Here is a 57,671-nt window from a genome sequence, read left to right on the forward strand (position 1 = left end):
CCTATAAAATAGTATATCAATTAACCTGTCGCATTCCAACAACGGGTAGCTTGACAAGTATTAGCTGGTTTTATGGCCTTATTCCACTGAAGAGTCCTCATTCTGAATGAATAGCGCCGTTTTATGGCCTTATTTCTTCAGAAGAGTTCCCTTTCACCTTGATTTTGGACCATTTACCGAAAATAGGACCATTTTGTACCGCTATTTTCAGGAAAATGCGGTTTCGGAGTGATTTAAGACCATTTTATGCCGCTATTCGAGAAATCACAGTTGATTGTTGATTCCAAGCCAAAACAGCCCCGTTCAGCAAAAGCAAAGAATGCCGGGTCCAAATCAGTTACGCACGAGCAGTTCATCCTCGATGTCGAGCTCATTCCGGACGACCGAACCGCCGATAAGGCGTCCAGCCCGCACGCGGACCTGCACGCCGTGAATCAAGGGCAACCAAAGCTCACGGCGTTTTCGACTTCAAAACTTGCCGAAGTCCAGCTCAGAGATCGGATGGCTTTCACTTGCCCGGCACTTACCGTCGATTTGCTTAAAAGCCGCAATAGTCCCAATAAAAAAAAGATGGTGCCGGATAGCACCCTGGCCCCATCTTTTCTTTCACTTTTGTTTCCTTTTTCAGTTAAGCGAGCGTTTCGTCAAATGAGCCAAGTTGCTTTTGGGACAGCCTCTTTTTGGATTAAATTACACTTCCAAAATCGAAGGCATGATGTGCGGCGCTCTGCCCACTTCCTTCATGAAAAACTTCCGCATCACCTTATGCGTTGTCCGCAGCCAGGCGCCGTGATTGTATTCCTGCTGTTCGCCCATCCGGTTCAAATTCCGGCGCAGCGCCGATTCCGCCCGCCGCAGCAGCGGCCTTGCATCCTGCATGTAAACGAACCCTCGAGTAACGATATCCGGGCCGGCCAGGATTTGCCGGGTCTTGCGGTCGACCGTCATGACAACAATTACGATTCCCTCCTGGGCCAACTCATACCGTTCCTCTACGAGTTTATCCTCAAAGGAACGCATTTCTCCGTTGCTTACATATATTTCCCCTGCGGGGATGACTCTTCCCCGCTTGGCGCGGTTGCGGTAAATCGATACCGTATCGCCGATATCCATGACGAAGATGCGGTCTTCCGGGATTCCAGACTGCATGGCCAAGTTCCGATGGCTCAGCAGCATGCGGTATTCCCCGTGAATCGGGATGAAATATTTAGGACGAATGAAGCTGAGCATCAGCTTCAGGTCTTCCCGATTGCCATGACCGGATGTATGAATGTCGAAAATCGAACCGTAAATCACATTGGCTCCGGCGCGAAGCAGCAGGTCGATGCTGCGATTGATATTTTGCGCGTTGCCCGGAATCGGGGAAGAAGAAAAAATCACCGAGTCTTCCGGATAGATTTCCACATTGCGGTGCGCCCCCGTCGCGATGCGGCTGAGCGCGGCATTAGGCTCGCCCTGGCTGCCGGTGCACACGATCAGCACCTGATGATCTTCAAAGCGGTTGATATGCTTCACATCGATGATCATACCCTCGGGAACGCGGATATATCCGAGCTCCTGGCCGATGGTAAATACGCGCTCCATGCTGCGGCCGATAACGGCGATTTTCCGGTTGCACTTCGCTGCGGCTTCGACGACCTGCTGCAGCCGGTGAACGTTGGACGCAAAGGTAGCGAACAAAATGCGGCCGCGGCAATGCCGGAACGTCTCCAGAATCGCGTCGCCTACCCGGCGCTCGGAAGGCGTGAAGCCTTCCTTCTCGCTGTTGGTGCTGTCCGCAAGCAGAGCGAGCACACCTTCACCGCCGATGCTGGCCATTTTGAACAAATCGGCCGGCCGGTCCTCCGGAGTGAAGTCGAATTTGAAATCGCCGGTATGCACAACAGAACCGTACGGCGTATCGACAACAATGCCGAAAGCATCCGGAATGCTGTGCGTGGTCCGGATAAAATGCACGGACAAGTTCTTATACGTAAATCGGTCGTCTTCCTGGAAAACATGCAGGTCGGCCTGTCCGAGCAGCCGGTATTCCTCCAGCTTGGCGCGAACCAGCCCAATCGTCAGCGGACCGCCGTAAATCGGCAGTTGCAACTGGCGCAGCACGAACGGAATCGCTCCGATATGATCCTCATGCCCGTGGGTCAAAAAAAGCCCTTTCAATTTATGTTTGTTTTGGATCAGATAACTGATATCCGGAATGATATAGTCGACACCCGACAAACGGGAATCCGGAAACTTCATCCCGGCGTCGATAAGGATAATTTCATCCTTGTATTCAATGCCGTACATATTTTTCCCGATTTCGCCAATCCCGCCAAGCGAAAAAATCCGTACCGGCGGCGGCGCAGGTCTCGAACGTCGAGTCGTTTTGGGTGATGGGTTGGTTGTTACATTCATTATGTCGTAATCCTCTCTGAGAGTTCGAATGGTTCATTTGAATTATACTGAAATCCGGGCGCAATACGGAAGTTTATTTCACCGCGACGTAGAACAGCCTAGCCGCATCTTCTTCCGCCTCGATCCATTCGAAATCGGCGTAACAGATTACCTCGCGAAATCCGCACAGGGCCAATTGGCGCTTCATCCATTGAGGGTCATAAGCCCGCTGAATATGCGTCTCTTCAAATCGCCGGTACAATCCCGGCCCGCTTTCCTCTTCACGGGCAAAAATCGTCAAATGATGCTCGATTTCGTTTCGATACGCGTCGCGTTCGCAAGTCCATATGTACGATACGGACGGCTCATCCCAGATGAAAGGCTGTTCTTCCTCGTAGCGCTTCAAAGTATTCGGATGGTGAACGTCAAACAGAAAGGTTCCGCCCGGTTTCAGCCCCGCGTAAGTCCGCTGGAACGTACGAACGATATCCTCTTCCTCCAGCAAATAGTTCAAGCAATCGCAAAATGAAATAACGGAATCAACCGGCTCAGGCATTTCCCACTCGGTCATGTCCTGCTGAACCCAGCGGACACTGCCGTCCCGGAACAGCCGGGAGCCCTGCGGCGTGCCTTCCATTTTGCGGCGGGCCACCGCGAGCATATCCGCGGACAAGTCGATGCCCGTCACCTCAAATCCGGAATTCACGAGCGGAATCGTAATGCTGCCGGTTCCGCAGCCGAGATCCACCACGGTTTTTGGCATGCCGTGCCGTTCCCAGGCCGTTCTGGCAAAACGTATCCAATCCGGGTAAGGCATGTCCTCCATCAATTCGTCATAGACGTAGGCAAATTTGCGGTATGAAGCCATGAAAATCACCGTGCTTTCTATGAATGCAAAAAGAGTTCTTTTTTACTCCTTCGTTCCCGCCGGATCCGGACTTTCCCCCTGTTCGGGCACGAGATAAGTCCAATTTTCTTTCTGCGTGATTTTGCCTTCCTTCATCAGCTTGCCGAGCGCACGCTTAAAAGCCGCTTTACTAATGCCGAAGCGCTGCTTGATCAAGTCGGGCGGCGTCGTGTCGGAATAAGGCATGCCGCCTCCGGAACGGCTCCTCAAGTACGCCAAAATCCGTTCGGCGTCCTCTCCCATGCCGATTTCCTTACGCGGCGCCATTGCCAGATTCACCCGTCCGTCTTCGCGCACATGGGCGACCCGAACCTTGACCCGTTCGCCAAGCCGCAGCAGCCGGCTGCGTTCCGAGGAGTGGATCATGCCGATCGCTCCGAAACCAAGCACGCCGCCGTTGACAACGACGAACGTCCCCATTTGCAGCGGCTTGTACACGATCGCTTCCACCCACTCATTATTCCATGAAGAAGGAGCGTGAAAGGCGAGGTGGGCAAGCTCCTGCTCCCCGGCCAGCTTCGCTTTCAGTCGGCCTTGTTTGTCGTGTTCCATGATGACATAAACATGGTCGCCGACTTGCGGATGGAGCTCGCGGAGCTCCGGAAGCTCACGAATCGGGAGCAGCAGCTGTCGTCCGAGGCCCATTTCCAGAAAGCAGCCAAGGCGCGGGTGCACGTCGGCAACCTCCAGCAGGGCAAGCTCGCCCAGCGTCAAATAAGGCTTCTTCATCGTTGCGGCCAAACGATCCTCGGTATCGTAAAATAGGAACACCTCAACCGTTTCGCCCGGCTTCACCGGATGCGCAAGCTCGGAGTAATGGAGCAGAACGTCTTGGTCCCCTCCGCTCAAAAAATAGCCGTAAGGAGACACTTCACGGTCAATCGGCAAAGATACCACGGTACCCGCGATCAGACTCATACGGTCTCCACTACTTTGGCGTCGGACCACAGCCGCTCGATGTTGTAATATTCGCGTTCATCGCGATGGAACACATGTACGACCACATCGCCAAGATCCATAAGCACCCAACGGGCAGAATCCATTCCTTCGATGCCGCGGATTTGCGCCCCCGCATCATGAGCCCGTTTGCGAATCTCGGTTGCGATGGCTTGAACCTGGGTGTCGGAATTCCCGTGGCAAATGACGAAATAATCGGCAATGAGCGAGATTCCTTTCAGATCCAGAGCGACGATGTCCATCGCCTTTTTATCGTCGGCGGCCTGTACCGCCATGTTCAGCAATTCGTTTGATGTTACTGCCATTCATTCAACCTCCTGAAATTTTGGGTTTCTTTCAAAATAAACTCGGCCGTCAGGGCAAGTGTTTTAACAGATCATTACGCGCCAGCACGGTCAATGGAAAAATGGCCTTGCGCTTTTCCAGCAAGAAGGCAATCGTAGAGTCGAAACCGGCAACCAGCGCTTCGTCCAGACTTGTATTCGCCAATTCGCGAATTTTCTCGACGCCTGGGAAGCTGCGGCCGGGCTCGATGTAATCGGCCAGGCAGACGATTTTGTCCAGCAAGGTCATGCCGGTCCGGCCGGAAGTATGGTATCTTACAGCGTCCAATACCTCCACGTCCTCAATGCCGTAATCCCGGCGGGCAATATATGCGCCGACTTCCGCATGCAGCAGCTGCTTGTCGTGCTCCAGCAAATCGGGATTCAGCCCGTTATCCCGAACGATGGCCTCCTGCTCCTCGATCGGCCAAAACTTGGCCAAATCATGCAGCAGCGCGGCCAGATCGGCCTTGGCACGGTCAGCCCCGTAACGCTTAGCCAGCTCAACGGCGCTAGCCATCACACCTTCGACATGCTGCCAGCGTTTGGCGGGCATTCCGGCGGACACGGCCGCAATCAGCTCATCACGCGTGTAAGCCATACAATCCGCTCCTTGTCATATATTCGAACACCGGTTCCGGCACCATATACCGCACGGACTTTCCGGCGGCAAGCCGGCTGCGGACCAGGCTGGAAGATATATCGACGAGCGGCATTTCGGCCAGGTATACCGCTTCCTGAATAAACGGCGGCAGCGCGTCCAGTTCCAAGAAGCTGCCGGGACGCTGCAGTCCGATGAACCGCAACATCTGCGTCAATTCTTCAATTCCTTCCCATTTGGGAAGATAGTTCACCATATCCGCGCCGATAATGAAGTACAATTCCAGGTCGGGATGGAGCATTCGAATTTCCCGGACGGTATCCACCGTATAGGAAACTCCGCCGCGGCGCAGCTCGATGTCCAGCGGCTTAAAGGCTGGATGGCTGCTTATGGCCGCGTTCACCATTTCCAGCCGCTGCTGGCCGCTAACTCCGGCAGGATGTTTGTGCGGAGGGACATGGGAAGGCATGAACCACACTTCCTCCAGGCCGTAATGTTCTCTCGCCGCTTCCGCCGCCAGCAAATGTCCCAAATGGATCGGGTCAAAAGCGCCGCCCATGATTCCGACTTTCTTCATTTCCGGTTCCTCCCGCGCAAGCTTCTACGGAAGCTCGATTTGCTTATATTCGCGCGATTCCTTATACAGAATAATCGTGCGGCCGATCAACTGAACAAGCTCGGCCTCCGCGCCCGTCGCCAGTTCTTCGGCGATTTCCTGCGGATCGTCAAGGTTGTTGTTCAGAACGGAAACCTTGATCAATTCGCGGCGTTCCAGCGCTTCTGAAATATGGCGGATAATATGCTCGTTCGTGCCACCTTTGCCTACTTGAAAAATAGGCTGCAGGCTGTGAGCCAGGCCCCGCAAATAACGCTTTTGTTTTCCAGTCAACATGTAATTTTCGATCCCCTTAACTCTCGTTTATATACTCAATATATTTTTATAAAACTACCGGCCGGTCATGCTGTCAAGCGCGGCGCGGCGCATCGCCTCAATCGGAGCGGACTGCCCGGTCCAGCGCTCGAAAGCGTATGCGCCTTGATAGACGAACATGCCAAGGCCGCTATGAATCCGGCACCCTCTCAGCTCGGCGAGCCTTAGCAGCTCCGTTCTCAGCGGATTATATATCAAATCGCTCACGACAATGCCCTCCGGAATAAGATCCGGATGGATCGGCGTATGGTCCGTATGCGGATACATCCCTACCGAAGTGGTGTTGATCAGGATGTCAGCATCTATTAGCTCATGAGCCGCTTCCTCTAATGCGCAGCCTTTGATATTCCCCAAATGGCCCCACTCCGCCGCAAGCTCTCGGGCTTTGTCCGGCGTCCGGTTGGCCACGATGACGGCTCCCGGATTCTCCAGCAGCAGGGCGTAAACGATGCCTCTGGCGGCTCCGCCGGAACCGAGCACCAGCACCTTTTTGCCGGTCAGGTCCGAAACGGCCTCTTCTTTGAGAGAACGGATGTAGCCGATGCCGTCGGTGTTATATCCGGTAAGGATTCCGCCGTCATTGACGATCGTGTTCACCGCGCCGATGAGCATGGCTCCTTCGTCAATATGGTCCATATACTTCATTACTTCAACTTTATGCGGCACCGTAACGTTGATGCCGCGGAATCCGAGAGCCGTCATGCCTTTGATGGCGTCTGCCAATCGTTCTCCCTTGACGTGCATCGGCACGTAAGATCCGGAGATTCCCGCCGCTTTAAGCGCGGCCGTTTGCATGGCCGGAGATTTGGAATGGAGAATGGGATCCCCAATAACTCCAAGCAGCATGGACTGCCCTTTATATTCCTTTGCTTGTTCCCTCATAGTTTCTCCCCCCTCGTCTCCTCGTAAACCGCAGGGTGGCCCCGCAAAGGCAGACAATGCTTCTAGATTAAAGAAGGGCGAACCATAACTTTGACGCCCTTAGGCGCATGCACGGCAACCACGGCCCCCGGATCGTTGTTGATTTTAATCCATCCGAGGCCCGAGATGAACACGTCGCTGCGGCTGCCTTTGGCAATCCGGAACTCGTGGCGCGTCCACTGCGGGAGCTTCTCCAAGTTTTCTTTGCTTGGCGGAGCAAGCAGTTCCCCCGCATGCTGTTCGAACAACTCGTCCGCTTTTTCCAGCTTGGTGCGGTGAATCGGCACCCGGCCGCTCACAAAAGCGGTGAACGATTGGCGGTCGCCTTGAATGAAGTCGAAGCGGGCAAATCCGCCGAAAAATAAAGTTTGTCCTTCGTTTAACTGATAAACCGACGGCTTTAGCGCCTTCTCCGGAAGAATAATTCCTAAATCCGCAGGCGCGACCAATTCGCTGTATCGGGACGGGTACATAATCCCCGGCGTATCGATGATCGATTTGCCGTCGTCCAGCGGGATTTGAACCATATCCAGCGTCGTGCCGGGATAACGGGAAACGGTGAGCTCCTGCTCAAGGTCGCTGTAGTCTCGGATCAGCCGGTTGATGAGCGTGGATTTCCCTACATTCGTCGCGCCGACAACATAAACGTCGCGGTCTCCGCGGTAAGCCGACACCGCGTCCAGCAGACGGTCAAACCCGCTGCTTTGCTTCGCGCTGCAGAGAATCACGTCTTCGACTTTGATGCCCATATCCTTGGCTTCCTTTTGAACCCAGTTGCGAACCTTGTTCCAATTGGTCACTTTCGGCAGCAAATCGGTTTTGTTCACGGCCAGCAGCACCGGATTGTTTCCGACAAAACGCTGCAGGCCCGAAATGACGCTGCCCTGGAAATCGAACAAATCCACGATGTGAATGACCAGCGCTTCTTTCCCGCCGATCTGCGCAAGCAGACGCAAAAATTCGTCTTGCTCCACCGTTACCGAAGAGGATTCATTATAATTTTTGATGCGAAAACAGCGCTGGCAGATGACAGGTTCTTTTTCCAACGCCTGCAGCGGGGTATACCCCGGTTTATTCTGATCTTCGCTTTGCAGACGGATTCCGCAGCCGCTGCAGCGAAGGGCGCCTTCCGCGCTCCGTACATCGGTCATTTCTTGTTGTCCTCCTCAAGCCATAATCCCGCTTTGCCCAGACGCCGCTTCACGATTCGTTCCAGCCGCCGGTTGATACGAGTGCCCAAGCCTTCGTCGGCCGCGGCGATCGGAAGCACCAGAATCGTAAACAATCCCAAACGGTTGCCGCCAAACACGTCAGTCATCAATTGATCGCCCACGACCAAAATTTCCTGAGGTTTCAGCCCCATGATTTCCATAGCCCGGCGGAAAGCGGAACCCGACGGCTTTCTCGCCGCATGCACAAATTCAATATTCAAAGGGTTCGCAAATACAGACACCCTGTCCAAATTATTGTTTGACACAATCACGAGTTTAAATCCGTGCTTTTTTACTTTTTCGAACCACTCGATCAGCTCCGGCGTCGCCAAAGGAGCCTTGGCGCCAACCAAAGTGTTGTCCAGATCGGTAATTATTCCGCGATAGCCCTTGGCGTACAAGTCATCCAGGTCGATGTCAAATACGCTGTCGACGCGCAGTTTCGGCAAAAATCTCTCAAACAAAATACGTTCACCTTCCGTTTCATACGACAAACTATACCATATTCTTTACCGGACTTCCTTATATTTTAAAAAAGAAAACGTCCCCGGCGCAAGCGCGCGGGAGACGTTTGACCGCCGGTTCGATCCATTCGTCCGCTTCACTTCGTGCTGCCTTTGAAAGCGAGCTTCTGCAGCTCGCGCGAAACATGCTGCGACGATCTCCACTCTTCCATTGAGATTACGTTCGGGCTGTAGCTGGCTTTTTCGAAGCCGGCAAGCAATTGATCCAGCACCGGAGAAAGGTCGGGTCGCTCTTGCTTCCAGCGGATGAAGGTTTCCCGCAGAGTCTCCTGGTCGGATCGCACAAGTCCTTTTCTGCGCAATCTTCTAACGACGCGCAGCGTTTCGAACACCGTCTTCTCACCCGGAGTTAACGGCCGCCCGGTCCGCAGTCTGAGCCACAGATAATACAGCGGCACGCGAAGCTGGTAAACGGCCCAAATCGCGATAACGGCCGCAGCCGCGGCGGAGATCTTTCCCATTACCTTAGGGTCGAGACTTGACAGGAAGCCCTCGTCATCCCCTTGCGCGGCACTCGTCTCGTCGTCCGTCGTTTGTACCAGCGCGCTTTGGCTGTCGTCCTCTTGAAGCAGCATCGGCGCATCAAAGCCTGGAGTCGGTTCAAACGGAATCCATCCGTATTCGCCGAAGTACAGCTCCACCCAGGAATGGGCGTCGGAGTTGTTAACCCGATACTCGCCGCTCAACCCGCCGGTCATGATGCCCTGCCGCATCAGGATATCTTCGTTCGGCTGGGACCCCGGCGCGTAGCCCTTGACCCATCTTGCCGGAATACCCAGAGAGCGGGCCATGACGGCCATCGCGGTGGAATAATAATCGCAGTATCCTTGCTTGATTTCAAACAGAAAGCTGTCGACGAAATCCCCGCTTTTTTTGCGGGACAAATCCGGCTTGTTCGTATACTCGAAATTTTGCCGCAAATAAGTCTGCAGCAGCTCCATTTTCTCGTAAGGCGTGTCCGCGTCCGCGGTTACCTCCTGCGCCAAATCGCGAACGCGCTGCGGCAGCGAGGACGGAAGCTGGAGATATTCGGGATCCGGCGGATCGGGAAACAACGTATCATAGCTTGCCGCTTGAAGCTCATCCAGCGGAATGATCGGGATTTCCGCCGTAACCTTGTATTTTTGCGGATAATCGGGTTTCATATTGGCGGCCCTGTAGCCGCCCCAGAACATTTCCGCGTCTTGTCCCGCCCAGCGCATGACAGGGGCCGGATTGCCACCCCGTTCATCGAGCAGCTCAATGCTTTCGATCGAGTAGCCGCCAAACAAAACCGGATAAGTGCGGTCGGTGTTCATCGTAATCGTTTGTTCCACTTTTCTGGTTTTGACCTTGCCCGCCTGCTTGTTCTCCAGCAACTCGCCGGATGGCGCGCCGTCATAAAGCTGCAGGTCTCTCGTCTCCTGCTTCAGATCGGCCCAGCCTTTGCCGGAGTATATACGGCGAGTCTCGCCCCGCCAGTAGGATCTTAACGGCGTGTCCACCGTCATGACCGGCGTATAACTAAACTCGAAGCTGCCGCCGAGCTGCGAGTCGTCCCGGCTGTAACCGGATAAGACATTCGCCGCTGCGGACCCCGTCTGGGAACTGGTGGTGCCTTGGACGAGCGTAGCTTTCCCGCCCGATCCGCCTCCGTGATTCTTCCAGGCGGTATACGGGTCGGTCAGGGTTGGAGACACCGCAGGCATATTGATCCCGATAAGCAGCACGCAAGCAAAGATGACAATGATATTTGCGGCGATTTTGACCGGCTGCCTTCTCAGCCGTCCCCAGCCTTGCGGGTATTTCAACTGATACTCGTTAAAATGACTGCATACCAGCAGGCCCAAACCGGCAAAGACGATCCATGCGACATTTTCCCAAAGATGATAAGAAGTAAATGAGTCCAATGTGGCAAAGGCAATCAGATGAATCGCCAGAAAGAACAAAATCCGTTTTCTCCCGTAAACGAAGCGATAGGACAACTCCAGCAGTCCCCAAGCGGCCAGTGAGAACCAGATGTACGGCGAGAACGTTAACGTCATTCCCCGAAGCTGATCCGGGAAAAAGGGACCGTAAGGTACATACACCTCGAATGAGGTCAGAACCTCGCGCCAAATGACAAGAATGCCTGCAGCTTTAATTAGCCATTTCCAAGCATCGGGGATATTTAAAACAATTTCAATCAGACCTACGGCGAGCAGAGTGAAGAGAACCAGAACCGTCGTCACTTTGTACCAGATGGGGTTCGTAAAATCGACCCACTGCATGGCGATCATGAGCAGGCACAGCATGGAAAAAATGCGGTACCAGGCAGCTCCGCCCCGATTTACGGCAAGCTTGCGATTCACAGCTTGGCACCCCCCAGCACAACCGGAAGGTCGTGTAAGGTCGGAACGTAAATGCCCCTCATTCCCCGCTCCAGCAGCGCTGCCTGCCACAATGAGCCTTTACCGCCGCCGCTCCCAGTCTCGTCCCCGATCTGAATATGGTACGGCGTCATCTGGCGCATTTTGGCCCAGCGCATCATCGCAAGCGCCTTATCGTCCATAAGCGGGCTAATTAAAATAAAAAACGCGCCGGACGGAAACAGATCTTTTTGGCCCTCCAGCTTATCCTTATGCGCTCCGTACCCGTCGGCGTTGATGTCTACGAGATGATGAAGCATCTGCTGGCGCTCCATATACCCTTCCGCCGGCATAAATGAACGAACGGTTCGCCCAAGCGTGCACATTCCCATGCTGATCCGTTCCTTGGCTCCATACTCCAGCAGAGAAGAGGCGGTGGAAACGGCCAGCTCGAATTGGGACGGCCTTAGATAGCTTGTGCTGTGGGCATCCAGCACGAGCATGGTCTTCGGCAGGGATTCGTGTTCGAACTCCTTGGATTTCCATGTTCCCGTTTTCGCTGTCGCATTCCAGTGAATACGGGAAATACGGTCCCCGTATACGTAGTCGCGAACCCCGTTAATCTGCGTGGTTTCGCGGCGCGAAAGGGAAACGGCCGTTTCCGGGCCCGCGAGCCGCGAATTCCGGCTGTACAGCTGCCAATGCGGGATAAAGACGGTCCGCGGAAGAATCCGGAATTCTCCGCTGATATTCAGCACGCCGGTATGTTCCATCAAGCCGAAAACATCCTCGGAGCTGCAAGTCGTCCCGGCGAACACGTAACTTCCCCGTTCGAGCGACGGCGTCTGATAGGCCAGTTCGGCCCGGCCGCCGAATAGCGGAACCACACTGTCCTCGAAAACCCAGGTTTCTCCGTTATGACGCTGCAGCATTTCACGAACCACCACATACGGAAGCGGCATAAACCGCGGCATCTGAAGCTGCAGCCTGACCGCCACTTGATCTCCGGCCTGCAGCGCACCTCCGCGCTCGGCGCCAAGCGATAAAGCACGAGTCGCCTTGATTTGCTTAATTCCCCCAAATCCGCCGATCGCCCAATAGAATGCCAAAATAGATACCATGGTAAACAACATGAATGAGGTTTTGCCGCCTTGAAACAATACATAGAGCAAGCAAATAAACCAAACGGACGCCACTCTCCAAAATTTCAGGGAGGTCAGCCCCGACCTCAAGCTTTCCAGAATGGTCCGCATAGATTAACGTCCTGCGGTAACCGGCACGTTGGCTTGCCGAAATATTTGTTCCAAGATTTGTGATGCGTTCAAGTGACCCAGACGCGATTCGGGCCGAAGCAATATCCGATGGCTCAGCACATAAGGCGCGAGCGTCTTGATATCGTCGGGCAGCACGTAATCGCGTCCTTCCAGAAAAGCAAAGGCTTTGACGGCCGTCATGAAAGCAAGGGAAGCGCGAGGCGAGGCCCCGAGCAGCACGGCTTCATGTTCCCGGGTCCGCCGGACGATTTCCAGAAGATAATCGGTCAGCGCGTCGTTGATGTGCACTTCACGGATTTCACGCTGAATGGAAGCGATTTCCTCCATCGTTGTGACGGGCTTAAGCTGATCGACAGGCTGACCCAGGCTGTGAAAATGCAGCATCTTCTTTTCGGTTGGAGCATCGGGATAACCCATGCTGATCTTCATCATAAACCGGTCAAGCTGCGCTTCGGGCAGCATATAAGTTCCTTCGAAATCGATGGGATTCTGAGTGGCGCACAGCATGAAAGGTTGAGGTAAGTCGTAAGTATGGCCATCGGCGGTCACACTGCGTTCCTCCATAACTTCAAGGAGAGCGGATTGGGTTTTGGTCGTCGCCCGGTTAATCTCGTCGGCGAGCAGAATGTTCGTCATGACCGGCCCGGGGCGGAAAACGAACCGCTCTTCATGCGGATGGAAAACCGAAACGCCCGTTATATCGCTAGGCAGGATATCCGGATTGCATTGTATGCGCCGGTATTCGCCGCTCATGGATTTGGCCAGCGCCTTGATCAGTTGCGTTTTCCCGGTACCCGGCACGTCCTCAATCAGCACATGACCACCGGCCAGAAGGGATGTGAGCAGGAGACGGATTTCAAAAGATTTTCCTAAAATGCATGCTTCCAAATTGTCCTTTACCGCGGTTAAAGTACGTATCGATTGCTCTTGTACAGGCACGTGTTTTTCCCTCCCACAAAAAATCATCTTCAAGTGAGAGTTCAAAAAGTCGGCTGACGGTTCAAGATGCGTTCTCGTCTTCCCCATCGCGAAATGGTAATCGCGCAGCTAGGGCGGCTTTTTGAACAACCCGACACACTCATCATGCTATGTGTATCTTCTTATTTTACATGAAGAAAGATAGGGAAGTATACTCGTCGCCCGCCAAAGCCTAATATTTTTTGACAAAAATGGCTCATCCTTTGGGACGAACAATGAGAGATGCAAGGAACGAAAAGATGATCGCGGCCGAAATCCCCGCGCTGGTCACGTCGAAAATGCCCGTGATAACCCCGATCCATCCATCCCTCGCCAGTTCGGTCAAAGCGCCGTGAACAAGCGAGTTGCCAAAGCTGGTAATCGGGACGGACGCCCCTGCTCCGGCGAACTTGATGAGCGGATCGTACCAGCCCACCGCATCCATAATGGCCCCGATTACGACAAGGGTACTCATCGTATGGGCCGGCGTCAGCTTGAACACGTCAAACATGATTTGTCCAGCCACGCAAATCAGTCCACCCACAATAAACGCCCACACAAAAATCATAATTTTCGTCTTCCTCCCTTTCCAGAGCTAACTGTCCAAACGTATTATTTGTCAATTCACGTTTCGTTATGTTTGGTAAATCATCCATTTTAGAAGTGAAAAAACGCGAGCCGACCGTGAAAAATTTAGCGGCGCTCGCGTTTCCTTCATTAAATTAACGGCTTCTCACCACAGCCGTCCTTTAGAGAAATTGAAGAATAATGACCAGCAGAATGAATAGAAGGCAGATGATCAGCCAGTCCCTGTAATAACGTTTCATCGGGCAAGGCCTCCTTCGTGATAACCCGATCTGAATCCCTTGCTGCAATATATGCGTTAGCGGAGTTTCCGGTGCTTAGGCGGTTCCAAAATCACAAAAGGCTCGTGGACATTCCCTATGATGTAGTCCATACTAATACAAGATGGTTGACTGTGAATCACTGAAACAAAGGAGAGAGAAATGAAATGAACGAAAAAACTTTGGCGCTTTTTAAAGAGTTGACCGAATTTCCGTCGGCCCCGGGATTTGAGCGGGAACTTCGGGCTTTGGTGAAAGACAAATTGTACGCCTATACGGACGAATTCGTTCAGGACCGTTTGGGCGGGATCTTCGGCGTGCTGCGCGGAGACGAACAGGGGCCAAGAATCATGGTGGCCGGACACATGGACGAGGTCGGGTTTATGACCACGGGCATCACCGACAACGGGATGGTAACCTTTCAACCGCTCGGCGGCTGGTGGAGTCAGGCCGTTCTGGCGCAGCGCCTGCAAATCATTACTCCGAAGGAAAAAATCATCGGCGTGGTCGGTTCGATTCCGACTCATTTGCTTGACGAAGCTCAGCGGAGCAAACCGGTAGACATCAAGTCGATGTATCTGGATATCGGCGCGGACAGCCGCGAAGAAGCCGAGGCCGCAGGGGTGCGCCCGGGACTTCAGATCGTTCCGATCTGCGAATTCACGCCGCTCGTGAATCCGAAGAAGATCATGGCTAAAGCCTGGGACAACCGCTATGGTGTTGGACTTGCGATTGAGTTGATGGAAGCCCTGCACAAGGAAAAGCTGCCTAACGTCCTTTACTGCGGCGCCAACGTTCAGGAGGAACTGGGTCTGCGCGGCGCGCGGACGGCGGCTAACCTGATCCAGCCGGATATTTTCTTCGCGCTGGACGCCAGTGCGGCGAACGACATGACCGGCGACAAACGCGTTTTCGGCAAGCTGGGCGAAGGCGCGCTCCTGCGCATTTTGGACCCGTCGATGCTCACTCATCGGGGCATGGTGGAATATGTTCAGGACATGGCGGACACGCATAAAATCAAGTACCAATATTTCGTTTCGCCGGGCGGAACGGACGCCGGCCAGGTCCATCTGAGCGGCATCGGCGTACCGTCGACCGTTATCGGCATTTGCTCCCGCTATATTCACACCTCGTCTTCGATCATTCATACGGACGATTATGCGGCAGCCAAAGAACTGCTGACCCGTCTTGTGCGCGGATTGGACCGCACCACGCTGAATACGATCCTGGAGCGGAGCTAAGCCATTACGAAACTTGGTGTCGTTCCTTGTCGAACGATTCAGTGAAAAAAGAACCTTCAACACCGTCGCGTTATGGGGTTGCCCCTTGGCGGTGTGAAGGTTCTTTTTTGTGCCCATTTTGCCTATCGGTTCTTGAGGTAGCCTCCGTCCCTCTCTGGATTTCCGCCATTCCGGCTAGGCTAGGAACAGAGGGACATAGGACATAATGACATAAGGACATAAGGACGGAAATCTAACGAATCGTATAAGCGTTATTTGCCTGTTTTGCCGCCCTTTGCTGCTGTAACGGACTCAGTTAACCTTATTTCGGCTATATCAACGCGTTCAGGCTCATTTTGGAACGAATAACGACGCTGGAGTCCGTTAGAATGGCAAAAGCCTCGGTTTTCGGCAAATAACGTTTCCTGGATCCGTTAGCGGATGTGGGCGTCGGAGCCTTCCAGGATCAGCACTCCCCGTCCGGAAAGCGAAACGGCACCTTTAACGGTCTCTCCGGTCAGAAGATCCTTTCTCGGCGTTTCCCCGGTTTCCACCACAACCGAGTCGGCGTTATGGTTGAGCAGGAACAAATATGACTTCCCGTCCTTAACGCGGCGGGCGGCTTCAACGCCTTCCGGCGTCCGAAGGAGCGGCTGCACGCCTTTTTCACGGCAAAGGTTCGCCAGGAATCCTTCCGTAAACAAAGCCGCCGGGCTAGTGGCCACATAATAGGCCTGGCCCGACCCGAACCGGTTCACCGTCAGCGCCGGCATGCCCCGGTAAAAATCGTCCCCGTATTCCGCCAGCACCTCGGCGCCTTCCGCATGAATGAGATCGCAAAGCAGCCCGCATTCGTATTCGCCTTCGAGCGTCCCCCATCCCTGCTTCATGATGATTCTGTTGTGCTGACCCGGAAACAACGCGTCGATTTCCTCGGCCCAGATTCCAAGCACGGAGCGCAGTTCTCCCGGATAGCCGCCCACGGTCACAAGATCATGCTCGTTTACGATCCCGCTGAAAAACGTGGTTACAAACGTGCCGCCGCCGGCCACATAGGCCTCGATTTTCTTGGCAAATCCCGGCTTCACCATGTACATGACCGGAGCAATCACGATTTCATAGCCGGTCAAATCCTCGTGGACGCCAACCATGTCCGCTTCGATATTTTGCCGGAATAACGCGTCGTAATATTTGTGGACCTCAGCCACATAATCGAGCGCCACCGTCGGGCCGCTAGACATTTCGACCGCCCAGCGGTTTTCCCAGTCATACAAAATCGCGACTTTGGCTTTCGTTCGCGCCCCTAACAGGCTGTCCGCCAAAACGCCCAGTTCCCGCCCCAATTCCGCGCATTCCCTGAATACCCGGGTATGCTCGTGGCCGGCGTGCTCGATGACGGCACCGTGGTATTTCTCGCAGGCCCCGATCGAGCGGCGAAGCTGGAAGAACATCACCGTGTCGGCCCCGCGGGCGACCGCCTGATAGCTCCAAAGCCGCATGACGCCCGGCCGCTTCAGCGAATTGTAAGGCTGCCAGTTTTGCTGGCTTGGCGTCTGCTCCATCAGCATAAACGGCTGCCCGCTTTTTAAGCCCCGCATCAAATCATGCGTCATCGCCGTCAGGCTAACGGGCGTATCCAGCGCAGGATAGTTGTCCCAGGATACGATGTCCATCTCTTTTGCCCATTCGAAATAGTCCAATTCTTTATAGGTCCCCATAAGATTGGTCGTAACCGGGATATCCGGCGTATGCTTCTTGATCTCGTCGTATTCCAGCTTGTAGCAATCGAGCAGCGACCGGGACATAAACCGCCGGTAATCCAGCGAAATTCCCTGGAAGTTCGTGCGGCCTCCGCCCCATTCCTCGGAAAGCTCGTTCGGAGGGACGATTTCCCCCCAATCATAAAAAGTGTGCCCCCAAAAACGGGTATTCCATGCCCGATTGAGCGAGTCAAGGCTGCCGTAACGTTCCTGCAGCCACTTGCGGAAAGCGGCCGCGCAGTTGTCGCAGTAGCAATAGCCTCCGTATTCATTGGACACGTGCCAAATCAGCAAGCCGGGATGATCCTTGTATCTTTCCGCCAGTTTGCCGGCCAGGCGGGCGGAAAATTCGCGGTAGCTCGGCGAGTTCGGGCAAGAATTGTGCCGTCCCCCAAACTTGCGTTTTCGGCCTTGGGCATCCACCCGCAGCACGTCGGGATAATCTTTGGCCATCCATGCCGGATGCGCCCCCGTCCCGGTCGCAAGGCACACATACACCCCGCTTTGGTAGAGCCGGTCCAACGTCTCGTCCAATTGGGCAAAATCATAAGCGTTCTCAGCCGGCTGAATCATGGCCCAGGAGAAGACATTCACCGTTGCGACGTCGATCCCCGCGAGCTTGAACATCCGCTCGTCCTCTTTCCAGACTTCCTTGTCCCATTGCTCGGGATTGTAGTCTCCGCCATACCAAATTTTCGGCAGCTTCGCATTGATCAAGATAAACGCACTCCCTTTGCAAAATATAATTATATTCTCATTTTATGTGCATTTTCGTCCGCTTTATATATAATATTAATGAAACCACATATAACAATATGGAACACAAATTAGGAAGTGAAAACATGAGCAAACGGGCTTCTACCCGGTTCGTCTTTTCTCCGGCCGCACACCCGGATCTGCCTCTTTTGGTGGAGAGTATCGGTTATAATCCCAATCAGGAGAAAATCATCCGCCCTGACGGATATCCCTGGTTTCATTGGCTTCAAACCGAGGTCGGCGAAGGCAGGCTAATCTACGGCGGCGAAACGCTGACCCTATCGCCTGGCTCCGGCGTGCTCCTTCCTCCCGGCAAGCCCCACGTATATGAGGCGGCCAGAGGCGCCGTCTGGGAAACCGGTTATTTGACGTTTGGCGGAGCCGCCGCCCCTGCTATCCTTTCCGCCTTCGGCATCGGCGATTCGGCTTATTTCCGCTGGGAGCCGGACGCCCCCTTCAGTTCGCTGCTCGGAGACATGCTGACAAGGCTTGACGGCGGCCCCGATCTGTTCGGTCTCGAAACCTCCGCCGACGCTTATCGGTTCCTGGGCCTGCTCGGCAAATTCGGGCAAGCCAGCAGCATGTACATATCGCGCAATATGGAAAAGCTTGCCCCCCTCATCGGATGGATGGAGGCGGAATACCGCAATCCCGACCTCGGCCTGGATAACCTGGCCGAAGTGGTCGGCATGTCCGGGCGTCATTTGACCAAGCTGTTTCAACAGACCTTTGGACTGGCTCCTTATGCCTACCTTGTGCAAATGCGCATTCATAAAGCGAAGGAGCTTCTGGCCGGCGAGCCGGGAATCACGGTCGCGGCCATCGCCGGCGAAACGGGCTTTCGCGACGCCAGCCATTTCGTGGCTACGTTCCGCAAACATGCCGGCATGACGCCGCAGCAGTTTCGGCGGCTGCATTAAAATGAGCCCTAGCATCATATGCGCACGGGCAAATATGGTTTTCAAGCCAAAGAGGCTGGACTTGGGTTACGCTAAGTCCAGCCTCTTTGGCCATTAGGATCGCTTCTGCCTTTTTCGTCCCGCAATGCTTCAATATGCCGGCAGGCGTACCCTTTCTCCATCACTTTATCTTCATTTTCCGGTCAATTGTTCACCCTCATGAAAGGAACGAATGTACTGCACGGGCGAGAGCCCAAACAGTCTCTTATACTCGCGGCTAAACTGCGTTGAGCTCTGGTAGCCCGTGCGAAGCGCCGTTTCCGTTACATTGGCACCGTCAAGCAGAAGCCTGCGCGCCTCCTGAAGGCGAAGAAACTTCTGATACTGCAATGGGGCCATGCCAGTCGCTTCTTTAAATTTGTAATGCAAGCTGGAAATGCTCATATTCCCCAGTTCCGCCAGTTCTTCCATCGTAACGGTGCCGTCAAAGTGACGGGTAATCCAATCGATGATCTTGCTGATTCCCGAAGCCTCCTGGTGCCATAACATGTTGTGGTAAAAGCGTGAGCCATCCGCAGCATCCAGCAACCAGTAAATGATTTCCCGCTTAATTGCCGGCGAGAGATACCTGGCGGCCTTTGGATTATGCGAGAGCCGGAGCAGTTTCTCAAAGCCCTCCAATACCTCACGCCTTGGTTTGCCCACAAAGATGCCCGGGTGAGGCCTGGCCTCCCGCTGGAGCTTCAGATCGGCCTCGATGGCGACAGCAGCCACCTCACCGGGGGACAGCCCGATTTGCAGCGCCAGATATGGCGTGTTTGCGGAAGCCTCCAACACCTGGCCGGCAAGAGGCATGTTTACGCTTGTAGCGAGAAAATTCCCTCGCTTGTACTCGATGATATCTTCTTCAAGCTGCAAGCGTGTTTTTCCCTGCAAAATAATGCAGAGAGAAGGCTTCAAGGGCCCTTTTTGCAAAACCGCAGGACTGTTTACCTTCAAAATATGGAGAAAGGGAACGGCCGTCTGAAGCCATTTTGCATGCGGGAGCATTTGCAGAGTCAGGGTCAACAGCCGATCCAAAACCTCCCCGGTATCCTCCTGAATAATCATGGCATGCATTCCTTTTTTATAAAATGTAAGCTTGGCCAATATTTAAACACGAAACGAATGAGAAAACAATTCGCATTGGATGATCGGGCAGATATTCCGTACGATTGAACTATCTATCAAGAAACGAAAGGCAGATAATTACGGATGTACCGGACAGATGCGCATGGCGTAAGCGAAGCGAGTCGTTGTCATAAGGGTATGGCATGTCTCATATTTAAGGAGGTTTCTCGTATGAAGTATAAACAGCTGGGAAATACGGGACTGTTAGTTTCACAGCTTGCGCTCGGGACGATGACGTTCTCCAGCGGAAAGGGCACATATAATATCCTTGGTTCAATAGGTCAGAAAGAGGCCGATCCGATGATCCGGAAGAGCTTGGATATTGGGATTAATTTCTTCGATACCGCAGACATTTATGGAGATGGCGAAAGCGAAATTACACTTGGACAATCCTTCCGCAACCTTGGCATTCCGCGCAAGGATGTCGTAATCGCTACGAAAGCGGCCGGCCGGGCCGGAAAGGGACGCAATGATATCGGCGCTTCAAGAGGACACATTATGGATGCCGTGGAAGGAAGCCTCAAGCGGCTGCAAACCGATTATATCGATTTGTACCAGATCCATGCCGATGATTTCCTGACGCCGGTGGAAGAAACCTTAGGCGCGCTGAATGATTTGGTATCCCAAGGCAAAGTGCGGTATATCGGGGTATCGAATTGGCATGCCTGGAAAATTGCCGACGCGCTTGGCATATCGGAACGCAAAAATCTGGCCCGGTTTGAAACGCTTCAAGCATATTATTCGCTGACCGGCCGGGATTTGGAGCGGGAACTGGCCCCTATGATGGAGGCGAAGAAGATGGGACTTCTGGTATGGAGTCCGCTTGCCGGCGGTTTGCTGTCGGGACGGTACGACCGGCACAATCAAAAGGCAGAGGATTCGCGCCGTTCGGCGGCCGATTTCCCACTTGTGGATAAAGAACGAGCCTGGAACATCATTGATATTCTAAAACCGATTGCGGAAGCTCACGGGACGAATCCCGCCAGTGTGGCCCTCGCCTGGCTGCTGACGAGACCGGTCGTAACCTCCGTCCTGATTGGAGCAAAGCGGCTCGAACAATTGGAGGCCAATCTCATGGCGGCGGAACTGGAGCTTACGGATGAAGAAGTTCGCCGTCTTGACGAAGCGAGCGCGCTGCCTCCGGAATATCCGGGCTGGATGGTGGAATATCAGAAAGCTGGCCGCTTGGAGCCTTAAGAGAAGGGGCCGAGTCCCAATAATTATTTTTGTCAAAGCCAAAGAGGCCGGACTGTGAATGATCCAAGTCCAGCCTCTTTGGTGGTTTGATCGATTTGCGTTTTATTGCACTTTCTTGCCTGTGAACAATTCGACTCTTGCTTTAACCAGTTGCGTGTATTCCGCTTCCATCTTCTCGGCACCGGCTTTATTCAGCGCGGCGATGAAGGCGTCATAGACCTTGTCGAAATCGGCCGGTTTGGCGAGCACGGCTTCCGGAATGCTCTTGCGGATAATGTCCTGCGTTTTTTGGTAGATCACTTGATAGTCGCCGTCGGTCGGCACCTGCATGTTGTACAGGGCGCCCCATTCTTTGACGGGAAGGTCCGTTTCGCTCGGGAACAGATCTTTCCAGGTCGTTGCGCTATAACCCTTAAGCGCTTCCTTCTCGGCGTCGGAATAGCTGGCGATAATTTGCTCAGGGAAGTTTGTCGTATAATAATTGTCTGTCGAATCTTTCACGCCATCACCGTAACGGGCGCCGAAAATCGAGTACAGGCCGATGCCGGATTCTTTGGTGAAGTTGTTGGCATCGTTGACTTTACGGTCTTGCACATCCTGAGGAATGACGCGCACGCCGTTTTCTACATTATATTGCTTGCCTTCGATCCCCCAGTTTCTGAGCACCTGGCCCTCATCGGAGGATAGCCAATCGAGGAACTTGATGGCGCGAACCGGATCTTTGCAGGCTGTCGTAATGCTGATGCCATAGCCGTCGACTCCGACTGACTGCAGCTCATGGTCCTGGAACTGGTCGTTCAAAGTAACCGGGAAGTGGCCGTAGGTATAGTCGTTTTTGCCGGCCGTTTTCAAGGCGTTTTCGGCGTTCGAATATTCCCATTCCTGCGAAATCAGGCCAAGCACGCGGCCGCTGGAAATTTTCGCTTGATATTGGTCGTCTTTTTGTACGAAAGTATCCTTGTCGAGCAGGCCTTCATTGTACATATGGTTCAGCCAGCGGAAGTAGTCTTTCTCTTCCGGGCGTTTGTAGTGAAGCTGCGCGTTGTACGTGCTTGGATCCACATAATATTCGCCGTCGTCCGGAGCGCCTGTCGTCAGGAAAGCCGGATTGGTGACGGTGATCATGATTTTCCAGTCGTCGGCGTTGAGCGTCAGCGGAATCGTCGGCTGCCCGTCGGTCGTCGGATGCTTGGCGACATATTCTTTCAACACATTTTCATAGTCTTGAAGGGTTTTGATCTGCGGATAGCCGAGTTCCTTGAGCACCCGCAGCTGCACTTCAAAACCGCCGGAAGCGTCAAACACTTGATTATCCACGCCAACGTTGGTCGGGATGGAGTAAATCGCCTGATCGTCGTTGCTGTATTTCATCCGGTTTTCGTTGCCTTGCATGATCTTTTTGATATTCGGAGCGTATTTGTCGATCAGGTCCGTAAGGTCAAGCACGGCCCCCGCGTCAATCAGCTTGCCGAGTTCGCCTTTGGCAAAAATCATGTCCGGATATTCTCCACTAGCGGCCATCAAAGCGATTTTGCTTTGTCCGCCGCCGCTGCCCACGTCGTACTCGGCATCCAGCGAAACTCCCGTTTTGGCCGTAATCTCTTTACCCACGTCATCCTGCATGTTGTTCCAGTTCGGGCTTGTGTCCGCGCCAAAGAAGCTGAAGGTAATCGGACTTGTGTCTTCGGCCGAATTCGCAGCGCCGGCATTGCTGGAATTGTTCGAGGAATTGGCATTGTTCGCGGCATCGTTCGATGCGCTATTGTTGTTGTTGTTTCCGCCGCCGCATCCGCTCAGCAGCAATGACCCCGCCAGCATAAACACCGTAAGCGCTTTCGGATAGCTCCACTTCATTTTTCTTTCCCCCTCGTATGAATGAATAAAGCCTATATTGTACATCAGGCCAAAAGCCTGGACATACCGCAAATGGTTTCCGCGCGGCTTAAGCTTTCACGGCTCCGAGCGTCATGCCGCCCACGAAGTATTTTTGCAGGAACGGATATACGAAAAGAATGGGAACGGTAACGACGATCGTAATCGCCATTTTGATCGACTCCGGCGATACCTGCGCCATCTGATTCGCCAAATCGTTGGCGTTCGTCATGGCGCTTCCCTGCTGCGTGCTGTCCAGAATTTTCATCAGCTCGTACTGCAGTGTCGTAAGCATCGGCTTATTGCCGTTGTACAAGTAGGTGTCGAACCAGGAGTTCCATTGTCCGACCGCCAGAAACAGCGCGATCGTCGCCAGCACCGGCTTGCACAGCGGAAGAATGACCTTGTAATAAATTTTGAAATCGTTCGCTCCGTCCAGCTTCGCCGACTCTTGCAAAGCATAAGGCAGCCCGTCGATGAATGAGCGGATTACGAAGACATTAAAGGCGCTGACCAGGCCCGGCAAGATGTAAATCGCAAACGTGCCGATCAAGTTGAGGTCGCGCATCAGGATATATACCGGAACCATCCCGCCGGAAAAATACATCGTCAACGCCAGAAAGGTAGAGACGAACCGGCGGCTTTTGAAATCCGGACGGCTTAACGTATAAGCCAGCATCGAGGAACTGAGCAGCCCCAGCAGCGTGCCGGCGAGGGTGCGGAGCACGGAAATCTGGAAGCCCTGCACCAGGCTTTTATAGCCGAAAATCGTTTTGTAGTTTTCCAGCGTGAATTCCCTCGGCCAAACGTAAATGCCCCCGCGCACCGTATCGGTGGAATCGTTCAGGGAAATCGCCAGCACATTGAGGAACGGATATAAGGTAATAATCAAGACGAGCCCCAGAACCAGATAATTGACGATGTCGAATATCCGCTCGCCCCTGGTGATGTTAAACGCTTTGCTGCTTGCCATAAGGTCTCCTCCCTACATGATGCTTTCATTCGCGAATTTTTTGAACAAACCGTTGACCGTGAACAAAAGAATCACGCTGATCACGGAGTTGAACATGCTGATCGCCGTGCCGTAAGAGAAGTGCGCGATTTTGATGCCGTAATTGAGGGCGTATAAATCAAGCACCTGCGAATAATCGGTGACCAAACTGTTGCCGAGGAGCATTTGCTTCTCAAAACCGATGCTGAGCAGATGGCCGATCGACATGATGAACAGCACCATAATCGTGGAGCGGATGCCCGGAATCGTAATGTTCAAAACCTGCTTGAAGCGGCTGGCTCCGTCGACCCGGGACGCCTCGTACAGCTCCTTGTCGATGCCGGTGATGGCCGCCAAATAAATGATCGCGTTCCAACCGGTCTCCTTCCACACATCGGAAGCGGTTACAATTCCCCAAAACCAATGGCCTTTGGCCATAAACTGAACGGGCTCGTCAATAATATGAAGCCAAACCAGCAATTGATTGACAATGCCGTCCATGGACAGCATATTCGTGATAATGCCGGCTACGACGACCCAGGACACGAAGTGAGGCAGATAAGAAACCGTCTGGGTGATGCGTTTGAAGCCAACGCCGCGCAGCTCGTTCAATAAAATCGCAAACGTAATCGGGAAAATAAAACCGACAACCAGTCCCATCACGCTCATTGCCAAAGTATTCCTCAGCACCAGGTAAAATTGATCGTCTTGAAACAGTCTGACGAAGTTATCAAAGCCCACCCATTTCTGCTCGCCGAATGACTTGGCCGGCTTGTAATTCTGGAACGCCATCGTCCAGCCCCACAGCGGCAAATAGTTAAACACGAACAGCCAGATAACAAACGGCATGGACATCAAATACAAATACTTCTGCCGAAGCAAACTGCGTCCAAATGTATGATTCCTTTTTCTCGGCAATCGTCCTTTCGGCACAGAGGCTATGCTTTCTTGTCCTGCTGCCGTATCACTGGTCAGCGTCTCCATTCTTGGTTCCCCCTCTCTGCTATAGCTTCATCTTAAATGAAAGCGCTACCGGGAAATACCCGACTTATTGGAGCAAAAACCATATAAAAATTAGAGATCGTTTCCGCTAGAGCAGCGTCAGCGGTATGGAAAAACTCATCCGCGTGCCTGCGCCGCTGATGCTCTCCATCGTGAGCCCGCTGTCCTCCCCGTAGGACAGCGTAAGCCGCTGATGTACGTTTCTGAGACCGATGCGCTTGTTCTCCTCCTCCGGCCCCACGATCGACTGCCGCACCTCCGCCAGCCGCTCCGGAGTCATGCCGGTTCCGTTATCTTCAACCTCGACTCGGAGTTCTCCGCCCCTAACTGCGATAGACACCCTTACCGTAACGGTTCCTTCTTTGTCTTCCATCCCATGCACGACGGCGTTTTCGACAAGCGGCTGAATGATCAGCGGCGGCAGGCGCAGCCCCCGGGCTTCGGGATCGACGCGGAGATCGAAGTTCAGACGTTCCTCATAACGAAAACGTTGGATTTCCAAATAGGAGGACACCATCTCCATTTCGCTTTGCAGTGTCGTTTTTTCGCTTCCGACCTCCAGATTTTTCCGCATCAGCTTGCCAAGCAGCCGCACGACATTGGCGATTTCCTTATCCCCTTTAAGATGAGCGTTCATGCGGATCGATTCCAGCGCGTTAAACAGAAAATGCGGATTGATCTGGCTGGCCATCATCTTCAGCTTGATTTCCCGCTGGGCGAGCTCGAGGGCGTTATTTTGCTCGGTTTTCTCCACGACCTGATCCATCAGCCGCTTGATGCTTTCCACCATGTAATTGAACTGCCTCGACAACTGCCCGATTTCATCATTGCCGTCGATCCGGGAGACAACCGTCAGGTCGCCGATAGCCAGCCGGTTCAAATGGCGGCTCAGCCGCAGCATCCGGTTCGTCGTCAAAAGCGACACGATGTATACGAATACGAGTGCAATCAGCAGCACGACCAAAATAATCGCGAGTCCCGTCAAGCTTACCGTATTGGCTCCCTTCATAATCGGCTCGGTCGCAAAAACGGAAATAAACTTGAGCCCGTTCATGCTCGAGTCGGGGGTGAGGGTGTCCACAACCAAATAAGAGGACTCGCCCTTCACGTTGACTTTGAGCGTTCCTTTCTTCAGCGTCCGCAAATCAACGCCAAAATCAAGCTGCGCGAGCGTTCGGCCGACCAGCTCCGGGTTTTTGGCGGCTACGACATACCCCCGGTCGTCGGCGATCAGCGTTTCGAACGGCTCCTGCTGCAGCATCCGGTTCAGTTCGTCCTGATTCAGAACGACCATAAGCACGCCGCTCTTTTTCGTCCCTTCGAACGAGATTTGGCGAACCAGACTCAGCCGGTGCACGGGGATCTCCTGTTTGTCGGTGATATAAAACCAGCCGATGCTTTTGCTGGACATGGCTTGCCGGTACCAATAGGTCTCTTCGATATCGGAATCCACCGGGATCAGCTCAAGATTATTGATCAGCGTCGGATTGTCGTAATAGAAGCGGATCCCGGAAATTTCCCGGTACTGCCGGACATAATTCCGGAAATCGTTGTAACTGAGATAAGCTTTGGTTAAATCAAGCACCGTCGCATAGCGGGTATCCGCAATCGTCTCCAGTCCTTTGTCCAGCATGAAAATATCGGAGATGTCCGAAGGCACCCGAAGCATCGTTGCCGTTCGGGACTTCACCTTCTCGACGTTATTCGTCGTCTGGGCGATCGCCCGTTCCATGGCCTGATCCCGAAAGTAAGCGGTTACAGAAGCGCCGACGATCAACACCGGAATCATCACCACAATAATGTAGGAGATCAGCAGCTTATGCTTCAGCCTTAAATTGTTGGTCATTTGTACGACTCTGGACAACATGACAAAACCTCCTTCAAAAGACGAATCAAGGGTTTTAAACCATAAAAACCAAATATCCCCTCCGGAAAAGGGGATATTTGGCGGCGTCCCGGTAACGGGAGCATCACCGGCTTCAATTTTTTGAAGTTGATTATTTGAGCGTGATTTTCAGTTCCGTGCTGCCGGAGAAGGAGGATACCTCGATCATTCCGTCTGCCGCAAGCGTCCCGCCTTGAACGGCGCCGGCTTCGCCCATGCCGTGCAGCGAAACGCGGAACGGCTTGCCTGCGCCTTCGGCGCGGAGCGTAAGAAGATCGCCGGTGCGGACCGCCGTTATCGACAGTTCGGCGGCGCCTTTGACATCGCGCACGATACGGGTCGCTGTCGCTCCGTCTTCAAGCTGGTACAGTCCCAAGGTTACGCCATCCGCGTAATCGTAGTCCGGACGGGAGTCGTTTGCGCCCAGAGCCAGAATCGAATTCGGACGGACAAAGAGCGGCAGGCTGAAGAAATTGTGGTGTTCCTTGCGCCATTTGCCGCCTTCCGCCGTCTCGCCGGACAATAGATGCGTCCATTTGCCCTCCGGCAAATAGTAGGACACATCGCCGTTTTCGCTAAAGACCGGAGCTACAAGCAGCGAATCGCCGAGCATGTATTGGCGGTCCAGGGTTTCGCTCGCCGGATCATGCGGGAATTCCAGGAGCATGGCCCGCATCGTCGGCACGCCATGCTCGGTGGCATAAACCGCGGTATCGTACAAATACGGCATCAAGCGGCTTTTCAGCTTGGTAAAGAAGCGAGTAACATCGACCGCTTCGTCATCATAAGCCCACGGCACACGGTACGAGCTGCTGCCGTGCAGGCGGCTGTGGCTGGAGAGCAATCCGAAGGCGAGCCAGCGTTTAAAGACATGCGCCGGCGCAGTGTTTTCGAAGCCGCCGATGTCGTGGCTCCAGAAGCCAAAGCCGGAGAGGCCCAGCGACAAACCGCCGCGCAGACTTTCCGCCATCGACTCGTAATCCGCGTAGCAGTCGCCGCCCCAATGGATCGGGAACTTCTGTCCGCCTACGGTAGCGGAACGGGCAAACAGCGCCGCTTCGTTTTTGCCCAGCTTTTCTTCAAGCACTTCAAAGACGGTTTTATTGTACAGGTAAGTATAATAATTGTGCATTTTCTCCGGATCGGAGCCGTCATAATAGACGACGTCGGTCGGAATCCGTTCGCCGAAGTCGGTTTTGAAGCAGTCGACGCCCATATCGATCAGCTCGCGCAGATAGCCCTTGAACCACTCGCAAGCCGCAGGATTCGTGAAGTCGACCAGCGCCATGCCCGGCTGCCACAGGTTCCACTGCCAAACGTCCCCATTTTGTTTTTTGAGCAGATAGCCGTTTTGCTTGCCTTCTTCAAACAGACGCGAGCGCTGGCCGATGTAGGAGTTGATCCAGACGCAAATTTTCAGCCCCTTCTCCTTCAAACGCTTCAGCATGCCAACCGGGTCCGGGAACACGCGCTCATCCCATTTGAAATCGGTCCAATGGAATTCCCGCATCCAGAAGCAGTCGAAATGAAATACATGCAGCGGCAAATCCCGCTCCGCCATCCCGTCGACAAAGGAGTTCACCGTGGCTTCATCGTAATTCGTCGTAAACGAAGTCGTCAGCCACAGGCCAAAAGTCCAAGCCGGCGGAAGCGAAGGCTTGCCGGTCAAATCGGTATATTTCGCCAGAACGTCCTTCGGCTCCGGACCATCGATAACGAAATATTCGATCGATTCGCCGGGAACACTGAACTGCACCTTTTTCACCTTTTCCGAAGCCACTTCAAAGGATACCGCTCCGGGATCATTGACGAATACGCCATACCCTTTATTGGTTACGTAAAAAGGAATGTTCTTGTACGATTGCTCCGAACTTGTGCCGCCGTCCTTATTCCAGATATCGACGATTTGTCCGTTTTTGACAAACGAAGTGAACCGTTCGCCAAGACCGTATACCCATTCGCCGACCCGCAGGTCCAGCTCTTCGCGCATATAGGTGCTGCCGCCGGTTTCGGTCACGTGGGCCATCGATCTGTAACCGCTTCCGGTTATACGTTCGCTTCCCCGGTAGAAATCGACGGACCACTGCGGGCCTTTGTTGATGCGAACGCTGAGGCTGCCGCTTGTGAGCTCGGCATATTGCTCGTTTTCGCTGATTTCCGCGTGCGCGCCGCCGGGCGTCAGTTCAAACGAAGGACCATGGTCCACGGTTCCGGCAAAATGGGTCAGCTTAACCCCGATCACGCCGGGAAGCGGAGAATGAAATTGCACCGTAAGCAGCGTGCTGTTGATCATGTCGGCCCGGCCGCGAATCGGCATCGCCGAAACGTAGGCCGTCAATGTACCGTTTTCAATGGCGAAGTCATGAGCCTGAACCGCGGTGGACAGCGTGTACTCGTCACGAATCAGCCAGTTTCCATCCGTAAATTTCATAGTAAATATACCGCCTTTCCTCATCGCATTGTTTTTCGAATAAAAACGTTCTATACTTGCATTATACTGATATACTTTCGGACGAACTAACATAATTCAACGATAATGTAACACTATATTGACGAGGTGATCATAAAATGGACCAAGCTCTCCGCCGTTCACTGAAAGAAAGCCGCAGTCATGGCACCGAACGCCTTCCAATCGGCACTTACTGGTTCCGTTACGGACCGGGAGAGCATGTCGTCGACTGCCACTGGCATGACGAGGCCGAATTTTTCTGCTGTCTGGAAGGAGAAACGCTGTTTCAGGTGGATACCGACTATTTTCCGGTGCGGGCTGGTGAAGCCGTCTTCATCGATGGAGGCGATATCCATGCGGCGCATGCCCATGGGAGCGATGGCTGCAGCTTTTTCTCCCTGGTGTTTGACACCAATCTGCTTGCCAGCGCCCATTATGACGCCGTGCAGGAGAACCTGATTCTCCCCTTGCAGGAACGAAAAGCTACGTTTCCGCGGCATCTGCGCCGGGAAAACGAGGCGGAAGCCCGCTTGCTGGATCATATTATGGCGATCATGGAAAGCTGCGGTTCCGGAGCTCCTGGTTATGAAGGCTCGGTAAAAGGCCATCTCTATTTGATGCTGTCGGAAATTGCCTCCGCGGGTCAGGCCGTCAATCGCACTTCACCCAACAGCCGCAGCGAATCCTCCAAAATCAAACGGCTCAAAACGGTCATTTTGTACATTCAGCAAAACTATGGCAGCCCGATCCGGTTGTCCGAGCTTGCGGCTTTGATCCCGATGAGTGAAGGCCAATTTTGCCGCTTCTTCAAGTCGATGACCCGCCAAACGCCAATGGACTATATCAACTCTTACCGGATTCGCCAAGCGGCGGAGCTGCTCCGTCTGCCGGAGCGAAAAATCTCCGATATCGCGCTGGAGGTAGGCTTTGACAATATCAGCTACTTCATCCGGGTATTCCGGAAAGCGATGAACTGCTCCCCTTCGGAATTCCGGAAGCGCCTGCTCGTGCAGGTGGATTAATCAGAGGGCAGCTGGCGGCTAATAGGAGGCCGGCTTGGAGACAGTGTCCGCTACTTTTAGGGCATTTACTTGGCGCTCGGTAAGTTGCTGCTCTTTCGGTTGTCGTGGTTTTCCCGGTATGCCGTAGCTCTCTCGCTTGCCTCGGCTTTCCCAAATGTGCCGTAGCTTTTTCGCTTATCATGGCTTTCCCCGGTGAATCGTAGCGCTCCCGCTTGTCGCAGCTTTCCCCGGCTGATTCCGATTAACGGTAAAACCTCCCGTTATTTTTAAGCAAATCAAGGTTTTGAAACGATTTGCTGGAAAAAATACCGTTAATATTCCACTTTTTGCGCCGAAAATGAAAAAATGACAAAATTAGCCGGAGTTTTTCCGGCTAATTTAGTTGAATGCCGTAAATTAGTTAAATTAGCTGGAGAAATTCCAGTTAACTTTTCGTCCGGCAATATTGGTAGGCAGTCCGGCCGTTTCAGCCGTTTCGGCCGCTTCAGCTCAACCGGTCGGTCCCGAGTACCGCTCCTAACCGCGGATCCAGCTTTATGCTTCAATTTCATTTCAGTTCAAGCTCACCGATCAATCCGATCTATCCGCTCATAATCTCTGAACCGGCTCCTTACTTCAACTTCATTCAAAACTCAAGCTTAAATCGGTCGATCTACACGACTTCCCCTAAACTGTGATCCTAACTCCCCACTTCACCCTCGTTCCAATTCCGCTCGATCATCCGATCCCCGGACCTACTTTGCCAATTAACAACGCGGCTGCCGACCTGCCTTTTATCCAACGCTCCGCTCCACCGCACCGGTCATAAAATAAAATTGTACTTTAACTTGATGATTCACGATAAGATACCCGTACTCCCCGTTCACCGATTCTGCCGCACTATTTCGACGCAGCGTCAAACCAGCCAAAGCCGGCTTATTTGCACCTCGCCTTTTAAGGTAACGTACACCTTGTGCCGTCCTGGCGGAACGGACGCTTCCGCGGTTACCGTCGTCCAGGCCTGGCGGCCTCCCGTCGGCGGAACCTCGCAGCTTGCCGCAATCTCCCCGTCCGGGCGGTCCAGCGCAACAAGGATTTGGCCGCCGCGAAGGTGTCCCGAGACTCTGGCCTCAAAACGGGCCGTTTCCGCCGTAAGCTCCACGTCGTAAAAAGCGATCCACCCGCTCTCGGACACCAGCCGAATGCTCTCCCCGCCTTCGCGGCATTCGTCCAGGTATACTCCTTCGTAATCGTCATAGTTCACCGCCGCGACCGGCTGGCTCAGCGACCGAGGAGGGACGATTTCACCATCGACTTTCAGGACCGCCTCCGCGGCGATATTTCCCGAAGAAGCGCCGATCATAATTGTATACGTTCCGGCCTCAACGCAGTAACGGTCGCGGGTCACGTCCCAAAATGCCAGCTCCGAAGCCTTTAACTCGAAAGTCACCGTTTTCGCCTCACCGGCGTCAAGATGCAGACGCTTAAATCCCTTCAAAGTCTTCAAAGGCCGGACCACACGGGAAAAATTCGCTCTGACGTACATTTGTACGACTTCGTCTCCGGCCGTTTCCCCGATATTGCGAACCTCTACCGATACGCTTACGGCGCCGTTTGCATCGATCTCCGGCCGGCTTAAGGAAAGGCCGCCGTACCCAAAGCGGGTATAACTCAGCCCATGCCCAAATGGATATAATACTTTCCCGTCAAAATACTGGTAGGTCCGTTTGCCTTTAATCATATCGTAGTCCCTGATGTCGGGAAGCTGGGAAACCGATCGGTACCACGTCATATTCAAACGCCCCGCCGGATTGTAATCGCCGAACAGCACGTCGGCCGCCGCGTGGCCGAGCTCCTGCCCCGCATGCGACATGAAAACGATTGCCGGAACGTTCTCCTGAGCCCAATTAACCGCATAAGGATAGCTGCCCACGATCACGACAACCGTATTCGGATTAGCCTCATAAACCGATTGGAGAAGCGATTCTTGAGATGGCGGCAGCGTGATGTCCGGACGGTCGGTCGTTTCTTTGCCGTTGATGTACGGGTTGTTCCCGACAAAAACGATCGCCGTGTCAGCCGACTTCGCAGCGGCAACGGCTTGGGCCAAACCACTTTCAACTAACTCGACGATAAATTTTTCGGCGCCGTTCACAGCGTCGGAGTCCGCGTTCCCGTTCACGGATAAACGCCCTTGCTCGTCAAGCACAACCGGCTTGCCTTCCCAGGATTTTATCTTTACGGCGCTGCCGCCGGATTGCGGCTCAAACTCAAACGCCTCTCTTACAAACCAGCCGCCAGCTTCGTTCGCCGTCGCCAACAGTTGCCCGTCCTCGCTTGCCGTCACGAATTTTCCGCTGCTCGAAGCGCGCAGCGTCACGGTTCCCCAGCCCCAATCGTTAAGCTCGAATACCTCGGCTTGCCCCGCATCCGCGCGGTCGGCCGCAAGCACTGCCTCTTCCCCGGACGATCCGGCGGAGGAAGAAGCTATGCCGACATAGCTGCCGCTGGATGCGCAGCGGAGCCGAATACGGTCGAGTCCGGTGTGAAAATGCACCGGATGCCCGGCCATTTTCTCCGTGACTCCCTGAAGCGGAGTCACACGATATGCGGGCGTGCCGCTGTACCAGTCGGTGTATACCTCATTCGCCAGCGGCCCGAGAACCGCAACCGACCCGGCTTCTCGCCGCAGCGGCAGCAGCCGCTCGTTTTTGAGCAGCACGACCGATTCCCGGGCCGCCTGCAAAGCCAATGCCGCATGCTCGTGCGCGCATAGCTTCGCCTCCGGCACATGGCTGTACGGATTCCGCTCCGCCGGATCGAATTCGCCCAGCCGGAACCGGACGCGGAACGTGTTCCGCAGCGCGCGGTCCAGATCGGCCTCCGTCAGCAGGCCTTGTTCAAGCGCATCGCCAAGGGCGCGATGGATGATGTGCCGATCGTCCGTCAAGCTGTCGAGGCCCGCTTTGATCGAGCCGGCAACCGCTTCGGCGAAGGAATCCACGTAACGGTGCTCCAGGACCGTTCCCATCACGTCCCCGGCGTCGCCGACGACAAAACCGTCCATGTTCCATTCGCCCTTGACGATATCGTTCACTTCATGGTTGAAGTTGCAGGGCGTTCCGTTGATTCCGTTGTACGCGGTCATCATCGACCCGGCTCGTCCGTTCCGGAACGCGGGCTCGAATGCCTTCAAATAATACTCCCGTTTATTGCGCGGATCGATGCTGACGGAAGAATCCCCCCGTCCGATTTCATTGTTATTGCCGTAAAAATGCTTCAAAGTCGCCACCGCTTTATAGTAAAAAGGATGATCTCCCTGCATCCCCTTTACCAGCCCCGTGGTCAAAGCGCCGGTCAGATGCGGATCCTCTCCGTACGCTTCTTCGGTGCGGCCCCAGCGGGGATCGCGTTCCATGTCGACCGTCGGCGCCCACATCGTCAATCCGTGGATCGCCGGATTGCGCTGGTAGTAAACTCTAGCCTCGTCGCCGATCACGGAACCGATTTGCCGCAGCAGCCCGGGATTCCAGGTGCAGGCGAGCCCGATATTTTGCGGAAAAACGGTCGCTTCTCCCAGCCAGGCTACGCCGTGGGCCCCTTCCGTGCCATGCTTGTAACTCTTCACGCCAAGCCGTGGGACCTCCGCTTGAAATTGGCAAATCAGCTCGATCTTTTCCCGAATCGTAAACCGCGAAACCAGATCGTTCACCCGCTCCTCCAGCGGCAAATCCGGGTTTTGATGGGGAAAGGAATTGGTTTGTTCCGTCATGGATGGAATACCTCTTTTCTTTCTTGATAATGTAAGCGCTTCACAAAAAAAGCGAAACGCCGTTTTCTTCTTCCTTTCTCCCATCATAACGGCCCGCCGGGCAGGTTCATACACGGAGGATTAGCTACGTTTTCATGCGATAATTTCAGGTCATGGCGGAGCCTGTCCAAGCATGGACAAAAAAATAAAGCCCCTCCGGCGCTGACCGGAAGAGCTCCCATTCATTCAGGGTCAAATTAGATAACGAATGCTCTGGAAATAATAACCAGCAGAATGAACAGCACCAAAATCACGCCAATCGAAGTAAAACCAAAACCGCCGCCGTATCCAACGTCTCCCATGAATTCTTACCTCCTTGTCATTAGCATGCAACATATCTTATGCCAAGTACGGAGATAGGACAGGGCGTTTGTCCGAAAAATCGGATAGGCAAACGAGCAAATATTCTTTTCATGGAGAAAAGGCTTCAATCTTGGCCGGTTTGCTTGCGGTAAGCGGAAGGGGAAGTGCCCACATATTTTTTGAACTTGCCGTGAAAATAATCCACATTCGTGTACCCTACCTTCTCGGCCACCTGGTACACCTTGAAGCCTTCCTCCAAAAAAGCCTTGGCTTTTTCGATGCGCACCTTGTCGAGATACGTGTTGAAATATTCACCGGTCGCGTTTTTGAACAGCTTCCCCAGATAAGCGGTGTTGTAATTGAATATGCCCGATAAAGTTTCCAGCTTCAGGTTATCGCTGTAGTTTCGGTCGATCAGGTCGAGCATGATTTTAACCTCGCGATGTTTCCCCCCGTCTTCCAGCCGATCAATGATCCGCTGCAGGAAAGCTTCCGCCTTTTCGTACAAACCTTGCATCGAAGAAATCTTGTAGATCTCCGCCAGCTCATCGGAATAAGCCTTGCTGCGGCTCTGTAGTTCCGTTGAATGCTTCAGTTCCCTGCCAATGATTGAGGTAAGCACCTTTACGAAACGGCTTTTGATTTCTTGCTCCCCGCAATGGGCGGCGATGTAGGTTTCTCCCATCCTGCGCAGCAAAGTTCCCAGCGCTTTCCGGGTTCCGGCATCAACGGCGTAAAACAACTGCTCTCCAAGTTGTTCCGCAAGACTTTCCTCATGCCCCGGCTCGGACGAATCACTTGCATCTTGCGTTTGGAGCATATCCGGATTCAGCATTTTGCCGTCTTCCAGAAAAAAATGACGCTTGATCAATCCGCAGGCCGTATTGTAGGAATCGGCAATATCCTTCACGAGCCCTACCCTGGACCCGATCGCAACCGTAAACTCCGCTCCCGTGCCGGCCAACGTTTCCTGAATCTCGCGATATACCCCTCCGGTTTCTACGGAAAGCAAAGGCTCTTTAAGAAGAGCGCCAAGCTTGTCATGATGGTTAAAAACCCAGCCGCGTCCGGGAAGTTCGAACATTTCGGCCAGTCTGCTTTTCATCCTCGCTGCAATCCCTTCATCCGCATCCTCCGAGACATTCAGCGACAAAAGAAGAATTTGAAACGATTTGCCCACAATCCCCACTCGTTCGGCTCTTTCGCAAAGGGGATCGGCGTCATCGGAGTCCGCTCCGTCAATCAAAGAGCGGATCAACGCCTCGCGGTTCCACTCGGCGGTAACCAGCTTCCAATGCTCGGAGAACTGCTCTTCCTCGATTTCCCGTTTGATTTTAAGCAAATAGTCGGTTAGCTCATCTTCGTCCACAGGCTTAAGCAAATAACCGTCGGCCCGATGGGATATCGCTTTTTTGGCATAATCAAAATCGGCGTATCCGCTTAAAATCAAAATGTGCAGCCTAGGGTCCTGCTCCCGCAGCTTTTCGATCAACTGCAGTCCGTTCATGCCCGGCATCCGAATATCGGCCACGACCAATCCCGGACGGTGAATCCCGAATTTCTCCAAAGCTTCCTTGCCGTTCCCCGCCGTATCCGCCACATGATATCCTAGAGCCTGCCAATCGATAAACGTGCGCAGCCCTTCCCGCAGCTTGGGTTCATCATCCACAATAAGCACCTTGGTCATCTATTCATTCCTCCAGGCCGGAATAAAGCGTTTACATTTAATTATAGAAATTTTCACAAGGAGCAACAAACATTTTTCTGTTGTCTTATTGCACTATTTTGACGTTCATTTACAAAGACAAAAACGACCAATCCGCTTTTCGATAAGCTAAGAGATTGGTCGCCCGTAAATTTGCGGGGTTACCCCTTTACCGCACCGGCGGTCATGCCGTCGATAAAATATTTTTGAAAGGCGACAAACAGCAGAAATATCGGGAGAATCGAAAAAAACGAGCCCACGATCAAAAGATCATAATTGTTCCCGTACGGCGTGAGCAGCGTTTTGAGCCCGATGGGAAGCGTGTATTTGCCGGCATCGCCAAGGACCATAAACGGCCAAAGGAAATTGTTCCAGCTGTTCATCCCGTTCAGAATGGCCATTGCGGCAAAGGATGGTTTCATTACCGGCAGGATTAGTCGCACATATATCCCGTATTCGGAGGCTCCATCCACTCTGCCGGCGGCGATCATTTCTTTCGGAATCCCCCTCAAGTATTGCCTGAAGAAGAAAATGGTCGCCGCGCTTGCGATTCCCGGCAAAACGATCGCCGAATACGAGTTCATCAAACCGATATTATAAATGAGCGTGTAGAGCGGAAGGAGCAGGATTTCAAACGGAACCATCATGATCAGCAGGACGCAGACGAACAGAATGTTTTTCCCTTTAAATTCGTACGCCGAGAATCCGTAAGCCACCGTTGCGCTGACCAGCAAGGTCAGTACGACCTGCGCGACCGTCAGCAGCAGCGAATTGAAGAACCAGGTGAAATAGGCATGATCGCCCGTGAACAAATAAACGAAATTGTCCAAACTCATCACGGACAGATCAAACTTCAGATTCAGTCCGTAGCGGATCAAGTCCTCGCCGGGTTTAAAGGAGGCGATCGTCACGGCATAAAACGGAATGAGGACCAAGACGCATAACACGGCGAAAAAAACAACGAGAATGATTTTGATCGGCAGTTGCATCTTCACGATTCCTCCTCCTTCTTAAACATGCCGGTAAAGGCAAGCTGCGTCAGATTGATGATCATCGTGATGGCCAGAAGCACGATTCCGACGGCCGCCGCGTAGCCCAGATTGTTCTTTTCGATGCCCTGGCGGTACAAGTATCCGACGATGGTAAGCCCGATATTTTTCGGGGAGTTGTTGCCGTTCCATAACATCATGCTCTCGATAAACATCGCGAGTCCGGCGTAAATGCTGATCGTTAATACATAAATCGTGGTTGGCTTTAACAGAGGCATCGTGATGCGGGCGAATTTTTGCAAGGGGGACGCTCCGTCAATCGAAGCCGCCTCGTAATATTCCTCGGGAATATTTTTTAAGCCGGACAAAAAATACAGCATGTTCACTCCGGTCCATCTCCAGGTGGCCAAAGCAACCAAAGCGATATAGCCGGTAACCTGCCCTTTCAGGAATTTAACGGGCTCGATGCCGAACAGGCCAAGAAAGCTGTTGATCAGGGAGCCCTCCATTTCACCGAACATCAATCTGAAGATCGTGCCGGCCACAACGACGGAGGTCAATGCCGGAAAGAAAAACGACGATTTGAAAAACTCCCGTCCCCACATGAACTTGTTGTTGATCAGAACGGCGAACAACATCGGAAACGGAATCAGGATCACCAAGGTCAGCACCATGTAAATCACGCTGTTCGTGACGGCTTTGAGAAAAACCCCGTCCCCCATCAATTTGATGTAGTTGTCGGCGCCGATCCACTCTGCCTCCTGACCCAGCGTGAGCTTCTGAAAGCTCATACTGAACGAACTGCCCAGAGGGTACACCCAGAAAACGGCAAACACGATAATGAAGGGCAGGACAAAAACGTAGGGCGCCACCTTTTGCGAGTAAAGAAATTTTCTGATCATCGTTATTTCAGTTCCTGCTCGATTTGTTTTTGCGCTTCATCCAATGCTTGTTTGATATCCTTGCCGTCTTCGAAAATTTCATTGAGGGTAATGGTACAAAGCACGTTGTTGATGGTAGGCGAAGCCGAGGTCGATTTAATCAATTGAATTTCGTTTCGGATCTCATTTAGCACGTCGAACGGATTGTTGACGAAATATTTGACGAATTGATTGTCCGGATTATGCGTCACGTCCTTCATGTCCCAAACATCCATATTTATAGGGTCAAACCCAAGCGTGTTCCAAATTTCAATATTGGCGTCCAGCGAAAGCTTGGCGTAGGCGATGAATTCTTTGGCCAACTGAATATCCTTCGCCGTTTTGGTGACGACGGTTGCCGTTCCTCCGCCGCCGTAAGAGCGAGGCATGCCTTTTTCAATAACGGGCAAAGGAGCGATAGCGATTTTCCCGGAAAGATCCTTCATATAATTGGTATAGCGGGACATCTGCCAGAGCGGCATGAACGAGGTTGCATAATTGCCCGAATTGAATTCGCCGTAAGCTTCCTCCGTATCCGGCTGCCCGCCGGCAATCGTGGCGATGACGTTATTGTCCTGCAGGTCTTTCAGGATCGTCAGCCCTTTGACCATGGCCTCCGAATTGACCACGGGATTTCCGGCGTCATCCGTAAAATCGGCTCCCTGCTGCGCGAGCAGCAAAGAGGCTTGCCACGTTGCGCTCGTATCCGCAGTTCCCATGTATTTGCCCGTTTTCTCGTAAACCTGCATGCCCGCTTTTTTGAAATCGTCCCAGGTTACGATGTCTTTATAATCAACGCCGGCTTCTTCCAGGATTTCGGTATTGTAAAAAGCGACCGTGGCCCCTACGTGCGTGGACAGTCCATATACGGTACCGTCTTTGCTGTACAGGTCCAATTGCGACTGAACGACAGTTCCCTTATAGGGCTCCACGACATCGTTCAGGGATTCCAATTGCGGCGTTCCCTTCATGAAGTCCGGGTATTTCCCAAGCTCGATATCGGCGATATCCGGAGCGCCCACCCCCGTCTGAACGGCGATGGACAATTTATTATGCATATCGTCATAAGGCATCACCGTGACATTCAGCTTGATTTGCCGGTCGGGATTGGCCGCGTTCCATTTTTCGAGCATTTTCTCGAAATGCTGACCATGCAGCTCCACAAAAGTCCAATAGGACAGCTCCGTGGCCCCTTCGCCGGCTCCGCCTTCCAAAACCGAGGATTCGCCGCCGGCCGTCGTCGATGATTTTCCGCACCCCCATAAAAACGTAGCCATCGTCAACACGAGCAGCATGATGAACCATTTTTTCTTCATACTTGACCCTCCCTGGATTTAAGTTCTGCACATTTCATACAGACGGTTTCTCTACACTCCTTAAGAAAAACATCGATCGAATATCTTTATGGGAGACAGACCGCTCTAGTACCTCATGCTGTGCAAGTCAATCCAATTTGGTCCATTCGGGAGAAAAAGCTGCGGACTGTAGCCGCTATGCCGATCAATCGGTAAGAAAACGACTATCTGCTCAGCCGAATGACGTTCCATGACGCTTTGGAGAGGCGGGCATTTACGTAACCGTCTTGGCAAACGGCGCTTCCTCCGGCGTGAGGTTTTACGTTTTCCCGGTCCGCGGTATTCACCGCTTTCAAGTCCTCATGCTCAAGCACGATATGCTCGACCAGGCGATAGCCTTCAAATCCGCGGATATCGCATTTCAGATCGAGCGCTTCCTGCAGATGACGATTAACGGCAAAAATCGTAAGCTCGCCATCCGCCTCATTGTAAACGACGGCGCTATCCAAATAAGGAACGTCGGTAAAATCCTTGGTATCATAAACAGGTGAATCGACGATGGGCTGCAGCGAAACACCGCGTCCATATCTGGAAACATGCATATACGGATAAAATATCGTTTGTCTCCAGGCCCGGCCGCCGTTTTCCGTCATGATCGGCGCAATGACATTGACGAGTTGGGCCATGCAGGCCATTTTTACCCGGTCGGCGTGGCGGAGAAACGTAATCAGCATGCTGCCCACCAGCAAGGCGTCTTCGAAATTATAGACGTCTTCCAACTGCGGAGGAGCGATTCTCCATGGTTCGATCTGAGCGTCGGCTTGGTTGGAGTGGTACCAAACGTTCCATTCGTCGAAGCTCAGGTACATCGTTTTATTGCTGCGTTTCTTCGCTTTGACGTAATCGCAGGTGGCTGCCACCGTGCGTATGAAATGCTCCATATCCAGCGATCTGGCCAGGAAATTCGCCGTATCGTTGTCCCGGTTGCCGTAATAAGAGTGCAGGGAAACGTAATCGACATGCTCGTAAGTATAGTCCAGCGTAACGGCTTCCCATTCCGGGAAGGTGGGCATTCCCGAACCCGAGCTGCCGCAGGAAACAAGTTCGATGCCAGGGTCTACCTGCTTCATCGCTTTTGCCGTTTCATAAGCGAGCCTGCCGTATTCCTGAGGCGTTTTCTGGCCGATTTGCCAAGGTCCGTCCATCTCGTTGCCAAGACACCAGGTCTTTATGCCGTGGGGCTGTTCATATCCGTGACTCCGGCGCAAATCGCTCCAATAGGTTCCTGAAGCATGGTTGCAATATTCCAGTAAATTTCTGGCGGCGTCAACACCACGGGTACCGAGGTTCACCGCCATCATCACTTCCGACCCCACTTCTTTCGCCCAAGCCGCAAATTCGTTGGTGCCCACGTCATTGGGTTCGACCGTTCTCCAGGCCAATTCCAGCCGCTTCGGGCGCTGATCGGCAGGACCCACTCCGTCCTCCCAGTTATACCCGGATACGAAATTGCCGCCGGGATAGCGGATAATCGGCACGTTCAGCTCTTTGACAAGTTGTTTGACATCCTCGCGGAAACCCAGCCGGTCGGCCGTCGGATGCGAGGACTCATAAATTCCTCCGTATACCGCCCTTCCCAGGTGTTCAACGAAAGAACCGTAAATCCGCTTATCCACGTCGGCAATTTTGAATGCTTTGTCTACTACCACTTTGGCCTGCTGTGTGCTTGAGGACAAAATGATCACCCTCCGTTTTAGAATATTATCAATTAATTCGAATAACCTTGAATGAATCCGCTTACAGGTATAAAATACCATAGGAATAGATTGCTGTAAATGATAAACCTAAATCTTTTTATATTTATATAAACATAAAGGCAAATTCTAAATTTTGGGGCTCATTTTTTGAATTTTACGCAAATTATCAAGTCCGTCACGGAAGTTTGTTTCAAAAGTATATGAACATAATCTTTAATTCACTACAAATTTTAACTATTTTCTTGAGTTATTTTACAAATTTAGATTTAATGCTTTATTAAATGACTACGTTAGTTTATAATAATCTAAAATAAAAGGGCTTCGATATCCTTATTTGGAGGAAGGTTTGCACTATGATTTATATTAAGGATTTGATGAGCGGGATCGACATTTTCAAAGCGTTAAGTTCTGAGATCAGAATTCAAATCCTCGAATTGCTGGCCAAAAACCAGTCCTTGAACCTAAACGATCTCGCTACCCGGCTAAATCTGAGCAACGGGGCGATTACGATGCACATCAAGAAACTGGAGGAAAGCGGCCTGATCGAAATCAGCACCTCGGTGGGCAAGCACGGCATCCAAAAGATCTGTTATTTGAACAAGGATAAACTGATGGTTGATCTGCGCAGCAAAGACGTGGAGAACTTGTACGAAGTTGAAATTCAGGTCGGCCATTACAGCAACTATCAAGTGGCTCCTACCTGCGGGCTTGCGACAAAAGACAGCATTATCGGCGATTTCGACGATCCCCGTTATTTTGCCGACCCGCAGCGGATCGACTCGGAGATTATTTGGCTCTCGGAAGGATATCTGGAGTACCGGATTCCCAACTATCTCAAGCCCAACCAGACTTTTCGCGAAATCCAGTTTTCGATGGAGCTCGGTTCGGAAGCTCCGGGATATTGCGACAATTATCCCTCGGATATTTATTTTTACATCAACGGCATCGAAATCGGTTTTTGGACCAGCCCCGGAGATTTTGGCGATGCGCGCGGAACCTTCAACCCGGATTGGTGGCCTCCTCACTTAAACCAATACGGCATGCTTAAGCTCATCCGGATCAATAATGAGGGCAGCTACATTGACGGATGCCGCATTTCCGACGTTACGCTGGACCAAATTCAGTTGGACTACAAAAGCGAGCTTACGTTTCGCATCGCCGTCACCGACAAACCCGTCAACAAGCGGGGGTTGACCATTTACGGCAAAAACTTCGGCAACTATAGCCAGGATCTGCTGGCCAGGGTTTTGTACGACGTGCAGGGGGAATAGGGGGTGCGGCTCAAAACCCTTATAGCGTAGTCAACGAAAGAAAATAACGATCTCGGGCCGCTCTTGTCCGCCGCTTGCCCTATTGAATAAAATTAAGGGTTGGCAAGCGGCTACCAAATGCGGACGTGAACTCCCTCTGATTCGTTATTCCCTTTCTGGGAGAGTACGGGCAAAAAGATTTTTGAGCGGCTCGAAGAAGCAGAAAAAAAGGCTAGCGAAGAGTTCAAGTCGACCTTTGGGCTAGCCTTTTTTCGGTTTGACCGCGACGATCGCACTCGCTCAGTCGGCTGCATACCGGTTGCCCGGCCGACCTCGCGCACCTTTCCTTAACCTCACATTATGCCTACAGTTCCACCGATGGCTCGCCATTTCGCTTGGCGTTTCCATGAGACTGCCGCTGCGCTTTCCCCTGCCAGTTGACCAAAAAGATGCCGATGCAGGTTAACGCGCCGCCCCCATAGACGTACCAGGCGATTTGTTCGCCGAGCAAAAACCAGCTGCAGAGTACGCCAAAGATCGGAAAAAGGAACAAGAAAGAGCTCGTTTTGGCCGGGTCGCTGTTGCTAAGTAAATAAAACCAAACGGAATATTGCACGATAGAACATAAAACAACCAGCCATATGATCGTGAATCCGAATGACAAATTCATCTCCAAGTAAGACTTCTCGGTCGCGAAGCTGATGGCCAGCAGCATCATGCCCCCCGTCAGCATTTGATAGGCGGCCAGTACCATTTTGTCGAACGCCGGCCCAATTCGGTTGATGATCACCGTAGCGACCGAAAAGCAGACCGCCCCCGCCAAAGCAATCAAAGTACCGGGATTCAAGCTCATATTCAGACCAAAGGCAATGACGACGCCGGCAAAGCCGATCGCGACGCCGACCCACTGTCTGGTTCGATAAGCCGTCCCGGTTAACGCCCCCCATACGATCAGCATGAGCGGGCTGGTGCTTCCAATGATAGCCGACTCTCCCGGACTGATCCAGCGCATGCTGTAAGAGGTAAAACCCATCACCCCTACCGATTGGAACAACCCGAGCAGCACGATTTGCAGCCATTGTTTTGTTCCCTTGGGCTGCGGCTTCCCGGCGCTGAATAAAGCGAGAATCCCTCCGGCCAAAAAGAACCGGATGCCCATCAGAATCAGGGGCGTGGTGTGCATCATCCCCAGCTTGGCGACAGGATACGCGGTTCCCATCAAAAACGTGGTCAACAACAGCAAAGCCATATATTTATATAGACGCATGTGTTGTAATCCTCCTTTGCAGTAGTCATGAATGTATTGTAAAGGAGGTTTGAAATTATGTATAATGATTGATGTAGATATTAGTCATCATAATAAATGATATCAAATCAAATACAGATTGCGATTCGGAGGGAAATCGACATGGAGAGCGCGGATTTGCGCATTTTTCAAGCAGTAGCCCGGGAAGGCTCCATTACCAAAGCCGCCATTCGGCTGGGTTACGTACAGTCCAATGTGAGCACCCGCATCCAGATGCTCGAAAGCGAACTGGGGACAGAGCTTTTTTACCGACATAACCGGGGCATCACTTTAACCTCAAGCGGCAAAATGCTGCTCGATTACGCAGATAAGATCGTCGGACTTCTGGATGAAGCGTCTATCGTCCTTTCCTCTTCCAGCGAACCCGTCGGCCCACTCTTGATCGGCTCTTTGCAGACCACGGCCGCAGTGCGTCTCCCCAAACTTCTAAGCCGATATTATGAAATGTATCCGAAGGTTGAGTTATCGGTCACGACCGATATTTCGAGCCGCCTCGTGGAAAGGGTTCTGCAATTCGATCTGGACGTTGCTTTTATCAGCTCTTCGTACAAACACGATGACTTGATCGCCATCCCTGTGTTTGATGAGGAAGTGGTCGTTATTTCCGCGCCGTGGGTGACCGAAATGAGCGAAGCGCTTGGCAAGCCGATTTTGGTCAACAGCAGAGGCTGCTCTTACCGGGAGGTGCTGGAGGGATATCAGCGTTCCCAGGGCAAGGCGAACATGAATACGATGGAGTTGGGCACGACTGAGGCTATTATCGGCGGAGTGGCGGCCGGACTCGGTATTTCGCTGATTCCGCGAGTTGCTGTACGGAAGCAGGAAGACGACGGCACTGTGCACGTCCACGAGTTGCCCGAATCGATGCGCCATATGAAAACCGAGCTGATCTACCGCAAAAACTCTCATCCGACCGGTGCGCTTCGCGCCTTTATCGATTTGCTGGGCGCCGAGGACAAAGTTCCTTCGTAATGGAAATTGCCGCAGCCGCCTACGCTGCCGTCAGCGTCGGGTGCCGAGGACAAGCTTCCTTCGCAATGGCGCATTGGGATCGCAGGAAAGAGGCATTGGGTTGAACCTATTGCAAACCTGCAGCAAAAGCCGCTGACAAAGTCAGCGGCTTTTGCGCGATTGGACGAGGCTGGAGGGATTGCTCGGATTGATGAGACTGGTGAGACTGATGAGACTGGTGAGACTGATGGAGACTGGTGAGACTGATGGAGACTGGTGAGACTGATGAGACTGGTGGGACTGGTGAGACTGGTGAGACTGATGGAGACTGGTGAGACTGATGAGACTGGTGGGACTGGTGAGACTAAAGAGACTGGTGAGACTGGTGAGACTGGTGGGACTGGTGAGACTGGTGGGACTGGTGAGACTGGTGAGACTGATGAGACTGGTGAGGCTGGTGGGATTGGTGAGACTGATGAGACTGGTGAGGCTGGTGAGATTGGTGAGACTGGTGAGACTGGTGAGACTGGTGGGACTGGTGGGACTGGTGAGACTGGTGAGACTGATGACTAATGAGACTAATGGGATTGATGCGGTTGATGCATCTGACACCAAGTCAGCCAGCCTGCGCCTCCGTCCATGGAGCATAGCGGTACGATTTACCCTTATTTCTGTCGGATCGACCCTTTTCACGAAATTAACGCCCTTTTGGGGCCTTATTTCTCCCGAGAACCCCTCATTGGCCCCGTTTCCGGCCATTCTGGGAAAATAAGGCCATTTTGTGCCGCTATTTTTGAGAAAATACGATCTGAGAGCGGAATAAGGCCATTTTATGCCCTTATTGCGGAGCGGCGAAAGGCGACGGAGCGCGGGAACGACGGAGCGTTGAGCGGCTGAGCACGAAACGCAAAGCGGCAGACCCTGAAGGGCAGAACTTAGAACGGCTGAGCGCGGACGGCTGAGCGTTGAGCGCTCATCGCGTTACTCCATGCCGGCCTCGTTCAGCGCCCGCAGCAGCGTATGCCGATCGCGGACGCGATGGGCCTCGCGCAGGCTGCGCGCGAGCAGCTCGTCGTCGATGCCGAGCTCGCTCCGGCTGACCGGCCCGCCCGCGAGGCGCAGCCAATCGCGGATTTGCGCTTCGCTCGGCAGGTCCCGCAGCCATTCGCGGACCTGCGCGCCATGCTGCCGGAGCGCCTCCGGCTCGCGGCCGGGATAGCCCCCCCGATCGCCCGCCTCGTGATAGAGACGGGCGATTTCGGCGCAGGCGACGCCAACCTTGGCGCCGTGCAGCAGCGCCCGGCGGTCCCGGCGCAAAAACTCCATCTCCCAATAGTGGGAGAGATGGTGCTCCGCGCCGGAAGCCGGATGCGACTGCCCGAACAGCAGCATGGCGATGCCGGATTCGATCAGCGCGGTCATCAGCGCACGGATGCCCTCTTCCGTGCGGCCGCCGATCGCGCGAACGTGCTCCACGCACGAGCGGAGCGCCCGCTCGGTGATGAGCGCCGCCTGTCCGTCATAGGGTTCCCCGGCCGTGAGCCGGGAGAACTTCCAGTCGAACAGGGAGGTAAATTTGCCGAGCATATCGCCGAAACCGGCGGCGACCAGGGGCTGCGGCGCACGCGTCAGCACATCAAGATCGGCGAAAATCGCGATCGGCGGCTTGGCCGGGACAGTCTTTTTGACGCCGCGGATAATGAGCGGCGCGCCGGATGAAGTGAAGCCGTCCACCGATGGAGCCGTCGGCACGGACACAAACGGCTTGCCGGTTTTATAAGCGGCGAAGCGGACGATATCGTGGATCGTCCCCGATCCGACGGCGAGCAGCGCGTCCGTCTCCGCCGGATCGACATCCAGCAGCAGCCGGACGAGCGAAACCTCGTCGGCGACAACGTCGCCCAGTTCGTTCGGCTGAATGAGACAAGGCTTAACCTCCAAACCTGCGGCTTCAAGTTCGCGTGTCAAGGTTTCACCAACTCCGGCCGCCGCGTACGTATTTTCGTCGGCGGTCAAAATAACCTTCCTATAGCCTCGCTCCCGCAAAAAAGGCGCTGCCTGCAAAATCGCCCCCCGATCCAGTTCAATCCGTTCCAGCTGCTTCAAACGCAGGTCATCGAGCATCATTTTTTCTTTCCCTCCTCCGAGGTTGGCATCTTTCCCATTTATTCCGCCGCGGCCTGCTGTTTGATTTTTTTCAGCCGTTTCATGACGTCATTTCCCCCACGGCCGAAATAATCATGCAGCTGGCTGTACTCCTCATACAACCGGTCGTATACCCGGACATGTTCCGGAATCGGCTTAAATGTTTCCTCCTTCACCCGGGCCATGTTCCGGGCCGCGTCGATGATCGTGTCGTAACCTCCGACCGGCGCCCCGGCAGCGACGGCGGCGAACATCGCCGCACCCAGCGCCGGCGTCTGCTTGGAATCCGCAACGAAGATCTCGCGGTTCGTCACGTCGGCGTAAATTTGCATCAACAGGCGGTTTTTTTGCGGCAATCCCCCGCAGGCATACAGCGCATCCACCTTCACGCCGCTGCCGTCAAAAGCGTCGACGATTTTGCGCGTGCCGAAGGCCGTCGCCTCAAGGAGCGCCCGGTAAATCTCCTGCGGCTTGGTCAGCAGGGTCATGCCCAGGATCATCCCGGTCAAATCCGTGTCCACCAAAACCGAACGGTTGCCGTTCCACCAATCTAGAGCCAGCAAACCCGTCTCGCCCGGCTTGAATACGTCCGCTTCCCGCTCCAGCCATTGATGGACGTTTAAGCCCTCGCGGTCGGCCGCTTCCTTCACATAACCGGGGAGCGCTTCTTCCACATACCATTCAAAAATGTCGCCGACCGCCGACTGTCCGGCTTCATAACCGTACAGCCCCGGGATGATGCCGTCTTCAACAACGCCGCACATGCCCTCGACCTGTTTTTCCTCGGTGCCAAGCAGCATATGGCAAATGGATGTCCCCATCGCCATTACCAGCTTGCCCGGGGTGACGACGCCAACCGCAGGCACGGCCGCGTGGGCGTCCACGTTGCCGACCGCGACGGCGATGCCCGGCTGAAGACCCATGCTTTCGGCCATTTTCGCCGTCAGTCCCCCCGCATTCGATCCAAGCGGAATCACGTCCCCGCGCAGCTTGGTCTCGGCCAAATTTTCGAGCCGGGGATCCAACGCTTTGAAGTATTCCTTGTCCGGGTATCCCTCCCGTTTATGCCAAATTGCCTTGTAGCCGGCCGTGCAGCTGTTGCGGACGATCGTTCCGGTCAACTGCGAGATGACCCAATCCGTCGCTTCGAGGAACAGATCGGTCCGGTCGTAAATGTCCGGCGCTTCGTCGAGGATTTGCCATATCTTAGCGATCATCCACTCGGACGAAATTTTTCCGCCGTAACGGGGCAAAAAGGCTTCCCCTCGTTCGGCAGCAATCCGGTTGATCTTGTCTGCTTCCGGCTGGGCGGCGTGATGCTTCCACAGCTTCACCCAGCTGTGCGGCTTGGCGCTAAGCTCGTCATCGAAGCAAAGCGGCTGACCCTGCTTATCCACCGGAAGCATGGTGCAGGCCGTAAAATCGATGCCGATGCCGATGACATCCGCCGGATCGATACCCGATGCGGCGATAACCGCCGGAACGGAGTTCCGCAGCACCTCGAGATAATCGCCCGGATGCTGCAGGGCCCAGTCATGTTCCAGCTTGACGCCGGAGTCCGGAAGCCTCTCATCGATGACATGGTGCGGATACGGCGTTACATGATCGGCAACCTCGCGCCCGTCCGACAAATCCACGAGAACCGCGCGTCCGGACTGCGTACCGTAATCCACTCCGATGGTGTATTTTTTACCCATCTCTGTTTCCTCCCCATAAATCTACTTTTGTCCGTAATAAGCCCCTGCTCCATGCTTGCGCAAAAAATGGCGGTCAAGCAGCGTCTGATCCATCGGCGCCGTCAGCGGGTTAATCTGCTGCATCGTGGCAGCGATTTTGGCTACTTCCTCCAGCACAACCGCGTTATGCACGGCCGTATGGGCATCTTTCCCCCAAACGAACGGCGCGTGGGAATGTACCAGCACACCGGGCATTTGACTCGGGTCCAACCCCGCGAACCGCTCCACGATCACATTGCCCGTTTCGAGCTCATAAGCGCCTTCGATTTCAGCCTTCGTCATCGGGCGCGTCACCGGGATTTCCCCGTAAAAATAATCCGCGTGCGTCGTTCCGTAAGCGGGGATCGAACGTCCGGCCTGCGCCCAGCTCGTGCCCCAAGGCGAGTGCGTATGCACAACGCCGCCAATTTCCGGAAACGACCGGTAGAGCACCATGTGCGTTGGAGTATCCGATGACGGGCGAAGCGTACCTTCCACCACCCGGCCTTCCAGATCGACAACCACCATTTGCTCCGCCCTCAATTCCTCATATGGCACTCCGCTTGGTTTGATGACGAACAATCCGCTTTCCCGGTCAATGCCGCTGACATTTCCCCAGGTAAAAGTAACCAGCCCGTATTTCGGCAGTTCCAAATTGGCTTCCAGCACCTGCTGCTTCAGTGAATCCAGCATATGCAGCCACTTCCTTTCATAAAATTTGTACGTACAAGTTAGCAAGCAACCTCCCCTTGATGGAAGGGCTGCGGGCAATCTATAATTCAACTTCCGATTCTATATAAGTTTCTTCCGGAACATTTCCCACTCTTGCCAAGTTACTTTTCTTTTGTTCGACTTATTTAGTTCCGTTTAAGCACCGAGTCCCGTTCTATAAGTTCCGGCGCAAACACCGTATCTTCGTATGCCTCGCCTTTTTCGATCATCCCAATCAGCTGCCTTGCGGCCAGTTCGCCCATTGCCGTCTTCGGATGGGTCAGCGTCGTCAGCTTGGTTCCCGAAGCGATGGCCAAGCTGGAGTCGTCAAAACCGACCAGGGACACGTCCTCGGGAATCCGCAGGCCGCATTCGGCCGCTGCATCCATCAGCACAACCGCCAATTCGTCGTTATAGCAGACGAAAGCGGTCGGCCGATCCGCGCCGCCCGATGAAAGCAGCTGAACCGCTTGGCGACGCATATACTCGCCCTTCTGTTCCGTCGTGTACGTGACGACGTGCTTTGGCGAAAGCGTGATGCCGAACTCTTTATGGGCGGACAAAAAACCTTTCAGACGGTTTACGCCCTGCAGGTCGTCTCTTTTGAAGAACCCGGCAATCGACCGGTGTCCGTTCTCCAGCAGGTAATGCGCCGCCTTGTATCCGCCCGTCTCGTCATCGACCTTCAGGCAAGGGCATTCCAGCTCACGGTATTTCTCGTTGATCATCAAATAGGGAATTCCCTGCTCCTGCAGCTCCAAAAAATAACCCAGATTCGGGTTGCCTTCCGCGCTTTTGGTCGGCTCGATGATCAGGCCGCTTAAAGGCTGGCTGGTCATCAGCTGCAAACTTTCCATTTCCTTCTCCTTGGTGTTGTCCGTGCTGGACAAAAGCAGTCGGTATCCCCGGCTTCGCAGCTCCGCTTCCGCGCCCCGCACGATATGCGGAAAAATATAATCGGAAATATACGTCGTAATAATCCCGATCGTTTTGGCCTGCTCGCTCTCGCGGCGAAGCGGGTTTCTGGCAAACGTTCCTTTGCCCTGAATCCGCTCCAGCCAGCCTTCTTTTTCGAGCTCGCCGAAAGTCTGTCTGACGGTTTGGCGGCTTAAGCCGAACTGTTCGGCGATTTCGTTCTCCGAAGGAAACTGGCCGCCCGGCTTGAGCCGGTCCGATTTCAGCCAGGACAACAATTCGTTTTTGAGCTGCATATATTTGGGTAGCTTTCTGCTATTCATTCCATTCTCCATCCTTCACCTGTTCCGCTGTATATCCGCTATTGTATCACAGGCCGAACGATTGTGGAGGCGGTTACAGCCGGTTGCCGCTCGGGTTGCCGTACAGCTTGTCGTTCGGAGTTACCCGTTCGGCTTGCCTTCCGGATTTACCGCAACCGGTACGCGGCATCGCTCCAGCGCAGCTCATCTTTGAACCGGCGTAAAGACGTATCCTTGTCGATGAACACCGCTTCGATTCCGGCCATTTCCGCCCAGTCGGACAAGTTTTCGGGCGTAACCGCAAACGACAGCACCGTATGATGGGCGCCTCCCGCCAAAATCCACGCTTCCGCCGACTCGCGCAGCGAAGGCTGAGGCTTCCAGAGCACGCGGGCCACCGGCAGCTTCGGCATTGGCCGTTCCACCTTGACGCCGTCCACAACGTTTACCAGCAAGCGGAAGCGGTGGCCCAAATCAATGAGCGAAGCGTTGACCGCAGCTCCGTCCCGCCCGTCAAATACCATCCGCGCCGGATCCTCTTTCCCGCCGATGCCAAGCGGATGCACCTCAATCGCCGGACGCGACGCGGCGATCGTTGGACAAACCTCCAGCATGTGCGCGCCCAAAATCATATGATTGCCGGGTTCGAAATGGTAGGTGTAATCTTCCATAAACGAGGTGCTTTTGTTATCGGCGAGCACCTTCAGCACGCGGGTCAGCGCCGCCGTTTTCCAGTCGCCTTCGCCTGCAAAGCCGTACCCGGCTTCCATGAGCCGCTGCACCGCAAGTCCCGGAAGCTGTTTCATGCCGTGCAGATCCTCAAACGTCGTCGTAAACGCGCCGAATCCGCCTTCGTCCAGAAAGCGTTTAAGAGCAATTTCGGTCCGGGCCTGATAAGCGATCGAATCGCGCACCGGTCCATCGCTGAGCCCCGCCTTCGTGATTGTGTACAGCTCGGCGTATTCCTTCAGCAGCGCCTCCACTTCGGCGTCGCCGACTTGCTGAAGCACCTGCACCAGATCGCCGATCCCGTATCCGTTGACCGACCAGCCGAATTTGATCTGCGCTTCGACTTTGTCGCCGTCGGTAACGGCCACTTCCCGCATGTTGTCGCCAAAGCGGGCTACCTTCAAGCGGCGGCTTTCGGCAAAAGCGGCCGCCGTCCGCATCCAGCCGGCGATTTCGGAGCGAACCTCCCCGTCTTCCCAATGGCCGACCACGATTTTGCGCGCGAGACCAAGTCTTGCGCCGATGTGGCCATATTCCCGGTCGCCGTGGGCCGACTGGTTCGTATTCATAAAGTCCATATCGATCGAATCCCACGGGATGTCGCGATTAAACTGCGTATGGAAATGCAGCAGCGGCTTTTGGAGCTGGGACAAGCCCGCTATCCACATTTTCGCCGGCGAGAAAGTATGCATCCAGGTAATGATGCCCGAACAGGTTTCATCGTTGTTCGCGGCAAGGATCAGCCGGTAGATTTCGTCCGGTGTCGTCACAATCGGCTTGAATACCACCGGATACGAAAATACCGGGTCTTGATCCAGCTGTCCGGCGATGATCCGGGAATGTTCGGCAACCTCCTCGAGTGTTTCCCGACCGTACAAATGCTGACTGCCGGTGACAAACCAAAATGAATGCGGTTTCAATTCCATGCTAAAACGCCTCCCAAAAATAGATATGCAACTTATAACTTGTACATACCTAACACGATACGTCCATTACTTTTCTGATATTGTACGTACAAGTTGATTCGATTTTATTCTAGCTCCGGCTAATTAAAAAGGCAAGGGCGATTTTAGAGAGGAGCGGCCCGGAAACAAATAAAACCGGACCCCATAGACGGTTAGCCTATGAAATCCGGCGCTTTACGCGTTATTCGATTTAAACGAGCCGGTTATTTCAGGATGCCTGGGGCAGGTGTCACGCCAAATGCCTTGGCCAGATCGGCCAGCTGTGCATCGGTAATTTCCTGCTTGATCGGATGATGAGCCACCAGCATGTACGTTTGAGCCGCTTTCTCCACCGTTTCAATGAGTCCAAACGTCTCGTCCATCGTTCTGCCGGTGCCGAAAATCCCGTGCTGCGGCCAAATCACTACGCGGCGATCCCGCATTTTGTCCGCCGTCGCTCTGCCGATTTCGCTGCTGCCCGGAACCATCCAAGGGACAACGGCAACGCCGTCCGGGAAAACAACCAGGCATTCCGTACACATTTTCCAAAGCGTCCGGGTCAGATTTTTCTCGTCAAGATCATGGATGAACGTCATCGCCAGCGTATGGGTTGCATGACAGTGCATCACGATCCGATGCTCCGGATCCGCCTTCAGCCGTGCGATATGGCTCATGAAATGAGCCGCCAGCTCGCTGGTCGGAACCGCGCCGTCCCGCAGCCCCCACAGCACGTCGATCTGCTCGCCCGTTTCGCCCACTCGAATCACGCCGATATTGGCTTCCGGGTCGGCAAGCACATTTTTGAAATATTTGCCTGAGCCTGTCACGATGAAATATTTGCCGGCGAGTTCCTTCACCGGAAACGTCAGCTTAATCGTTCTGTCGGCCTTGCCCACTCCTATATATTTCGCGACCTCCGCCTCATCCAGCAGGTAGCTGATGTTGCCGCCGTTCCGTTCGTCCCAGCCGAGCTGCCACATGTAATAGGTGATTTCGGCCATTTCTCGAATAAATGGGACTTCCAGCACCGACGTTCCGTTTTTTTCCACCGGCAAAATTGTACTCATAGCAGGTTTCTCTCCTTTGTTTTGCTATCCTGTAAAAAGGGGGATGAAAAGATGACTATCTTCAATTTCATCGTACATCGGATTATGTTTGTTGTAAACAAAACAAAGATTAATTATGTTGTTTTTATTTTGTTTTTGTCAATTTGATGACGACACCGACCGACTGTCTGCCCCCTCTTTGAGTTGCCAACTTGGCCGTTTTATCGCTATGATAAAGAGAACCCCCGCAAAACGGCATAGACTTTTGGCGGGATGAAACGTACGGAATTCGAGGTGAGCCCATGCTGGCTGCGGAAAGAAAACAAAAAATCATCACACTGATCCATCAGGACAAGCGGGTGATGGTTTCGGAATTAAGCCAAATGTTCGAAGTGACGGAAGAGACGATCCGGCGCGATCTGGAGAAGCTGGAGAAGGAGGGCATCGTGACCCGCACTTACGGCGGAGCCATGCTGAACCGGCATACGAATGAGGATTTGCCGTATGCAACGCGGAATACCATTAACGTGGGGATCAAGCGGGACATCGCGCTTAAAGCGATGGAGCTGGTAGGCGACGGCGACACGCTGATGGTGGATCCCAGCTCCACCTCGTTTGAATTTATGAAAACGCTGAGCAACAAAAACAACGTCACCGTCATCACCAACTCCGTGAGCATTTTGCACGAATTTGCGGGTTCGGAGCTGAACATCGTCTCTACCGGCGGTTCGCTGCGCAGCCGCTCCATGTCGCTGGTCGGCCCCGCCGCCAGGGATACGGTGCAAAAATACAATGTGGACACCGCCATTATCGGCTGCAAAGGACTGACCCGGGACAACGGCGTTTCGGATTCCAACGAACCGGAATGCGATTTAAAGAAATTCATGCTGCGCCATGCGGATAAAGTAATTTTGCTGGCCGATCATACCAAATTCGACAAGAACGCTTTTGTGAAACTGGCCGATTGGGAGCAAATCGATTATTTGATCACCGATCGCCGGCCTTCGGACGAATGGATGGAGCTGCTTCGGCAAAATAATATCGAAGTTCTTTTCTCGTAAAAGAACGCCGTTTATCCGATCAAGAGCGCGTAAACGACGCCAGGCCCGTGAACGCCGATCGTCAGATCGTTTTCAATGTCGGCCGAGCGGCTTGGGCCGGAGATGAAATGAATCCCCGCGGGCAGAGGCCTATTGCCTTGGTGCGTTTCGTCGAAAGTCTCCAGCACTTCGCCGAGCCGTGTCCGCAAGCGTTCCGCCGGAATCACGGCAAACAGCATCGGCGGCAGCAGACTGACGGAACGCCCTCTGCCGGGGCCGGACAATACGGCGATGGAACCGGTGTAGGCGACCGCATGATCGGCGGCGACAATGCCGATGTCCGCCTCCGCCGCGCGGGCCTTCCAGTCCTCGCCGGGATCGTCGTTCCAGACGGAGACGGAGACCGCCCCGAACCTCTTCGCTACGAATGATGAAGCGTAAGCCGTTTCCGGAGCGGCCGCCGTTTCGGACGTCTCTTCGCCGCTCCCCTCTCCGGCTCGATTTTCTTCGGAGCTTCGCGTTCCCGCTCCCCAGCCCGCCTCAAACGCTTCCTCCAGCCGCAGGGCATCCAGTATCGGATCGTTTTGCCGGATGATCCGGCGAGTTCCCGTTTCCTTCGCTTTTGAAAGAATAAACGCCTGAACCTCGCTCATCTCGGCGAGCCGGATGACGCGGCCGCCCGCGCTTTCGAAGTTGGCGGCAAACCGTTCGATCCGCTCTTCCGGACTCCATGCGAATTCGCGCCAATATGCCGGTGCGCCCCGGTGTGGATGCTCCGGGGCCGTGCGTTGCCTCGGGCGCTTCAAACGCCCCGCAATGCCGTCCATGAACCGTTCCTGATTGGAACGGGATTTCTCCTCCATGGCCCGGAGCCACTCCTCGTAAGCATGATCTTCCGTCACCGTGCTCCCTCCTTTTGATTCGTTTTGGCGCTCCGGTCCTTCAGCACCTTCTCCAATCGCTCCATTGCCTTGCGTTCGCGGTCCCCTTCCGGTAGATCCCGATCAAGCTCCCGCCGCAAACCGTTCCACCGGTCGCGAAATGGCCGCTTGGCCAGCACCGGAGCGACCCGGTTATGGTTCCAGCCTTTGAGCGGCCCGATTTTTGCGGAGATTCCCCCTTCTCTCGCTACAAGCTTCTGCGCGGCTCCGCCGAATTTCAGCGTTCGATGAAGCCGCTTCGAGTTCGCCATGACTTTTGCGAATCCCCTCATGCCAAACGTCTCCAACCGATTGCCGTATCCCCGCTCCACTTTGCGTTTGCGCAGATGCACCAGCATGTCGTGCAGCGGAATTTTGACCGGGCAGGCCTCATAGCAGGCGCCGCAAAGACTCGAAGCCGACGCGATGTCGTCCCATTCGGCGACGTTGCGGTTCAGGGCCGGGGTCAGCACCGCTCCGATCGGGCCGCTGTAAGTGCCGCCGTAAGCGTGGCCGCCGATATGGCGGTAGACGGGGCAGGCATTGAGGCAGGCACCGCAGCGGATGCAGTTCAACAGTTCCTGAAATTCCAGGTCGCCGAGCTGCTCGGAGCGGCCGTTATCGAGAATGATGATATGCATCTCCTCCGGGCCGTCGCCGTCTTCCCGGCGAAGCGGGCCGGTAATGCCCGACATGTAGACGGTCAGCTTCTGTCCCGTCGCCGAACGCGGCAGCAAGGTAGCCATTACCTCAAGATCGCTCCAGGAAGGAATAATTCTTTCCATCCCCATAAATGTAATCTGTGTCTTTGGTACGGTCGACACCATGCGGGCGTTGCCTTCGTTCTCGAACAGCACCATCGAGCCCGTCTCGGCGATGGCGAAGTTACAGCCGGTCATGCCGATGTCCGCGGCGAGGAATTTGCCGCGCAGCTTCCGGCGGGCAAAGCCTGCGAGCACGCCGGTATCCGGGGGTAGCGTTGTCCCTGCTTCCTTCGACAGCAGTTCGGCGATTTGAACCCGGTTTTTGTGAATTGCCGGAATGATGATATGGGACGGCGTCTCCCCCGCCAATTGAATGATATACTCCCCTAGATCCGTCTCCACCGCATCGACGCCGATTTCCTCCAGTGCGTGATTGATGTGCAGCTCCTCGCTGACCATCGATTTCGATTTGACGACGGTGGAGGCCCCCTTCCGCTTGGCGATCTCCAAGGCGACGTCCACCGCTTCCGCGCCTGTTGCGGCGAAATGGACATGCGCTCCGTTTTCCCTGGCCCGCTCGGCAAACAGGTTCAAGTAATAATCCAGATGGGCGATCGTATGCAGGCGGATTTGCCGTCCGCGTTCCCGCCATTCCTCCCAATGACCGTGATCGTCCGCCGCCTGATTTTTTCCGTTACGCAGCCGCTCGGTCGTAAAACGCACCGCTTTGCGCAAAAAATCGTTGTTCAGCGCCTCGTCGGCCCGTTCCTTGACCGTAGAGGCCGAGAGTTGAGACCGGCCCCGGCCGCCGCCATCGCCATGAACGCTCCCGCTCTCCCTCAAGGCACCGCTTTGCTTTTCGTTTGCGTTCATCTTCCGCTCACCCCTTCATACAGCAGTTCTGCCAGATGCATCACGCGAACCGGCTGTTTGCGATGCCGCAGGTTACCGGCAATGTTCATCAGGCAGGCCATGTCGAGGCCGGTCAGCACCTCCGCCTCCGTTTCCAGCACATGATCCGCTTTCTCTTCTACCATTGCACCGGAAATATGGGGCATTTTGATCGCAAAGGTTCCCCCGAACCCGCAGCAATCCTCGGCAAATGGAAGGGGAACCAGTTCAAGGCCTCTCACCTGTCCGAGGAGAGCCATCGGCTCCTCCTTGATGCCCAATAAACGGCTGCCATGGCAGGAAGGATGATACGTGACTTTATGCGGAAAAACGGCGCCAAAATCCGTGATCCCAAGCACCTGTACGAGAAACTGGGTAAACTCGTAGGACTTGCTCTGCAGTTCCTCCGCCATCGCCAAATGGACGGGATCGTTCTCGAACAGCTTAGGGAAATGGTGAATCATTCCCGTGCACGACCCGGAAGGAGAGACGACAAAATCGCTGTCCGCAAAAGCCTTAAGCAGCGTCAGCGCCGATGTCCGCGCTTCTTCCCAGTACCCGGCGTTAAAGGCGGGCTGCCCGCAGCATGTCTGGGCGGCGGGAAAATCAAGCTTTACGCCCGCTTCGGCCAGAAGGCGAACCATCGCTTCGCCGATCTGCGGGTAAATCGCGTCGCTGACGCAGGTAATAAACAACGAAACCTTCATGCCTCCGCCCCCTTGTTTTACTCCTCGCGCAAGTTTTTTTAAACCTGAATAAGCCGAATCGAAAGCCGCTCCATCCGGCTTGCAAATTCGTCATCCGTCGGACGGTAATCCGTAATGATCGCATCCAGCTTCCCCGTTTCAGCGACATGCGCGAACGATTGCTGGCCGAATTTGCTGGCGTCCGCGAGCAGCACGACATCATCGGCGATGTCGATCATTTTCCGCTTGACCATCGCCTGCTGTTCGTTCGATTCGCTGA

47 protein-coding genes (1 of these 47 running past the window's edge) are annotated in these 57,671 nt (G+C 53.9%); 8 read left to right on the plus strand and 39 right to left on the minus strand.

Annotation, left to right across the window (positions count from 1 at the left end):
• Nucleotides 1–690: 690 nt before the first annotated feature.
• The 14 genes from rnjA to spoVAE all read right to left on the minus strand — a co-directional run bounded on the left by rnjA (nucleotide 691) and on the right by spoVAE (nucleotide 13,877).
• On the minus strand, nucleotides 691–2,397 hold the full coding sequence (rnjA, locus tag ACI48K_RS09390; RefSeq protein WP_475027340.1) for a ribonuclease J1: 1,707 nt from the start codon (nucleotides 2,395–2,397) through the stop codon (nucleotides 691–693).
• Between the two features lie 73 nt (nucleotides 2,398–2,470).
• Nucleotides 2,471–3,244 carry a class I SAM-dependent DNA methyltransferase gene (locus ACI48K_RS09395; RefSeq protein ID WP_475027341.1) on the minus strand — a complete coding sequence of 258 codons (774 nt, stop codon included), beginning with the start codon at nucleotides 3,242–3,244 and terminating at the stop codon, nucleotides 2,471–2,473.
• 42 nt (nucleotides 3,245–3,286) lie between these two features.
• On the minus strand, nucleotides 3,287–4,201 hold the full coding sequence (locus tag ACI48K_RS09400; protein WP_475027342.1) for a CvfB family protein: 915 nt from the start codon (nucleotides 4,199–4,201) through the stop codon (nucleotides 3,287–3,289).
• A complete protein-coding gene (gene rsfS, locus ACI48K_RS09405) occupies nucleotides 4,198–4,545 on the minus strand; it encodes a ribosome silencing factor (protein WP_475027343.1) in 348 nt (115 codons plus the stop codon). The genes ACI48K_RS09400 and rsfS overlap by 4 nt, the downstream gene beginning before the upstream one ends.
• A 49-nt stretch (nucleotides 4,546–4,594) precedes the next feature.
• Complete coding sequence (gene yqeK, locus ACI48K_RS09410) at nucleotides 4,595–5,164, minus strand: bis(5'-nucleosyl)-tetraphosphatase (symmetrical) YqeK (protein WP_475027344.1); 570 nt, start codon at nucleotides 5,162–5,164, stop codon at nucleotides 4,595–4,597.
• A complete protein-coding gene (locus tag ACI48K_RS09415; RefSeq protein WP_475027345.1) occupies nucleotides 5,148–5,741 on the minus strand; it encodes a nicotinate-nucleotide adenylyltransferase in 594 nt (197 codons plus the stop codon). The genes yqeK and ACI48K_RS09415 overlap by 17 nt, the downstream gene beginning before the upstream one ends.
• 24 nt (nucleotides 5,742–5,765) lie before the next feature.
• Nucleotides 5,766–6,056 carry a ribosome assembly RNA-binding protein YhbY gene (gene yhbY, locus ACI48K_RS09420; RefSeq protein WP_475027346.1) on the minus strand — a complete coding sequence of 97 codons (291 nt, stop codon included), beginning with the start codon at nucleotides 6,054–6,056 and terminating at the stop codon, nucleotides 5,766–5,768.
• 54 nt (nucleotides 6,057–6,110) lie between these two features.
• The gene (gene aroE, locus ACI48K_RS09425; protein ID WP_475027347.1) at nucleotides 6,111–6,977 is read right to left on the minus strand and encodes a shikimate dehydrogenase; all 867 of its coding nucleotides are present in this window, start codon (nucleotides 6,975–6,977) and stop codon (nucleotides 6,111–6,113) included.
• 62 nt (nucleotides 6,978–7,039) lie between these two features.
• Nucleotides 7,040–8,167 carry a ribosome biogenesis GTPase YqeH gene (gene yqeH, locus ACI48K_RS09430; RefSeq protein ID WP_475027348.1) on the minus strand — a complete coding sequence of 376 codons (1,128 nt, stop codon included), beginning with the start codon at nucleotides 8,165–8,167 and terminating at the stop codon, nucleotides 7,040–7,042.
• Nucleotides 8,164–8,691 carry a YqeG family HAD IIIA-type phosphatase gene (locus tag ACI48K_RS09435; protein WP_475027349.1) on the minus strand — a complete coding sequence of 176 codons (528 nt, stop codon included), beginning with the start codon at nucleotides 8,689–8,691 and terminating at the stop codon, nucleotides 8,164–8,166. The genes yqeH and ACI48K_RS09435 overlap by 4 nt, the downstream gene beginning before the upstream one ends.
• Nucleotides 8,692–8,828: 137 nt before the next feature.
• Entirely contained in the window at nucleotides 8,829–11,081 is a 2,253-nt protein-coding gene (locus tag ACI48K_RS09440; protein WP_475027350.1) for a transglutaminase TgpA family protein, read from the minus strand.
• Entirely contained in the window at nucleotides 11,078–12,331 is a 1,254-nt protein-coding gene (locus ACI48K_RS09445; protein ID WP_475027351.1) for a DUF58 domain-containing protein, read from the minus strand. The genes ACI48K_RS09440 and ACI48K_RS09445 overlap by 4 nt, the downstream gene beginning before the upstream one ends.
• A 3-nt stretch (nucleotides 12,332–12,334) precedes the next feature.
• Nucleotides 12,335–13,291, minus strand: coding sequence for an AAA family ATPase (locus ACI48K_RS09450; RefSeq protein ID WP_475027352.1), 957 nt, complete (start codon nucleotides 13,289–13,291; stop codon nucleotides 12,335–12,337).
• A gap of 235 nt (nucleotides 13,292–13,526) precedes the next feature.
• A complete protein-coding gene (gene spoVAE / locus ACI48K_RS09455; protein WP_475027353.1) occupies nucleotides 13,527–13,877 on the minus strand; it encodes a stage V sporulation protein AE in 351 nt (116 codons plus the stop codon).
• 444 nt (nucleotides 13,878–14,321) lie between these two features.
• On the opposite strand from spoVAE, the gene ACI48K_RS09460 reads away from it, so the two are divergent.
• Nucleotides 14,322–15,395: a M42 family metallopeptidase gene (locus tag ACI48K_RS09460; protein ID WP_475027354.1), complete on the plus strand. Its 1,074-nt coding sequence runs from the start codon at nucleotides 14,322–14,324 to the stop codon at nucleotides 15,393–15,395.
• Between the two features lie 413 nt (nucleotides 15,396–15,808).
• Here ACI48K_RS09460 and ACI48K_RS09465 read toward each other — a convergent pair whose 3' ends face one another.
• The gene (locus ACI48K_RS09465; protein WP_475027355.1) at nucleotides 15,809–17,851 is read right to left on the minus strand and encodes a beta-galactosidase; all 2,043 of its coding nucleotides are present in this window, start codon (nucleotides 17,849–17,851) and stop codon (nucleotides 15,809–15,811) included.
• 125 nt (nucleotides 17,852–17,976) lie between these two features.
• On the opposite strand from ACI48K_RS09465, the gene ACI48K_RS09470 reads away from it, so the two are divergent.
• On the plus strand, nucleotides 17,977–18,810 hold the full coding sequence (locus tag ACI48K_RS09470) for an AraC family transcriptional regulator (RefSeq protein ID WP_475027356.1): 834 nt from the start codon (nucleotides 17,977–17,979) through the stop codon (nucleotides 18,808–18,810).
• A 171-nt stretch (nucleotides 18,811–18,981) separates the two neighbouring features.
• On the opposite strand, the gene ACI48K_RS09475 is transcribed toward ACI48K_RS09470, so the two are convergent.
• The gene (locus ACI48K_RS09475) at nucleotides 18,982–19,899 is read right to left on the minus strand and encodes an AraC family transcriptional regulator (protein ID WP_475027357.1); all 918 of its coding nucleotides are present in this window, start codon (nucleotides 19,897–19,899) and stop codon (nucleotides 18,982–18,984) included.
• Between the two features lie 231 nt (nucleotides 19,900–20,130).
• Between ACI48K_RS09475 and ACI48K_RS09480 the strand changes: the two genes are divergently transcribed.
• Nucleotides 20,131–21,156 (plus strand): aldo/keto reductase, encoded by a 1,026-nt coding sequence (locus ACI48K_RS09480; protein ID WP_475027358.1) that lies wholly within the window; start codon nucleotides 20,131–20,133, stop codon nucleotides 21,154–21,156.
• A 102-nt stretch (nucleotides 21,157–21,258) separates the two neighbouring features.
• Here the strand turns inward: ACI48K_RS09480 and ACI48K_RS09485 are convergent, their stop codons facing one another.
• The 5 genes from ACI48K_RS09485 to yicI form a co-directional block, all read right to left on the minus strand.
• Nucleotides 21,259–23,010 (minus strand): ABC transporter substrate-binding protein, encoded by a 1,752-nt coding sequence (locus ACI48K_RS09485; RefSeq protein WP_475027359.1) that lies wholly within the window; start codon nucleotides 23,008–23,010, stop codon nucleotides 21,259–21,261.
• An 88-nt stretch (nucleotides 23,011–23,098) separates the two neighbouring features.
• A complete protein-coding gene (locus ACI48K_RS09490) occupies nucleotides 23,099–24,001 on the minus strand; it encodes a carbohydrate ABC transporter permease (RefSeq protein ID WP_475027360.1) in 903 nt (300 codons plus the stop codon).
• A gap of 12 nt (nucleotides 24,002–24,013) precedes the next feature.
• Nucleotides 24,014–25,003 (minus strand): ABC transporter permease, encoded by a 990-nt coding sequence (locus tag ACI48K_RS09495; RefSeq protein WP_475027361.1) that lies wholly within the window; start codon nucleotides 25,001–25,003, stop codon nucleotides 24,014–24,016.
• Nucleotides 25,004–25,109: 106 nt separating this feature from the next.
• Nucleotides 25,110–26,888 carry a sensor histidine kinase gene (locus ACI48K_RS09500; protein WP_475027362.1) on the minus strand — a complete coding sequence of 593 codons (1,779 nt, stop codon included), beginning with the start codon at nucleotides 26,886–26,888 and terminating at the stop codon, nucleotides 25,110–25,112.
• Between the two features lie 130 nt (nucleotides 26,889–27,018).
• Nucleotides 27,019–29,337: an alpha-xylosidase gene (yicI, locus tag ACI48K_RS09505; protein WP_475027363.1), complete on the minus strand. Its 2,319-nt coding sequence runs from the start codon at nucleotides 29,335–29,337 to the stop codon at nucleotides 27,019–27,021.
• A 137-nt stretch (nucleotides 29,338–29,474) separates the two neighbouring features.
• On the opposite strand from yicI, the gene ACI48K_RS09510 reads away from it, so the two are divergent.
• Nucleotides 29,475–30,377 (plus strand): AraC family transcriptional regulator, encoded by a 903-nt coding sequence (locus tag ACI48K_RS09510; protein ID WP_475027364.1) that lies wholly within the window; start codon nucleotides 29,475–29,477, stop codon nucleotides 30,375–30,377.
• An 895-nt stretch (nucleotides 30,378–31,272) separates the two neighbouring features.
• Here the strand turns inward: ACI48K_RS09510 and ACI48K_RS09515 are convergent.
• The 7 genes from ACI48K_RS09515 to arfA form a co-directional block, all read right to left on the minus strand.
• Entirely contained in the window at nucleotides 31,273–34,128 is a 2,856-nt protein-coding gene (locus ACI48K_RS09515; RefSeq protein WP_475027365.1) for a glycoside hydrolase family 3 protein, read from the minus strand.
• 236 nt (nucleotides 34,129–34,364) lie between these two features.
• Nucleotides 34,365–34,469, minus strand: coding sequence for a YjcZ family sporulation protein (locus ACI48K_RS09520; protein ID WP_475027366.1), 105 nt, complete (start codon nucleotides 34,467–34,469; stop codon nucleotides 34,365–34,367).
• A 125-nt stretch (nucleotides 34,470–34,594) separates the two neighbouring features.
• On the minus strand, nucleotides 34,595–36,157 hold the full coding sequence (locus tag ACI48K_RS09525; RefSeq protein ID WP_475027367.1) for a response regulator transcription factor: 1,563 nt from the start codon (nucleotides 36,155–36,157) through the stop codon (nucleotides 34,595–34,597).
• A 179-nt stretch (nucleotides 36,158–36,336) separates the two neighbouring features.
• A complete protein-coding gene (locus ACI48K_RS09530) occupies nucleotides 36,337–37,164 on the minus strand; it encodes a carbohydrate ABC transporter permease (protein ID WP_475027586.1) in 828 nt (275 codons plus the stop codon).
• 2 nt (nucleotides 37,165–37,166) lie between these two features.
• The gene (locus ACI48K_RS09535; RefSeq protein ID WP_475027368.1) at nucleotides 37,167–38,066 is read right to left on the minus strand and encodes a carbohydrate ABC transporter permease; all 900 of its coding nucleotides are present in this window, start codon (nucleotides 38,064–38,066) and stop codon (nucleotides 37,167–37,169) included.
• 2 nt (nucleotides 38,067–38,068) lie between these two features.
• Nucleotides 38,069–39,400, minus strand: coding sequence for an ABC transporter substrate-binding protein (locus tag ACI48K_RS09540; protein WP_475027369.1), 1,332 nt, complete (start codon nucleotides 39,398–39,400; stop codon nucleotides 38,069–38,071).
• A gap of 203 nt (nucleotides 39,401–39,603) precedes the next feature.
• The gene (gene arfA / locus ACI48K_RS09545; protein WP_475027370.1) at nucleotides 39,604–41,196 is read right to left on the minus strand and encodes an arabinosylfuranosidase ArfA; all 1,593 of its coding nucleotides are present in this window, start codon (nucleotides 41,194–41,196) and stop codon (nucleotides 39,604–39,606) included.
• 293 nt (nucleotides 41,197–41,489) lie between these two features.
• Between arfA and ACI48K_RS09550 the strand changes: the two genes are divergently transcribed.
• The gene (locus ACI48K_RS09550) at nucleotides 41,490–42,407 is read left to right on the plus strand and encodes an ArsR/SmtB family transcription factor (protein WP_475027371.1); all 918 of its coding nucleotides are present in this window, start codon (nucleotides 41,490–41,492) and stop codon (nucleotides 42,405–42,407) included.
• A gap of 343 nt (nucleotides 42,408–42,750) precedes the next feature.
• On the opposite strand, the gene ACI48K_RS09555 is transcribed toward ACI48K_RS09550, so the two are convergent.
• Nucleotides 42,751–43,653 carry a DMT family transporter gene (locus tag ACI48K_RS09555; protein WP_475027372.1) on the minus strand — a complete coding sequence of 301 codons (903 nt, stop codon included), beginning with the start codon at nucleotides 43,651–43,653 and terminating at the stop codon, nucleotides 42,751–42,753.
• Nucleotides 43,654–43,794: 141 nt separating this feature from the next.
• Here ACI48K_RS09555 and ACI48K_RS09560 point away from each other — a divergent pair, with 141 nt between their 5' ends.
• A complete protein-coding gene (locus tag ACI48K_RS09560) occupies nucleotides 43,795–44,664 on the plus strand; it encodes a LysR family transcriptional regulator (protein WP_475027373.1) in 870 nt (289 codons plus the stop codon).
• A 264-nt stretch (nucleotides 44,665–44,928) separates the two neighbouring features.
• Complete coding sequence (locus ACI48K_RS09565; protein WP_475027374.1) at nucleotides 44,929–45,216, plus strand: hypothetical protein; 288 nt, start codon at nucleotides 44,929–44,931, stop codon at nucleotides 45,214–45,216.
• A gap of 408 nt (nucleotides 45,217–45,624) precedes the next feature.
• Here ACI48K_RS09565 and ACI48K_RS09570 read toward each other — a convergent pair whose 3' ends face one another.
• The 6 genes from ACI48K_RS09570 to rhaD all read right to left on the minus strand — a co-directional run bounded on the left by ACI48K_RS09570 (nucleotide 45,625) and on the right by rhaD (nucleotide 53,171).
• Complete coding sequence (locus ACI48K_RS09570; protein ID WP_475027587.1) at nucleotides 45,625–46,767, minus strand: sn-glycerol-1-phosphate dehydrogenase; 1,143 nt, start codon at nucleotides 46,765–46,767, stop codon at nucleotides 45,625–45,627.
• Between the two features lie 41 nt (nucleotides 46,768–46,808).
• Nucleotides 46,809–48,485 (minus strand): ribulokinase, encoded by a 1,677-nt coding sequence (locus ACI48K_RS09575; RefSeq protein ID WP_475027375.1) that lies wholly within the window; start codon nucleotides 48,483–48,485, stop codon nucleotides 46,809–46,811.
• 21 nt (nucleotides 48,486–48,506) lie between these two features.
• The gene (araD, locus tag ACI48K_RS09580; protein ID WP_475027376.1) at nucleotides 48,507–49,196 is read right to left on the minus strand and encodes an L-ribulose-5-phosphate 4-epimerase; all 690 of its coding nucleotides are present in this window, start codon (nucleotides 49,194–49,196) and stop codon (nucleotides 48,507–48,509) included.
• A gap of 164 nt (nucleotides 49,197–49,360) precedes the next feature.
• Nucleotides 49,361–50,452 (minus strand): substrate-binding domain-containing protein, encoded by a 1,092-nt coding sequence (locus ACI48K_RS09585; protein ID WP_475027377.1) that lies wholly within the window; start codon nucleotides 50,450–50,452, stop codon nucleotides 49,361–49,363.
• A gap of 146 nt (nucleotides 50,453–50,598) precedes the next feature.
• Entirely contained in the window at nucleotides 50,599–52,086 is a 1,488-nt protein-coding gene (araA, locus tag ACI48K_RS09590) for an L-arabinose isomerase (protein ID WP_475027378.1), read from the minus strand.
• A gap of 242 nt (nucleotides 52,087–52,328) precedes the next feature.
• Complete coding sequence (gene rhaD, locus ACI48K_RS09595; RefSeq protein WP_475027379.1) at nucleotides 52,329–53,171, minus strand: rhamnulose-1-phosphate aldolase; 843 nt, start codon at nucleotides 53,169–53,171, stop codon at nucleotides 52,329–52,331.
• Between the two features lie 281 nt (nucleotides 53,172–53,452).
• Here rhaD and ACI48K_RS09600 point away from each other — a divergent pair, with 281 nt between their 5' ends.
• Nucleotides 53,453–54,211 carry a DeoR/GlpR family DNA-binding transcription regulator gene (locus ACI48K_RS09600; RefSeq protein ID WP_475027380.1) on the plus strand — a complete coding sequence of 253 codons (759 nt, stop codon included), beginning with the start codon at nucleotides 53,453–53,455 and terminating at the stop codon, nucleotides 54,209–54,211.
• Nucleotides 54,212–54,222: 11 nt separating this feature from the next.
• Here ACI48K_RS09600 and ACI48K_RS09605 read toward each other — a convergent pair whose 3' ends face one another.
• The 4 genes in view from ACI48K_RS09605 to ACI48K_RS09620 are tightly spaced (at most 38 nt apart) and all read right to left on the minus strand, a layout consistent with a single transcriptional unit that may run on beyond the window.
• Nucleotides 54,223–55,053 (minus strand): LutC/YkgG family protein, encoded by an 831-nt coding sequence (locus ACI48K_RS09605; RefSeq protein WP_475027588.1) that lies wholly within the window; start codon nucleotides 55,051–55,053, stop codon nucleotides 54,223–54,225.
• 35 nt (nucleotides 55,054–55,088) lie between these two features.
• Nucleotides 55,089–56,687: a LutB/LldF family L-lactate oxidation iron-sulfur protein gene (locus ACI48K_RS09610; RefSeq protein ID WP_475027381.1), complete on the minus strand. Its 1,599-nt coding sequence runs from the start codon at nucleotides 56,685–56,687 to the stop codon at nucleotides 55,089–55,091.
• Nucleotides 56,684–57,412 carry a (Fe-S)-binding protein gene (locus tag ACI48K_RS09615; RefSeq protein WP_475027382.1) on the minus strand — a complete coding sequence of 243 codons (729 nt, stop codon included), beginning with the start codon at nucleotides 57,410–57,412 and terminating at the stop codon, nucleotides 56,684–56,686. Before ACI48K_RS09615 ends, ACI48K_RS09610 begins: the two co-directional genes overlap by 4 nt.
• 38 nt (nucleotides 57,413–57,450) lie before the next feature.
• Nucleotides 57,451–57,671: the 3' end of a DeoR/GlpR family DNA-binding transcription regulator gene (locus ACI48K_RS09620; RefSeq protein ID WP_475027383.1), read on the minus strand. It continues 541 nt past the right edge of the window; only the last 221 of its 762 coding nucleotides appear in the window; the start codon falls outside the window, past its right edge — the gene reads right to left on this strand; it ends in the stop codon at nucleotides 57,451–57,453.

The organism is Paenibacillus terrisolis, from assembly GCF_056171975.1.

What these genes read in the sequence shown, in the direction of transcription:
- ACI48K_RS09540 (WP_475027369.1), bottom strand. Translation starts at nt 39,400, where the DNA reads ATGAAGAAAAAATGGTTCATCATGCTGCTCGTGTTGACGATGGCTACG.
- rhaD (WP_475027379.1), bottom strand. Translation starts at nt 53,171, where the DNA reads ATGAGTACAATTTTGCCGGTGGAAAAAAACGGAACGTCGGTGCTGGAA.
- spoVAE (WP_475027353.1), bottom strand. Translation starts at nt 13,877, where the DNA reads ATGATTTTTGTGTGGGCGTTTATTGTGGGTGGACTGATTTGCGTGGCT.
- ACI48K_RS09500 (WP_475027362.1), bottom strand. Translation starts at nt 26,888, where the DNA reads ATGTTGTCCAGAGTCGTACAAATGACCAACAATTTAAGGCTGAAGCAT.
- ACI48K_RS09575 (WP_475027375.1), bottom strand. Translation starts at nt 48,485, where the DNA reads ATGGGTAAAAAATACACCATCGGAGTGGATTACGGTACGCAGTCCGGA.
- ACI48K_RS09495 (WP_475027361.1), bottom strand. Translation starts at nt 25,003, where the DNA reads ATGGAGACGCTGACCAGTGATACGGCAGCAGGACAAGAAAGCATAGCC.
- arfA (WP_475027370.1), bottom strand. Translation starts at nt 41,196, where the DNA reads ATGGTATTTTATACCTGTAAGCGGATTCATTCAAGGTTATTCGAATTA.
- ACI48K_RS09570 (WP_475027587.1), bottom strand. Translation starts at nt 46,767, where the DNA reads ATGCTCGATGACCTGCGTTTGAAGCAGCTGGAACGGATTGAACTGGAT.
- ACI48K_RS09550 (WP_475027371.1), top strand. Translation starts at nt 41,490, where the DNA reads ATGATTTATATTAAGGATTTGATGAGCGGGATCGACATTTTCAAAGCG.
- ACI48K_RS09445 (WP_475027351.1), bottom strand. Translation starts at nt 12,331, where the DNA reads ATGCGGACCATTCTGGAAAGCTTGAGGTCGGGGCTGACCTCCCTGAAA.
- ACI48K_RS09560 (WP_475027373.1), top strand. Translation starts at nt 43,795, where the DNA reads ATGGAGAGCGCGGATTTGCGCATTTTTCAAGCAGTAGCCCGGGAAGGC.
- ACI48K_RS09485 (WP_475027359.1), bottom strand. Translation starts at nt 23,010, where the DNA reads ATGAAGTGGAGCTATCCGAAAGCGCTTACGGTGTTTATGCTGGCGGGG.
- ACI48K_RS09475 (WP_475027357.1), bottom strand. Translation starts at nt 19,899, where the DNA reads ATGATTATTCAGGAGGATACCGGGGAGGTTTTGGATCGGCTGTTGACC.
- ACI48K_RS09415 (WP_475027345.1), bottom strand. Translation starts at nt 5,741, where the DNA reads ATGAAGAAAGTCGGAATCATGGGCGGCGCTTTTGACCCGATCCATTTG.
- ACI48K_RS09515 (WP_475027365.1), bottom strand. Translation starts at nt 34,128, where the DNA reads ATGACGGAACAAACCAATTCCTTTCCCCATCAAAACCCGGATTTGCCG.
- ACI48K_RS09565 (WP_475027374.1), top strand. Translation starts at nt 44,929, where the DNA reads ATGAGACTGGTGGGACTGGTGAGACTGGTGAGACTGATGGAGACTGGT.
- ACI48K_RS09490 (WP_475027360.1), bottom strand. Translation starts at nt 24,001, where the DNA reads ATGGCAAGCAGCAAAGCGTTTAACATCACCAGGGGCGAGCGGATATTC.
- ACI48K_RS09610 (WP_475027381.1), bottom strand. Translation starts at nt 56,687, where the DNA reads ATGAACGCAAACGAAAAGCAAAGCGGTGCCTTGAGGGAGAGCGGGAGC.
- ACI48K_RS09535 (WP_475027368.1), bottom strand. Translation starts at nt 38,066, where the DNA reads ATGATCAGAAAATTTCTTTACTCGCAAAAGGTGGCGCCCTACGTTTTT.
- rnjA (WP_475027340.1), bottom strand. Translation starts at nt 2,397, where the DNA reads ATGAATGTAACAACCAACCCATCACCCAAAACGACTCGACGTTCGAGA.
- ACI48K_RS09520 (WP_475027366.1), bottom strand. Translation starts at nt 34,469, where the DNA reads ATGGGAGACGTTGGATACGGCGGCGGTTTTGGTTTTACTTCGATTGGC.
- ACI48K_RS09470 (WP_475027356.1), top strand. Translation starts at nt 17,977, where the DNA reads ATGAGCAAACGGGCTTCTACCCGGTTCGTCTTTTCTCCGGCCGCACAC.
- araD (WP_475027376.1), bottom strand. Translation starts at nt 49,196, where the DNA reads ATGCTGGATTCACTGAAGCAGCAGGTGCTGGAAGCCAATTTGGAACTG.
- yqeH (WP_475027348.1), bottom strand. Translation starts at nt 8,167, where the DNA reads ATGACCGATGTACGGAGCGCGGAAGGCGCCCTTCGCTGCAGCGGCTGC.
- yhbY (WP_475027346.1), bottom strand. Translation starts at nt 6,056, where the DNA reads ATGTTGACTGGAAAACAAAAGCGTTATTTGCGGGGCCTGGCTCACAGC.
- ACI48K_RS09585 (WP_475027377.1), bottom strand. Translation starts at nt 50,452, where the DNA reads ATGAATAGCAGAAAGCTACCCAAATATATGCAGCTCAAAAACGAATTG.
- ACI48K_RS09615 (WP_475027382.1), bottom strand. Translation starts at nt 57,412, where the DNA reads ATGAAGGTTTCGTTGTTTATTACCTGCGTCAGCGACGCGATTTACCCG.
- ACI48K_RS09530 (WP_475027586.1), bottom strand. Translation starts at nt 37,164, where the DNA reads ATGCAACTGCCGATCAAAATCATTCTCGTTGTTTTTTTCGCCGTGTTA.
- ACI48K_RS09480 (WP_475027358.1), top strand. Translation starts at nt 20,131, where the DNA reads ATGAAGTATAAACAGCTGGGAAATACGGGACTGTTAGTTTCACAGCTT.
- araA (WP_475027378.1), bottom strand. Translation starts at nt 52,086, where the DNA reads ATGGAATTGAAACCGCATTCATTTTGGTTTGTCACCGGCAGTCAGCAT.
- aroE (WP_475027347.1), bottom strand. Translation starts at nt 6,977, where the DNA reads ATGAGGGAACAAGCAAAGGAATATAAAGGGCAGTCCATGCTGCTTGGA.
- ACI48K_RS09525 (WP_475027367.1), bottom strand. Translation starts at nt 36,157, where the DNA reads ATGACCAAGGTGCTTATTGTGGATGATGAACCCAAGCTGCGGGAAGGG.
- ACI48K_RS09510 (WP_475027364.1), top strand. Translation starts at nt 29,475, where the DNA reads ATGGACCAAGCTCTCCGCCGTTCACTGAAAGAAAGCCGCAGTCATGGC.
- ACI48K_RS09460 (WP_475027354.1), top strand. Translation starts at nt 14,322, where the DNA reads ATGAACGAAAAAACTTTGGCGCTTTTTAAAGAGTTGACCGAATTTCCG.
- ACI48K_RS09555 (WP_475027372.1), bottom strand. Translation starts at nt 43,653, where the DNA reads ATGCGTCTATATAAATATATGGCTTTGCTGTTGTTGACCACGTTTTTG.
- yicI (WP_475027363.1), bottom strand. Translation starts at nt 29,337, where the DNA reads ATGAAATTTACGGATGGAAACTGGCTGATTCGTGACGAGTACACGCTG.
- ACI48K_RS09605 (WP_475027588.1), bottom strand. Translation starts at nt 55,053, where the DNA reads ATGGAGGAGAAATCCCGTTCCAATCAGGAACGGTTCATGGACGGCATT.
- yqeK (WP_475027344.1), bottom strand. Translation starts at nt 5,164, where the DNA reads ATGGCTTACACGCGTGATGAGCTGATTGCGGCCGTGTCCGCCGGAATG.
- rsfS (WP_475027343.1), bottom strand. Translation starts at nt 4,545, where the DNA reads ATGGCAGTAACATCAAACGAATTGCTGAACATGGCGGTACAGGCCGCC.
- ACI48K_RS09400 (WP_475027342.1), bottom strand. Translation starts at nt 4,201, where the DNA reads ATGAGTCTGATCGCGGGTACCGTGGTATCTTTGCCGATTGACCGTGAA.
- ACI48K_RS09600 (WP_475027380.1), top strand. Translation starts at nt 53,453, where the DNA reads ATGCTGGCTGCGGAAAGAAAACAAAAAATCATCACACTGATCCATCAG.
- ACI48K_RS09395 (WP_475027341.1), bottom strand. Translation starts at nt 3,244, where the DNA reads ATGGCTTCATACCGCAAATTTGCCTACGTCTATGACGAATTGATGGAG.